This is a genomic window from Hydrogenophaga intermedia, assembly GCF_000723405.1.
Lineage (GTDB): Bacteria > Pseudomonadota > Gammaproteobacteria > Burkholderiales > Burkholderiaceae_C > Hydrogenophaga > Hydrogenophaga intermedia.
Window position 1 is genome coordinate 1 of the sequence record NZ_CCAE010000026.1, and the last position, 55,910, is coordinate 55,910.

Annotated in this window: 50 protein-coding genes (1 of these 50 running past the window's edge); 22 read left to right on the plus strand and 28 right to left on the minus strand. The window is 68.8% G+C overall.

Annotated features, from left to right (window positions below; translation table 11 throughout):
- Window positions 1-103 precede the first annotated feature (103 nt).
- Window positions 104-1,324: a murein transglycosylase A gene (mltA, locus tag BN948_RS15060; RefSeq protein WP_081921966.1), complete on the minus strand. Its 1,221-nt coding sequence runs from the start codon at window positions 1,322-1,324 to the stop codon at window positions 104-106.
- On the opposite strand from mltA, the gene BN948_RS27055 reads away from it, so the two are divergent.
- Complete coding sequence (locus BN948_RS27055; RefSeq protein ID WP_009520227.1) at window positions 1,257-1,412, plus strand: hypothetical protein; 156 nt, start codon at window positions 1,257-1,259, stop codon at window positions 1,410-1,412. The two genes, mltA and BN948_RS27055, sit on opposite strands and share 68 nt — an antisense overlap.
- A 90-nt stretch (window positions 1,413-1,502) precedes the next feature.
- On the opposite strand, the gene BN948_RS15065 is transcribed toward BN948_RS27055, so the two are convergent.
- The 4 genes from BN948_RS15065 to BN948_RS15080 all read right to left on the minus strand — a co-directional run bounded on the left by BN948_RS15065 (window position 1,503) and on the right by BN948_RS15080 (window position 9,274).
- Entirely contained in the window at window positions 1,503-2,132 is a 630-nt protein-coding gene (locus BN948_RS15065; RefSeq protein WP_009520226.1) for a response regulator transcription factor, read from the minus strand.
- A gap of 32 nt (window positions 2,133-2,164) precedes the next feature.
- Window positions 2,165-4,243, minus strand: a complete 2,079-nt coding sequence (locus BN948_RS15070) for a two-component system sensor histidine kinase NtrB (RefSeq protein WP_009520225.1) — start codon at window positions 4,241-4,243, stop codon at window positions 2,165-2,167.
- A 16-nt stretch (window positions 4,244-4,259) separates the two neighbouring features.
- Window positions 4,260-5,069: a carbon-nitrogen hydrolase family protein gene (locus BN948_RS15075; protein WP_009520224.1), complete on the minus strand. Its 810-nt coding sequence runs from the start codon at window positions 5,067-5,069 to the stop codon at window positions 4,260-4,262.
- A 74-nt stretch (window positions 5,070-5,143) separates the two neighbouring features.
- Window positions 5,144-9,274: a YhdP family protein gene (locus BN948_RS15080; protein WP_009520223.1), complete on the minus strand. Its 4,131-nt coding sequence runs from the start codon at window positions 9,272-9,274 to the stop codon at window positions 5,144-5,146.
- A 14-nt stretch (window positions 9,275-9,288) separates the two neighbouring features.
- Here BN948_RS15080 and glnE point away from each other — a divergent pair, with 14 nt between their 5' ends.
- Together glnE and BN948_RS25730 are read left to right on the plus strand one after the other, a co-directional pair.
- A complete protein-coding gene (gene glnE / locus BN948_RS15085; RefSeq protein WP_081921968.1) occupies window positions 9,289-12,093 on the plus strand; it encodes a bifunctional [glutamate--ammonia ligase]-adenylyl-L-tyrosine phosphorylase/[glutamate--ammonia-ligase] adenylyltransferase in 2,805 nt (934 codons plus the stop codon).
- Entirely contained in the window at window positions 12,090-12,689 is a 600-nt protein-coding gene (locus BN948_RS25730; RefSeq protein WP_009520221.1) for a rhomboid family intramembrane serine protease, read from the plus strand. The genes glnE and BN948_RS25730 overlap by 4 nt, the downstream gene beginning before the upstream one ends.
- Window positions 12,690-12,695: 6 nt before the next feature.
- Here the strand turns inward: BN948_RS25730 and BN948_RS15095 are convergent, their stop codons facing one another.
- On the minus strand, window positions 12,696-13,535 hold the full coding sequence (locus BN948_RS15095) for a ferritin family protein (RefSeq protein WP_009520220.1): 840 nt from the start codon (window positions 13,533-13,535) through the stop codon (window positions 12,696-12,698).
- A 328-nt stretch (window positions 13,536-13,863) separates the two neighbouring features.
- On the opposite strand from BN948_RS15095, the gene BN948_RS15100 reads away from it, so the two are divergent.
- Complete coding sequence (locus BN948_RS15100) at window positions 13,864-15,219, plus strand: NAD(P)/FAD-dependent oxidoreductase (protein ID WP_009520219.1); 1,356 nt, start codon at window positions 13,864-13,866, stop codon at window positions 15,217-15,219.
- Between the two features lie 21 nt (window positions 15,220-15,240).
- Here BN948_RS15100 and BN948_RS15105 read toward each other — a convergent pair whose 3' ends face one another.
- Window positions 15,241-15,858 (minus strand): glutathione S-transferase N-terminal domain-containing protein, encoded by a 618-nt coding sequence (locus BN948_RS15105; RefSeq protein ID WP_009520218.1) that lies wholly within the window; start codon window positions 15,856-15,858, stop codon window positions 15,241-15,243.
- A 110-nt stretch (window positions 15,859-15,968) separates the two neighbouring features.
- Here BN948_RS15105 and purB point away from each other — a divergent pair, with 110 nt between their 5' ends.
- Window positions 15,969-17,384, plus strand: coding sequence for an adenylosuccinate lyase (gene purB, locus BN948_RS15110; protein ID WP_009520217.1), 1,416 nt, complete (start codon window positions 15,969-15,971; stop codon window positions 17,382-17,384).
- 36 nt (window positions 17,385-17,420) lie between these two features.
- Here purB and BN948_RS15115 read toward each other — a convergent pair whose 3' ends face one another.
- Together BN948_RS15115 and BN948_RS15120 are read right to left on the minus strand one after the other, a co-directional pair.
- Window positions 17,421-17,822 (minus strand): DUF3717 domain-containing protein, encoded by a 402-nt coding sequence (locus BN948_RS15115; protein ID WP_009520216.1) that lies wholly within the window; start codon window positions 17,820-17,822, stop codon window positions 17,421-17,423.
- Between the two features lie 74 nt (window positions 17,823-17,896).
- On the minus strand, window positions 17,897-18,574 hold the full coding sequence (locus tag BN948_RS15120; RefSeq protein ID WP_009520215.1) for a TerC family protein: 678 nt from the start codon (window positions 18,572-18,574) through the stop codon (window positions 17,897-17,899).
- Between the two features lie 343 nt (window positions 18,575-18,917).
- Between BN948_RS15120 and BN948_RS15125 the strand changes: the two genes are divergently transcribed.
- Together BN948_RS15125 and BN948_RS15130 are read left to right on the plus strand one after the other, a co-directional pair.
- The gene (locus BN948_RS15125; protein ID WP_009520686.1) at window positions 18,918-19,628 is read left to right on the plus strand and encodes a TerC family protein; all 711 of its coding nucleotides are present in this window, start codon (window positions 18,918-18,920) and stop codon (window positions 19,626-19,628) included.
- Between the two features lie 7 nt (window positions 19,629-19,635).
- Complete coding sequence (locus BN948_RS15130) at window positions 19,636-19,986, plus strand: phage holin family protein (protein ID WP_009520687.1); 351 nt, start codon at window positions 19,636-19,638, stop codon at window positions 19,984-19,986.
- 64 nt (window positions 19,987-20,050) lie between these two features.
- On the opposite strand, the gene BN948_RS15135 is transcribed toward BN948_RS15130, so the two are convergent.
- Window positions 20,051-21,634: a M48 family metalloprotease gene (locus tag BN948_RS15135; protein ID WP_236953879.1), complete on the minus strand. Its 1,584-nt coding sequence runs from the start codon at window positions 21,632-21,634 to the stop codon at window positions 20,051-20,053.
- A gap of 125 nt (window positions 21,635-21,759) precedes the next feature.
- Between BN948_RS15135 and moaC the strand changes: the two genes are divergently transcribed.
- Window positions 21,760-22,269 carry a cyclic pyranopterin monophosphate synthase MoaC gene (moaC, locus tag BN948_RS15140; RefSeq protein ID WP_035622406.1) on the plus strand — a complete coding sequence of 170 codons (510 nt, stop codon included), beginning with the start codon at window positions 21,760-21,762 and terminating at the stop codon, window positions 22,267-22,269.
- Window positions 22,270-22,288: 19 nt separating this feature from the next.
- Here the strand turns inward: moaC and BN948_RS15145 are convergent, their stop codons facing one another.
- The 8 genes from BN948_RS15145 to sucC all read right to left on the minus strand — a co-directional run bounded on the left by BN948_RS15145 (window position 22,289) and on the right by sucC (window position 30,225).
- Complete coding sequence (locus BN948_RS15145; RefSeq protein WP_009520690.1) at window positions 22,289-23,695, minus strand: PglL family O-oligosaccharyltransferase; 1,407 nt, start codon at window positions 23,693-23,695, stop codon at window positions 22,289-22,291.
- 166 nt (window positions 23,696-23,861) lie between these two features.
- Window positions 23,862-24,635 (minus strand): TfpX/TfpZ family type IV pilin accessory protein, encoded by a 774-nt coding sequence (gene tfpZ, locus BN948_RS15150; protein WP_009520691.1) that lies wholly within the window; start codon window positions 24,633-24,635, stop codon window positions 23,862-23,864.
- Window positions 24,636-24,713: 78 nt separating this feature from the next.
- The gene (locus BN948_RS15155) at window positions 24,714-25,232 is read right to left on the minus strand and encodes a pilin (protein ID WP_009520692.1); all 519 of its coding nucleotides are present in this window, start codon (window positions 25,230-25,232) and stop codon (window positions 24,714-24,716) included.
- 188 nt (window positions 25,233-25,420) lie between these two features.
- Window positions 25,421-26,212, minus strand: a complete 792-nt coding sequence (locus BN948_RS15160) for an MBL fold metallo-hydrolase (RefSeq protein WP_009520693.1) — start codon at window positions 26,210-26,212, stop codon at window positions 25,421-25,423.
- A 137-nt stretch (window positions 26,213-26,349) separates the two neighbouring features.
- Window positions 26,350-26,982, minus strand: coding sequence for an FHA domain-containing protein (locus tag BN948_RS15165; protein WP_009520694.1), 633 nt, complete (start codon window positions 26,980-26,982; stop codon window positions 26,350-26,352).
- Window positions 26,983-27,031: 49 nt separating this feature from the next.
- On the minus strand, window positions 27,032-27,817 hold the full coding sequence (locus BN948_RS15170) for a Stp1/IreP family PP2C-type Ser/Thr phosphatase (protein ID WP_035622411.1): 786 nt from the start codon (window positions 27,815-27,817) through the stop codon (window positions 27,032-27,034).
- Between the two features lie 341 nt (window positions 27,818-28,158).
- Window positions 28,159-29,052, minus strand: coding sequence for a succinate--CoA ligase subunit alpha (gene sucD / locus BN948_RS15175; RefSeq protein WP_009520696.1), 894 nt, complete (start codon window positions 29,050-29,052; stop codon window positions 28,159-28,161).
- 9 nt (window positions 29,053-29,061) lie between these two features.
- The gene (gene sucC / locus BN948_RS15180; protein ID WP_009520697.1) at window positions 29,062-30,225 is read right to left on the minus strand and encodes an ADP-forming succinate--CoA ligase subunit beta; all 1,164 of its coding nucleotides are present in this window, start codon (window positions 30,223-30,225) and stop codon (window positions 29,062-29,064) included.
- A gap of 167 nt (window positions 30,226-30,392) precedes the next feature.
- On the opposite strand from sucC, the gene argC reads away from it, so the two are divergent.
- On the plus strand, window positions 30,393-31,319 hold the full coding sequence (gene argC / locus BN948_RS15185) for an N-acetyl-gamma-glutamyl-phosphate reductase (RefSeq protein WP_009520698.1): 927 nt from the start codon (window positions 30,393-30,395) through the stop codon (window positions 31,317-31,319).
- Here the strand turns inward: argC and recX are convergent.
- Both recX and recA read right to left on the minus strand, forming a co-directional pair.
- Window positions 31,316-31,777 (minus strand): recombination regulator RecX, encoded by a 462-nt coding sequence (gene recX, locus BN948_RS15190; protein WP_009520699.1) that lies wholly within the window; start codon window positions 31,775-31,777, stop codon window positions 31,316-31,318. The two genes, argC and recX, sit on opposite strands and share 4 nt — an antisense overlap.
- Window positions 31,778-31,782: 5 nt before the next feature.
- On the minus strand, window positions 31,783-32,919 hold the full coding sequence (recA, locus tag BN948_RS15195) for a recombinase RecA (RefSeq protein ID WP_009520700.1): 1,137 nt from the start codon (window positions 32,917-32,919) through the stop codon (window positions 31,783-31,785).
- A 140-nt stretch (window positions 32,920-33,059) separates the two neighbouring features.
- Between recA and BN948_RS15200 the strand changes: the two genes are divergently transcribed.
- From BN948_RS15200 to BN948_RS15210, 3 genes are read left to right on the plus strand one after another with little or no spacing between them, the layout of a single operon-like run.
- Complete coding sequence (locus BN948_RS15200) at window positions 33,060-33,533, plus strand: MarR family winged helix-turn-helix transcriptional regulator (RefSeq protein ID WP_009520701.1); 474 nt, start codon at window positions 33,060-33,062, stop codon at window positions 33,531-33,533.
- A 60-nt stretch (window positions 33,534-33,593) separates the two neighbouring features.
- Entirely contained in the window at window positions 33,594-34,262 is a 669-nt protein-coding gene (locus BN948_RS15205) for a response regulator (protein ID WP_009520702.1), read from the plus strand.
- On the plus strand, window positions 34,259-35,743 hold the full coding sequence (locus BN948_RS15210) for a sensor histidine kinase (RefSeq protein ID WP_009520703.1): 1,485 nt from the start codon (window positions 34,259-34,261) through the stop codon (window positions 35,741-35,743). The genes BN948_RS15205 and BN948_RS15210 overlap by 4 nt, the downstream gene beginning before the upstream one ends.
- 9 nt (window positions 35,744-35,752) lie before the next feature.
- Here BN948_RS15210 and BN948_RS15215 read toward each other — a convergent pair whose 3' ends face one another.
- Window positions 35,753-36,397, minus strand: coding sequence for a glutathione S-transferase family protein (locus tag BN948_RS15215; protein ID WP_009520704.1), 645 nt, complete (start codon window positions 36,395-36,397; stop codon window positions 35,753-35,755).
- A gap of 28 nt (window positions 36,398-36,425) precedes the next feature.
- Window positions 36,426-39,368, minus strand: coding sequence for a DNA topoisomerase III (locus BN948_RS15220; RefSeq protein ID WP_009520705.1), 2,943 nt, complete (start codon window positions 39,366-39,368; stop codon window positions 36,426-36,428).
- Between the two features lie 111 nt (window positions 39,369-39,479).
- Between BN948_RS15220 and BN948_RS15225 the strand changes: the two genes are divergently transcribed.
- The 3 genes from BN948_RS15225 to BN948_RS15235 are packed head-to-tail and all read left to right on the plus strand — an operon-like array spanning window position 39,480 to window position 41,648.
- On the plus strand, window positions 39,480-40,007 hold the full coding sequence (locus tag BN948_RS15225; RefSeq protein WP_009520706.1) for an SET domain-containing protein: 528 nt from the start codon (window positions 39,480-39,482) through the stop codon (window positions 40,005-40,007).
- 52 nt (window positions 40,008-40,059) lie between these two features.
- Window positions 40,060-40,863 carry a biotin--[acetyl-CoA-carboxylase] ligase gene (locus BN948_RS15230; protein WP_009520707.1) on the plus strand — a complete coding sequence of 268 codons (804 nt, stop codon included), beginning with the start codon at window positions 40,060-40,062 and terminating at the stop codon, window positions 40,861-40,863.
- A complete protein-coding gene (locus BN948_RS15235) occupies window positions 40,857-41,648 on the plus strand; it encodes an SPOR domain-containing protein (RefSeq protein ID WP_009520708.1) in 792 nt (263 codons plus the stop codon). Before BN948_RS15230 ends, BN948_RS15235 begins: the two co-directional genes overlap by 7 nt.
- Window positions 41,649-41,664: 16 nt before the next feature.
- Here BN948_RS15235 and BN948_RS25735 read toward each other — a convergent pair whose 3' ends face one another.
- The 3 genes from BN948_RS25735 to BN948_RS15250 all read right to left on the minus strand — a co-directional run bounded on the left by BN948_RS25735 (window position 41,665) and on the right by BN948_RS15250 (window position 45,184).
- Entirely contained in the window at window positions 41,665-43,584 is a 1,920-nt protein-coding gene (locus tag BN948_RS25735) for a S8 family peptidase (protein ID WP_009520709.1), read from the minus strand.
- A gap of 92 nt (window positions 43,585-43,676) precedes the next feature.
- Window positions 43,677-44,576 (minus strand): alpha/beta hydrolase family protein, encoded by a 900-nt coding sequence (locus tag BN948_RS15245; RefSeq protein ID WP_009520710.1) that lies wholly within the window; start codon window positions 44,574-44,576, stop codon window positions 43,677-43,679.
- Window positions 44,573-45,184 (minus strand): TetR/AcrR family transcriptional regulator, encoded by a 612-nt coding sequence (locus BN948_RS15250; protein WP_138820196.1) that lies wholly within the window; start codon window positions 45,182-45,184, stop codon window positions 44,573-44,575. Before BN948_RS15250 ends, BN948_RS15245 begins: the two co-directional genes overlap by 4 nt.
- Before the next feature lie 149 nt (window positions 45,185-45,333).
- On the opposite strand from BN948_RS15250, the gene BN948_RS15255 reads away from it, so the two are divergent.
- Window positions 45,334-45,672, plus strand: a complete 339-nt coding sequence (locus tag BN948_RS15255) for an SMR family transporter (protein ID WP_009520712.1) — start codon at window positions 45,334-45,336, stop codon at window positions 45,670-45,672.
- A gap of 59 nt (window positions 45,673-45,731) precedes the next feature.
- On the opposite strand, the gene gap is transcribed toward BN948_RS15255, so the two are convergent.
- Window positions 45,732-46,730 (minus strand): type I glyceraldehyde-3-phosphate dehydrogenase, encoded by a 999-nt coding sequence (gap, locus tag BN948_RS15260; RefSeq protein WP_009520713.1) that lies wholly within the window; start codon window positions 46,728-46,730, stop codon window positions 45,732-45,734.
- A gap of 34 nt (window positions 46,731-46,764) precedes the next feature.
- Window positions 46,765-48,822, minus strand: coding sequence for a transketolase (tkt, locus tag BN948_RS15265; RefSeq protein ID WP_009520714.1), 2,058 nt, complete (start codon window positions 48,820-48,822; stop codon window positions 46,765-46,767).
- A 159-nt stretch (window positions 48,823-48,981) separates the two neighbouring features.
- Between tkt and BN948_RS15270 the strand changes: the two genes are divergently transcribed.
- Genes BN948_RS15270 through BN948_RS15280 form a run of 3 tightly spaced genes read left to right on the plus strand, consistent with a single transcriptional unit; the run spans window position 48,982 to window position 52,213 of the window.
- Window positions 48,982-49,995 carry a sodium:calcium antiporter gene (locus BN948_RS15270; protein ID WP_009520715.1) on the plus strand — a complete coding sequence of 338 codons (1,014 nt, stop codon included), beginning with the start codon at window positions 48,982-48,984 and terminating at the stop codon, window positions 49,993-49,995.
- Window positions 49,996-50,037: 42 nt separating this feature from the next.
- Window positions 50,038-50,778 carry a nucleotidyltransferase family protein gene (locus tag BN948_RS15275; RefSeq protein ID WP_009520716.1) on the plus strand — a complete coding sequence of 247 codons (741 nt, stop codon included), beginning with the start codon at window positions 50,038-50,040 and terminating at the stop codon, window positions 50,776-50,778.
- Window positions 50,779-50,815: 37 nt separating this feature from the next.
- Complete coding sequence (locus tag BN948_RS15280; protein WP_009520717.1) at window positions 50,816-52,213, plus strand: aminopeptidase P N-terminal domain-containing protein; 1,398 nt, start codon at window positions 50,816-50,818, stop codon at window positions 52,211-52,213.
- Window positions 52,214-52,234: 21 nt separating this feature from the next.
- On the opposite strand, the gene BN948_RS15285 is transcribed toward BN948_RS15280, so the two are convergent.
- The gene (locus tag BN948_RS15285; RefSeq protein ID WP_009520718.1) at window positions 52,235-52,540 is read right to left on the minus strand and encodes a hypothetical protein; all 306 of its coding nucleotides are present in this window, start codon (window positions 52,538-52,540) and stop codon (window positions 52,235-52,237) included.
- Between the two features lie 131 nt (window positions 52,541-52,671).
- On the opposite strand from BN948_RS15285, the gene bfr reads away from it, so the two are divergent.
- The 3 genes from bfr to BN948_RS15300 form a co-directional block, all read left to right on the plus strand.
- Window positions 52,672-53,148, plus strand: coding sequence for a bacterioferritin (gene bfr / locus BN948_RS15290; protein WP_009520719.1), 477 nt, complete (start codon window positions 52,672-52,674; stop codon window positions 53,146-53,148).
- A 171-nt stretch (window positions 53,149-53,319) separates the two neighbouring features.
- A complete protein-coding gene (locus tag BN948_RS15295; protein ID WP_009520720.1) occupies window positions 53,320-53,544 on the plus strand; it encodes a (2Fe-2S)-binding protein in 225 nt (74 codons plus the stop codon).
- A 159-nt stretch (window positions 53,545-53,703) separates the two neighbouring features.
- A protein-coding gene (locus tag BN948_RS15300) for an NADP-dependent malic enzyme (protein WP_009520721.1) crosses the window boundary here: on the plus strand, window positions 53,704-55,910 show its 5' portion. Its footprint extends 121 nt past the window's final position; only the first 2,207 of its 2,328 coding nucleotides appear in the window; it begins with the start codon at window positions 53,704-53,706; the stop codon falls past the right edge of the window.

A 55,910-nucleotide genomic window follows, 5' to 3' on the forward strand; every position in this document is an offset into this window, starting at 1 on the left:
GCGTACCCCTCGCGCAGCGAGGGGCAGCGCAGTGAAGCCCGCCGCACCGTACCCCGGGCCCTCGGCCCGCCCACCCGCCGCACCCGAAACCGACACATGAAGATCAGCGCGGCCACAACACCCACAACCGCAGCGGCTGCTTGAGCGTGGCCGCCTGCCGGTAGGCCTCGTCGTTCCAGCCACCCCAGCCCGTGAAGAGATCGGCGCGCACCGCGCCCACGATGGCACCGCCCGTGTCCTGCGCCAGCACCAGGCGGTTGGTCGCCAGCGCGGGCCCCTGCGTGGCCAACCACACCGGCGTGCCGTAAGGAATGCTCTGAGGGTCGACCGCGATGGAGCGCCCCGGCGTGAGCGGCACACCCTGCGCGCCGCGCGGGCCGAAGGCCGCGGTCAGCGGCGTCATCGGTTCCTCGCGGAAGAACACCGTGCGCGGGTTGCTCCAGAGCATCTCGTTCAGACGCTCCGGGTTCTGCCGCGCCCAGGCCTTGATGGACTCCCACGAGGCCTCGCGGATCGCGCCCTGGTCGAGCAGCCAGCGGCCCACGCTCTGGTAGGTGTGGCCGTTGTGCGCCGCAAAGGCCAGGCGCACCTGGCGCACCCGGCCATCGGGCTCGGTGATGTTCACGCGCCCCGAGCCCTGGATCTGCAGGATCAGCGCGTCGATCGGGTCGGCCAGCCAGGCGATGGCGCGCCCGCGCAGCGCGGCCTGTGCCTCGGGCAGGGTGTCGATCTGCTGGCGTGTGTACCAGCGCTGGCCCGCCGCCAATCCCGCCGGCACCGCGTGCAGCGGCACGCGGTTCGTCGCCGTGGGCTCGCGCGTGGCGTCCATGATGGGCTCGTAGTAGCCGGTGAGCAGGCCCTCGGGCTCGCGCCCGTCGGCCTCGAGCACGCGGTAGGGCTGCAGGCGTTCCTGCATCCAGGCCTGCTGGCGCGGCGCGTCGGCGAAGGCCAGCGGCCGCGCCTCGGCGCACACGGCCTCGAAGCCGGCCGCCGGCCGCTCGCAGCCCTGGATCAGCGCGTTCCAGGCATCGTGCAGGCCGTCCTGGCCCCAGCCGGGCAGGGCGTTCCAGGCCACGGGCACCCAGCGGCTCTTGCTGTGCTGCCTGGCCGCGGGCTCGGCTGCGCCGGGCGCGGGAACTTCCGGGGCCGGTTCCAGCACCACCCGTGGGCCCACCGCGCAGGCCGCCAGGCTGCCTACAATGCCCGCCGCCACGGCCCAACGCGCCACTCTTTTCATTTCGCCGATTCCGTCCGCCATGACTCTCTTGCTGCTCGAAGCGCTGGGCGCGCTGCTCCTGTTGGTGTTCATCGTGTGGTGGACCATGTTCTCGGGCCGGCGCAAGGGAGAACTGCCCGAGGCGGTCGAGCGCGACAAGCAGCAGGCCCCGGAACAGGACCCGCCGGCGCGCTGATCGTTCCCCGCCGGCACTGGTGCACCCTTCGCGCTGCGCGCTGTCCCGCCAAGCGGGAGCGAGCTTGCTTGGGGCGGCCCGGCGCGGCGCTCATAGCCCGCGCAGGCGGTTGGCCAGTTCCACCGCCGACTTCACGCCCATCTTGTCGAACACGCGCGAGCGGTGGACCTCGACCGTGCGCACGCTGATCTGCAACTGGTCCGCCACGAGCTTGTTGGGCAGGCCCGCCACCACCAGATTCATCACGTCGCGCTCGCGCTCGGTCAGGCTGTCCAGGCGCTGCTGCAACTCGCGCCGCACGGCGCGCTCGGCCAGTTGCGCGGCCGACTGCCGCAGCGCCTGCTCGACGCGGTCGACCAGGGCGTTGTCGGAGAACGGCTTTTCGCAGAAGTCGAAGGCGCCGCGCTTGACCGCCGCCACGGCGGTGGCCACGTCGGCGTGGCCCGACAGGAAGATGATGGGCATGGCCGCCTGCCAGGGCAGCAGGCGCAGCTTCTCGAACAGGGCCAGGCCGCTCATGCCGGACATGCGCACATCCAGCAGCACGCAGCAGGGCACGTCGGGCTCCTGCCGCGCGATGGCGGCGCCGGCCAGGAAGTCCTCGGCGCTGTCGAAGCCGTCGCTGATGAGCCGGCGCGTGCGCAGCAGCCAGGCCAGGGCCTCGCGCACGCCGACGTCGTCGTCCACGAGGTAGATCTTCGCGTCGGGGAATTCGGTCATGCGCGAATCATAGGAGGGCGGCCCGCGGGCCCTCAGAAGGCGTGCGTCTCGACCGGCCTTGCCGCGCTCGCCTCGGCCACGGGCAGGGTGAACGAGAAGCGCGTGCCGCGCGGCTGCGCGGGCTCGAAGTCCAGCGCGCCACCGTGCTGCTCCACCACCGTGCGGCACAGGCTCAGGCCCAGACCCATGCCCTCGGCCTTGGTGGTGAAGAAGGGCGTGAACAGACGCTCGGCCACCTCGGGCGGCAGGCCCTGTCCGTGGTCGGTCACGTCCATGCGCACCCAGCGCGCGCAGCGCCCCTCGCCCGGCTCGCCGGCCTCGCCCATCACGGGCGCCATGGCGATGCGCAGCACGCGCAGGCCGCTGGCGGTGCCCGGGTCGCCCAGCGGCATGGCCTGCATGCCGTTGCGCGCGAGGTTGAGCAGCACCTGCTCGACCATGGTGCGGTCGCACCACACGCGCGGCGTGCCCGGCGCGATGTCCACCTGCAGGCGGATGCCGCGCTTCTTGGCCTGCAGCGTGAGCAGCGTGGAAATGCCCTCGATCAGCAGGTGCGGCTCCACCGCCTCGCGCACCTGGTCGCGGCGGCGCACGAAGTCGGCCACGCCACGGATCACGCGGCCCGCGCGCTCGGCCTGCTCGCCGATGCGCCGGATGGCGCGTTCGATGTCGTCGGACACGCCGTCGTCGCCGTCGCTGTCGCCTTCGCCTCTGCCACCGCCCTGGTGCAGCAGGTTGAGCGTGCCGCTGGCGTAGCTGGCGATGGCCGCCAGCGGCTGGTTGAGTTCGTGGCTGATGAGGGAGGCCATCTCGCCCACCGTGGCCAGGCGCGCAGTGGCCTGCAGCTTGTCTTGCGAGGCGCGGTTGAGCTCCTCGATGCGGCGCTGTTCGGTGAGGTCGATGATGGCGCTCATGTAGCCGGTCTGCACGCCCTGGGCGTCGATCAGCGGGGCCTCGATGATGAGCACCGGAAAGCGCGTGCCGTCGCTGCGCTGGAACACCGATTCGTAGCCCTCGCGCGGCAGGACCTGCCCGGCCAGGCGCACGGCCTGACGCTGCTGGTACTCGTCCACCAGCTCGGGCGGCCACCAGGGCGCGGGCATGCCGCTGCCCACCAGTTGTTCGGCCGTCAGGCCCACCATCTGGCAGAAGGCGGGGTTCACGTAGGTGATGCGCCCGCTCATGTCGCGCGCGCGCAGGCCGGTGACGAGCGAGTCTTCCATGGCCTTGCGAAAGGCCAGGGCATCGGCCGCGCGCTGCTCGGCGCGCTGGCGCCGGCGCATGTCGCGCGCCAGCAGGTACAGCACGGCCAGCAGCGCCAGCGAGAGCGCGCCCACCACGCCGGTGAGCACGTTGGGGAACAGGCCGAGCGCGCGGCGCGGGCTCTCCAGTTGCAGCAGCAGGGTGTGGCCGGGCAGGTCGAGCAGGGCGTGCGCGCTGAGCGTGCGCCGCTGCACGGGCACCACGCTGTGCACGGCCAGGCGCGCGCCGTCGCTCTCCACGAAGCTCAGGCCGCGCCCGCGCAGCGTGACCGCGTCGGTGAGTTCGGCCAGCATGGCGGGCAACGAGTAGGTGGCGATGAGGAAGCCGCGCGACTCGCCGGCCTCGCTCAGCGGCAAGCACAGTTCCATCACCTCCAGGCCGCGGCCGTCGCGCTTGGGCCAGAAGTAACTGGCGGAGTAGGCCGGGCCCGACAGGCGCTGCGCGGCATCGCAGGCCTGGCGCACTTCGGGCAGGGCCTGGCCGCGCGGCAGCAGGTCGAACACGTCGGGTCGGTAGGCGGAGAGACGTTGTGCGAGCACGCGCATGTCGGTGTCGCGCCATTCGAGGCGCACGAGCTCACGCCGCTGCGCCAGCAACTCCGCCGCGGGGGCGTCCCAGCTCGCCGGGGTAGGCGAGAAGGCGTTGAGGGACTGCAGGGTCTGCACGTTGCGCAGCAGGGCGCTGCGGATCTCGCCGACGACGGTGGTGGCGTCCTGGTCGAGCGCGGCCTGGTCGCGCCCGACCTCGTACTCGGCGGCGAGGAAGATCAGCACCGCGAGCAGCGCGCCCACCAGCAGCAGCAGCGCGCCCCACAGGGGCCAGCGGGGCGGCTTGAGGGCGCGGCTCACGGGCGCGGCAGCGCGTTCAGCAGAGAACGCGGTGCTCCAGGCAGGGGAGTTGTTCGCGCACCTGGCGGATGCGCGCCATGTCGATGTCGGCCAGCGCGACGCCCGGGCCTTCGGCGTGCAGGGCCATCACCTGGCCCCAGGGGTCGATCACCATGCTGTGGCCCCAGGTGCGCCGGCCGTTCTCGTGCACGCCGCCTTGCGCGCTGGCGATGACGAAGGCCTGGTTCTCGATGGCGCGGGCGCGCAGCAGCACCTCCCAGTGCGCCGAGCCGGTGGTGTAGGTGAAGGCCGCAGGCACCAGCAGCACGTCGGCCGCGAGCATGCGGTAGAGCTCGGCGAAGCGCAGGTCGTAGCAGACGCTCTGGCCAATTCGCCAGTTCTCACCGTTGCGGTCGCGCAGTTCGAAATGGGTGGGCGTGTCGCCGGCCTGCAGAACGGCCGCTTCGTCGTAGCGCTCGCGGCCGTTGTCGTAGCGGAAGAGATGGATCTTGTCGTAGCGGCTCAGGCGGTGGCCCTTGGCGTCGAAGCTGAGCGAGGCGTTGGCGGCGTGCGAGGGGTCGGCGGTGGCCATGGGCAGGGTGCCGCCCACGACGCACATCTTCAGGTCGCGCGCGGCGTCGGCGAGGAAGTCCTGCACGCGGCCCAGGCCCTCGGTCTCGGCGATGACGAGCTTGTCCTCGTCCTTGGCGCCCATGAAGCAGAAGTACTCGGGCAGCACCGCGAGTTCGGCCCCGGCGGCGGCGGCCTGGCGCAGCAGGCGCAGGGCTTCGCTGAGGTTGGCGTCCAGGCTGATGCCCGAGACCATCTGGATGGCGGCGACTTTCATGCGGTCAATCCTCCGGCGGAAAAGGGAGCGTGCGAACGGCCCGGGGCAACACCCCGGGGGGCAAGCCGGCGAGCTTACTGCAGGGTGGAACCCGGCGTGGGCGGTGGGCTTGGCTTGGCGACCTTCTCCACCTGCGGGTCGGCCCAGCCGCCGCTGACGCGGAATTCCTGCGTGGCCGCGCTCTGCAGCGGCTGGCGCAGCAGGAACTGCGCGAGGAAGGTGCCCAGGCCCACCGCCGGGTTGATGGCGGTGGCGATGAGGGAGGCCGTGCCGGCGTTGAGTTCGGGCACCACCACCACCTTGAGGTCCTGCGTCTCGTGCGCGAGGTCGGCCGTGCCTTCCATCAGCACCGCGGCGTTCACGCCCTTCATCTGCAGGTTGTTGCTGCGGATGACACCCTGGTCGATGCGCGCGTCGCCGCGCACGAAGTCGAAGGCGAAGCCTTCGGAGAAGACGTCGCGGAAATCGAGCGTCAGGCGGCGCGGCAGGGCCTGCAGGCTCAGCACACCCAGCAGGCGGCCCGCGCCCGGATCGGCCTTGAGGAACTGGCCGCGCGCGACGTCCAGCTTCAGGGTCCCGGCCAGCGTGGGGTAGTCGATCGCGAAGGGCGTGCCGAGCCAGCCGATCTGGCCCTCCAGCCGTCCCTTGCCGCCGCGCACCAGGCCTTCCTTGCCAAAGCGGTTCAGCAGCGCGCCGCTGTCGTCGACGTCCAGGCGGAACTGCAGGGCGGTGCGCCGCGGGCCGCCTTCGCCGCCACCCAGCGGCGCCCAGTTGCCCGAGGCGCTGAGCCGCGCGTCAGGCAAGGTGGCGCGCAAGGCGTTGAGCCGCCATTCGCCCACGCGCGTGGGCCCGCCGCGGTTGACGGCGTCGATCTCCACGCGCCCGAGCGAGCGCCCGTCCCACTGCAGGTCGTCGACGGCGATGTCGAGTGCGGGCACGCTGCTGGGTTGTTGCAGCAAGGCCTCGGCCTCGCGCGGCGCAGCGGGCGAGAGCGTCAGGCGCGCCAATCGCGCATACAGACTGCCCGCGCCGGCCGCACCAGCCGGCCGAAATTCGACGTAGCCGTTGAGTTCGTTGGCATCGACGTTGGCGCGCCAGACCGCGCCCTCGCGCGAGGCGCCGACGACCACGCGCTGGAAGCGGCGCCCGTCGACGAGCGCCGCATCGGCGCGAAGCGACACCGCCAGCGGCAAACCTTCGCCGGCGACGGCCACGGCATCGGTGCCGCTGTCGCGCAGAAGGGCCCGCCAGGCGTCGAGGTCGAGTTCGCCCACGCGCAACTGGGCGTGCAGGCCCTGGGGCGGCAAGGCGGCGCGCTCGCCCACGGCCAGGCTACCGCGCACCAGGCGCGCCGACTCGCCACGCAGGTCGCGCTCGGCGATGAGGTCCACCAGCGGCTGCGCGGCCGGGCCGAGTTGCAGGGTGATCCGGTCGCTGACGGCCTTGTCGCCCTGTACGCCCTGCACGGCGCTTTCCAGGCGCAGGGGCCATGCGGCCTCGGCGGGCTTGGCCAGGGGGGCGGGCAGGTTCAGTGCCAGGCCCTGCAGGTTGCTGTCGATGCGCAGTTCGGGCACGCCGCCGCGAAAGCCCAGGCTGGCGTTGTAGCGGGCGCTGCCGCTGGCGTGCGCGAACAGATTCGACACGGGGCCGAACCCGCCCTCGCGCAGGCCGGCGGCGCTGGCCGTGCCGCTGCCACGGAACCGCGCCACCGGGCGGCCTGGGGCCTCGGCGCGCAGGCTGCCGTCGAACAGCAGCTCGCCGCCCAGCACCTGGCTGCGCGCGCCGGTGAAGGCGAAGCCCTGGTTGGTGAAGTCGAGCGTGGCGTGCGTGCGCGCGAGCAGCGGCGCGCCGGGAACGAGGCGCAAGTCGGTGCCATCGAGCTTGACCTTGCCACTCACCCGGGTGTCCTTGAGGTGCTTGAGTGGCAACTCGATCTGCACCGTGGTCTCGCCCGGCCCGCTGGCCTGGGCCGACGCCAGCGCGCCCTGGGTGAAGGTGTTCACCGGTGAGCGCTGGACGAAACCCAGCAACTCGGCCGCGGGGCCCTTGGCGTGGGTGCGCACGCGCACCTGCGTGTCGTGCGAGAGGCCTTCAATGTCCACCCCGCCCTGGTCGAGCGCGACACCCGGCGCGCCCTCGACGCCGCCGCGCACCTCGCTGATGCGGATATCGCCGCGGTCGAGCACGAAGCGCGCACTGGCGCCGCGCACGCCGGGCCAGCGCGCCTCGCCACCCTCCTGCAGGAAGGCGGGCAGGTAGTCGAAGTCCACGCCCTCCAGCGCCGCCTCGACGCGGAAAGTGCCAGCGCTGTGGTGCGGCTCGTCGAAGGGGATGTCGTCCACCAGGCCCTGGACGCGAAAGCTCGCCTGGCGCGACCCGCCGGCCCGCGCGGCCTCGCGCACGTAGCGGCGCGCATTCTCGGGCACCGCCATCGGCAGGTAGCGGTGCACGGCCGTGCCGTCGGCGCGCGTGAGCTGGGCGCTCAGATCGAGCACGCCGGGCAGACGCGGCTGCGCGGGCTGGGCCGCGGGATCGCCGGTGTGCCAGCGCGCCTGCAACGTGCCTTCGGCGTGCTCGTTGGCCAGCGAGGCCTGGTCGAGCTGGATGTCGAGGCGATCGCCCTTGACCGTCCAGCGCACGCGGCCGTCGAAGCGGTCGAGCGCGATGCGCGGCTCCTCGAACACGTCGGGGAAGACGAAGGCGCCCTCGCGCAACGCCACGCTGGCCTGGCCGCCGTTCTCGTCGAGGGTGAAATCGACGTCGGCGCCCTCCACGCCGGGCCGCCCCGGCAAGGGGAAACGTCCGCTGCGCGAGCGTTTGCCGCTGGGCTCGCCGGCCAGGGCGAGATCACTCACGCGGCCCTTGGCACGCGCCACCACGTGCTCGGCCATGGGACCGCTGCCGCGCGCCTGCCACGTCAGGTCGAGCGTGTCGAGCCGCCCGCGCGGCTGCAGACGGGCGAGCCAGCTGCGCGCGTCGGCGGGCAGGGGCAGCCGCTCGGCGATCGCCGCCACGGTCTGCAGATCCACCGCCTGCGCCTGCACCACCGTGCGCGCGCCCTGGCGCTCGCGCGCCAGCGTGTGTTCCACGCGCACGCGGGCGCCGGCCCAGTCCAGGCCCTCGCGCGTGGTGAACGCCAGATCGTCCGAACCGAGGCTCATGCCACGGTCGGACCACTGCGCCTCCAGCCGGCCGCGCGCCTGCGCCAGGGCCAGGTCGGGCAGGTCGGGCGCGAGTTGCAGGTCGACGTCCTGCAAGGCCATGTCCAGCGTGAGGCCTTGCACCTGACCTTGCTGCACGCGCGCCCAGGCGCGCAGGGCACCTTCGCCACTGCGCAAACTCACGCCCTGGTCGCTCAGATCCACGTGGGCGCGCAGGCGCGAGACGTCGGCACGCGCGAACTCGGCGTAAAGCTCGCCGCTCCAGTCGTCCCAGGGTGCCTGGCGGGCCGGCGCGTTGAGGGGCAGTTGCAGCAGCGGTTCGCGCAGGCGCGCGCGCAAGCTGAAGCGCTCGCCCCACTCGGGCTCGGGCGTGGCGTCCAGGCGCAGCTCGTGCGTGCGCGCACCGTTGCGCGCCACGATGTCCAGCTCGCGCAGCAGCACCGGCGGCTGCTGACGGCGCTCGTCGATCCAGCGCACGGTGCCGCCGCGCACCACGAACTCGGGCTGGTCGAAGAACCAGTCGGCCGCGGCGTGGTTGCCGCTGTCGTCACCCGAGACGTCGATGCCCGCGATCTCGACCCGGCCATCGGCGCGCCGGCGAACGTCCAGGCTCGGGTTGTCGATCAGCAGTTGTTCGAAGCCGCCGTGCCACAGCGACTGCACCGACACGGCGGTGCGCACCAGCGGCAACCGCAGCGCACTGCGCCCCTGGGCGTCGTGCAGCCGCACGTCGCTGAGCTCGAAGGAGGGCACCAGCGGCGGCAGCACGCCGGCCAGTTTCGGGCCCTCGATGGCCCGGATGGCGCCGATGGTGACCGGTATCCCGACCGCGTGTGTGGCCCAGCGTTCCAGGTCAGGGCGCCAGGTTTCGATCCTTGGCACAATCCACGCCTGCAAAACGAGCCAGGTCAGGATGAATACGCCCCACAGGCCCGCCAGCAGCCACAACAGCATGCGCAGGGCGCGTGCCCACAGCCGCAGCCCTCGGCCGGCCGGTGCATCGCCTTTGGCGCGCAAGGCGCTGGCGTCAAGAGATCGGTTCATGTCCACCGCAAATTATGAGGGTGGGACACCACACAGGTTCCAGTGGTGCTGAGCACGGCTTGTCAACGATTGTGAACACCACCACCGCCGCTTCGACCCCGGCCACCCGTCAGGCCGACCATTCCCGCTTCGTACAGCGCGTTCGCCGCCGCTACGCGGCCGAGCTGGCCTGCCTGCCGCCCGGCGCGCCCGACAAGGCCGCCATGCGCACCTGCCTGGATGCGCTCGTGGCCCAAGGCCTGCCGCTGCCGGCCGCCCTGCGCGTACTGCGCCAGCTCGTGCTGGAGCGCCTGGCGGTCATCGACTGCGAGGCTGGCGCCTCGCTCAAGACGGTCACCGGCGCGGTGACCGAGTTGGCCGAGTTGGCGCTCGACCAGGCCTGCGGTCTGGCCTTCGCGGAGCTGGATGCCCTTCACGGCGCGCCACTGTGCGCCAACGGCGACCGCGCGCAGCTCTGGGTCATCGGCATGGGCAAGCTGGGCGCGCGCGAGCTCAACGTGTCCAGCGACATCGACCTCATCTACGTCTACGACCTCGACGGCGAGACCGCGGGCAACGCCGAGGGCCGAAACCGCATCAGCCACCACGAGTACTTCGCCAAGGCGGTCAAGCACCTCTACAACACGGTGGGCGAGACCACCGAGCACGGCAACGTGTTCCGGGTCGACCTGGCGCTGCGGCCCAACGGCAACTCCGGCCCCAGCGTGGTCTCGCTGGGCGCGCTGGAGGAATACTTCCTCGTCCAGGGCCGCGAGTGGGAGCGCTTCGCCTGGCTCAAGAGCCGCGTGATCGCGCCGGCCAGTGCGCTGGCCGACAAGGACGGCATGGCCGCGCTGCGCGGCACCGTGCTGCCCTTCGTGTTCCGCCGCTACCTCGACTACGGCGTGTTCGAGTCGCTGCGCGTGCTGCACCGCCAGATCCGCGAGCACGCAGCGCGCCGCGCCGCCGGCAACCCGGGCCGTGCCAACGACGTGAAGCTCTCGCGCGGCGGTATCCGCGAGATCGAGTTCACCGTGCAGTTGCTGCAGGTGGTGCGCGGCGGCCAGTTCCCCGAACTGCGCACGCGCCCCACGCTGGACGCGCTGCAGCGCGTGGCCAAGGCCGGCCTGATGCCACCCGAGAAGGCGCAGGCGCTGGCCGAGGCCTACGTATTCCTGCGCCAGGTGGAGCACCGCATCCAGTACCTGGACGACCAGCAGACACATGTGCTGCCCGAGCGCGACGACGACCTGGCCTGGATGGCGGCCACGCTGGGTTTTGCCAATACCTGCGCCTTCCTGCACGCGTTGGACGCGCACCGCGAACTGGTGGCCGAGGAGTTCGACACCCTGCTCGGCGGCAGCCCGGGCGCCTGCAAGGGCAAGGGCTGCAACGGCGGTGCGCCGCGCGCCGCCGAGGACGACCTGGGCGCCGTGCTGCCCCAGTTGCCCGCCACGCTGGCCGAGCGTGTGCAGGCCTGGGCCGAGCACCCGCGCGTATTGGCCCTGCGCGAGGACACCCGCGCGCGCCTGGTGCGCCTGGTGCAGCGCACCGGCGCGTGGATCGACGAAGGCCGCGTGAGTGAGACGGCCGCGCTGCGCATGGTCGACTGGATCGAGCCGCTGCTGCGCCGCGAGAGCTATCTGGCGCTGCTGCAGGAGCGCCCCTCGGTGCACGAGCGCCTGCTGCGCCTGCTGGGCGCGGCCAAGTGGCCGGCGCGCTACCTCATGCAGCACCCGGGCGTCATCGACGAGCTGGCCAGCCAGCAGTTGATGGCCGAGCGCTTCGACGCCGAGGCCTTCGAGGCCGAGTGCGAGACGCGGCGCGCGTCGCTGCGTACCACCGGCGAGGACGACGAGGAAACCCTGCTCAACCTGCTGCGCCGCGCCCACCACGCCGAGACCTTCCGCACCCTGGCGCGCGACGTGGAGGGCGTGCTCACGGTGGAGCAGGTGGCCGACGACCTGTCGGCCCTGGCCGACTCGGTGCTGCGCCTGACGGCGCGCTGGTGCTGGGAACGGCTGAAGAACCGCCATCGGGAGACGCCGGCCTTCGCCATCATCGGCTACGGCAAGCTGGGCGGCAAGGAGCTGGGCTACGGCAGCGACCTGGACATCGTTTTCGTCTACGAAGACGAGCACGAGAACGCGAGCGAAATCTACGCCGGCTTCGTGCGCAAGATGATCAACTGGCTGCAGGTGAAGACGGGCGAGGGCGACCTGTTCGAGATCGACACCGCGCTGCGGCCCAACGGCAACTCGGGCCTGCTCGTCACCAGCTTCGAGGCTTTCGAGAAATACCAGACCCAGCGCGGCAGCAACACCGCCTGGACCTGGGAGCACCAGGCCATGACGCGCGCGCGCTTCGTGCTCGGCAGCGCCGGCCTGGCCGGGCGTTTCGACGCCGTGCGCGAGGCCGTCATCACCGCGCCGCGCGACGCTGCCGCGCTGGCCGATGAGATCGTCTCCATGCGCGAGAAGGTGCGCTCGGCGCAGACGCTGCGCAGCGGACGCTTCGACGTCAAGCACAGCCCGGGCGGCATGGTCGATGTGGAGTTCGTGGTGCAGTACCTGGTGCTGCTGCACTCGCGCGAACACCCCGAGTTGCGCGCCAACACCGGCAACATCAACCTGCTGCGCCGCGCCGAGGCCGCGGGTTTGCTGCCCGCGGGCATGGGCGAGGCCGCCGCGCTGGCCTACCGCCGGCTGCGCCAGGTGCAGCACCGCGCGCGCCTGGATGAAACGTCCACACAGGTCGATCCGGCCGAGCTGCAGGCCGAGTCCGACGCCGTGCGCGCGCTGTGGGCCCAGGTGCTGGGCCCCCCTGTCCCACCCACATGAGAGGCTCGCGCAGCTGGCTCGCGCTGTGCGCCTTGCACGGCGTGGCCAGCATGGTGCTGTGGTGGTCGCAGGAGGCGGCGGTACAGGCCCTGGTCTGGCGCTCGGCCGAATGGAAGCAGGCACCCTGGACGCTGTGGACCAGCGCCTGGGTGCACCTGAACACGCCGCACCTGGTGGGCAACCAGCTCGCACTGGGCGCACTCACCGCCGCCGGCTGGTGGCTGCGCCCCACGCGCGCAGCCACGCTGGCCTGGGCGCTGAGCTGGCCGCTCATGCAGTTGAGCCTGCTGCTGTGGCCCCTTATCGGCTACGCGGTAGGCCTGTCGGGGGTGTTGCACGCAGGTGTGGCGGTACTCGCGATGCAACTGCTGCTGGCCGGCCCGCGCGCGCTGCGCCCCTGGGGCACGCTGCTCATGGCCGGCCTGCTGCTCAAGCTCTGGCTGGAGCAGGGCTGGGCGCGCCCGGTGGTGTGGGACCCGGGCAATCAGATGTCGGTGGTGCAGGCCGCTCACCTCGGCGGCGCGGCCTGGGGGGCGCTGTTCGGCGCGCTGGGTGCGGGCTGGAACCGCTGGCGCGCGCGGCGCGCCGTGGGCTGAGGGCCGTCAGGCCGCCGCGGGCGCGGGGCCGAGCGACTTGCGGAAGCGATTGAGTTCCTGAACGGTCTTGAAACGGCCGTCCATGAGCAGGCTCAGGTTGTGCAGGATGCGATCGACCACCTTGCTTTCCCACACGGCGTCGAAGTTGATCTGCTGGTCGAGCCAGTGCTCCAGCCACTCGGGGTTGGGCAGGCGGCTCTGGATGGTGTCCTTGGGAAAGAGCGCCTTGTTGACGTGCAGGTTGGTGGGGTGCAGGGCCTGTGCGGTGCGCCGCGCGCTGGCCATGAGCACGCCCACCTTGGCGAACGCGGCGCGCGCCTCATTGCCGAACTTGCCGATGGCGCGCTTCATGTAGCGCAGGTAGGCGCCCCCGTGGCGTGCCTCGTCCTGGCTGAGCGTGGTGTAGATGTGCTTGATCACCGGCTCGCTGTGCCACTCGGACGCGCGGCGGTACCAGTGGTTGAGGCGGATCTCGCCGCAGAAGTGCAGCATCAGGGTTTCCAACGCCGGCGCGGGATCGAACTCGAAGCGGATCTCGTGCAGCTCCTGCTCGGTGGGCACGAGTTCGGGGCGGAAACGCCGCAGGTACTCCATCAGCACCAGTGAATGCTTCTGTTCCTCGAAGAACCAGATCGACATGAAGGCCGAGAAGTCGGAGTCGTCGCGGTTGTCGCGCAGGAACATCTCGGTGGCCGGCAGCGCCGCCCACTCGGTGATGGCGTTCATCTTGATCGTCTGGGCCTGCTCGTCGCTCAGCCGGCTGGCGTCGAACTGCGCCCACGGGATGTCCTTGTCCATGTCCCAGCGGACGGACTCCAGTTGTTTGAACAATTCGGGATACAGCATGGTCTTCTCTCAACGACAGGCAAAACGCGCAATATTGTAGGCGGGGGTATAACGGGCACCCGGATTGCCCCATGAACCGCACTGAAACCGAATCACATTTCCTGCGGAACTTCCCGCACCGGCTCGCGCTCCAACCCCGCGTATCGGCGAGGGAGCGACCCGAACACCGTTTTTCACTGCGAAGCCTTCCGGGCCCCTGGGTTCCGGATGCAATCCCGAGGCGCTTCTCCTCCTCCTCCCTCCCTCCCTTGTTCGCGTCGGGGCGCTTCGCAGTTTCTTGTCCACCCCACCGCCGGGCCCGCCCGGCGGCATTGCCCCGGGGGTGCGCATGACCCCCAGCGCTACCCCCGCCCGCCGCCACCAGGTGCGCGTGGCCATCGTCGGCTCCGGGATCGCCGGGCTGGCGGCTGCGCACACGCTGCAGGGCCTGGCCGACGTCACGCTGTTCGAAGCCGACGATGTATTCGGCGGCCACACGCGCACGCTGGACGTGGCGCTGCCCGACGCGAGCGGCGCGCCATTGAATGTCGGCCTGGACGCGGGCTTCCTGGTGCTGGACGAGCGCACCAGCCCCAATCTGCTGGCGCTGTTCACGCAGCTGGGCGTGCCACTGGCGGCATCGGACGGCTCGTTTTCGGTGCAGGTGCGCGGCACCGGGCTGGCCTGGGGCAGCGCGAATCTGGCCGGCGTGTTCTCTCAACGGCGCCACCTCGCCAGCCCGCGCTTCTGGCGCATGCTGGCCGACGCCCGGCGCTTCAAGCACGCCTGCGCCGTCCTGACCCGGCAGCACGCCGAGACGGGGCCCGACACGCCCCTATTGCAACCACTGGGTGACTACCTGCGCGAACACCACTTCTCGAGCGGGTTTCGCGACGACTGTCTGCTGCCACTGCTCACGGGTTTCTGGGGGTGTTCGCCCGACGAGGTGCTGCTCGCGCCCCTGCTGGCCGCGTCGCGCTTTCTGCGGCAACACACACCCTTGCGCGTGGGCGGGCGGTCACGTTGGTTCACGGTGATGGGCGGTGCGCGCCCCTTCGTGCAGGCCATCGTGGCGGGCATTGGCGACGCTCGCCGGTCCACGCCCGTGCACCATGTCGCGCGCGACGCGCAGGGGGTGCGCATCGTCACCGGTTCGCAGGTCGAGCGCTTCGACGCCGTGGTGCTGGCCTGCCACGCCGATCAGGCGCTGGGCCTGCTGGGCGAAGAAGCGGGTGAAGAGGAGCGCGCCACGCTCGGCGCCATCCGCTTCCAGCCGCGGCGCGCGGTGCTGCACACCGACACCTCGGTGCTGCCGGCCGCACGCGACGCCTGGGCGGCGTGGAATTGCGAACCCGGCGGCCTGCACTGCCTGCTCAACCGCACGCAGCCGCTGCCAGTGGCGCAGCCGGTGCTGGTGTCGTTCGGCACCCCGCGCGCCATCGCACCCGAGCGGGTCCTGGGCACCTTCGACCTGGCGCACCCGGTGTTCGACCTCGCGGCGATCCGCGCCCAGGCCCAGCTGCCCGCGCTGCAGGGCGGGCACCACACCTGGTACGCCGGTGCCTGGTGCGGCGATGGCTTTCACGAAGACGGACTGAAGGCGGGCCTGCACGCGGCGCGTGCGCTGATCGACCGCTTCGACCTGGTGCCCCGCATCAGCGACCAGCGCGCCCTGCGCCAGGCGCTGCCGGGGGTGCTGGCCTGAAGCCCCGGCCCCTCATCCCTCTCAGGCGCTGGGCAGGGAGTCGATGAAGCTCTGGCGCTGCACGAGCTTGTCGTTCAGCCGGGCCAGGTTGGGGAAGTCACCACGCCAGTCGATGGCGGGGAAACGGAAGTCCAGATAGCCCAGGGCACAGCCTACGGCCACGTCGGACAGGCTGAAGTGGATGCCCGAGCAGAAGGGCTTGTCCCCCAGGCCCTGGCTCATGGATTTGAGCGCCGCGTGGATCTTGACCATCTGGCGGTCGATCCAGGCCTGGCTGCGCTGCTCGGCCGTGCGGTGCGGCCAGGTGGACTCCAGCCGCGCGAGCACGGCGGCGTCGAGCACGCCATCGGCCAGGGCCTCCCAGGTCTTGACCTCGGCGCGCTCGCGCCCCGAAGGCGGTATGAGCTTGCCCACCGGCGACAGGCCGTCGAGGTACTCGACGATCACGCGGGAGTCGAACACCGCCTCGCCGCCTTCCATGACCAGGCAGGGCACCTTGTGCAGCGGGTTGGATGCGCCGATGGTGGTGTCGTCCGACCACACGTCTTCCAGCACGAACTGGTAGTCCAGCTTCTTCTCGGCCATGACGATGCGCACTTTGCGCACGTAGGGGCTGGTGACGGCTCCGATGAGTTTCATGGTCTGTGGGGCTAGGGAATGGTCGGCGATTTTAGCCAGCGGCCTGGGCCTTTCGCCTGACGCGCCCGGCCCCCTGTGCCCCTGGACAGGCGCACTCCTACAATTCCGGGATGCGCCAGACCCCTGCTCCCGCCGCGCCCACGAGCGCCGACCTCTCCCCGATCACCGCCCTGTCGCCGCTGGACGGCCGCTACGCCGGGCGCCTGGCGCCGCTGCGTCCCTTCATGAGCGAACTGGGCTACATGCACCGGCGCGTGCAGGTCGAAGTCGCCTGGTTCATCGCCCTGTCCGACGCGGGCTTCGACGAGTTCAAGCCGCTGTCGCCCGGTGCACGCACTTACTTGCTGGGCCTGGTGAAGAACTTCAGCGAGGCCGATGGCGAAGCCATCAAGGCCATCGAAAAAACCACCAACCACGACGTCAAGGCCGTCGAGTACTGGATCAAGTCGAAGTTCGAGGCCCGCCCCGAGCTGGAGCGCGCGGCCGAGTTCGTGCACTTCGCCTGCACCAGCGAGGACATCAACAACACCAGCCACGCACTGCAACTCAAGGGCGCGCGCGAGCAGGTGCTGCTGCCCGCACTGGACGCGGTCATCGACAAGCTGCGCGAGATGGCGCACGGCTTCGCGGCCGTGCCCATGCTCAGCCGCACCCACGGCCAGACGGCCAGCCCCACCACCGTGGGCAAGGAGCTGGCCAACGTGGTGGTGCGCCTGAGCGCCGCGCGCGAGCGCGTCGCCGGCGTGAAGCTGCTGGGCAAGATGAACGGCGCGGTGGGCAACTACAACGCCCACCTCGCGGCCTGGCCCGACTTCGACTGGGAAGCCTTCAGCCGCAAGGTGGTGGAGACGCCCGAACCGCTGGGCCTGGGCCTGACGTTCCAGCCCTACAGCATCCAGATCGAGCCGCACGACTACATGGCCGAGCTGTTCGACGCGGTGGCGCGCACCAACACCATCCTGGTCGACATCGCGCGCGACATCTGGGGCTACGTGAGCCTGGGCTACTTCAAGCAAAAGCTCAAGGCGGGCGAGATCGGCTCATCGACCATGCCGCACAAGGTCAACCCGATCGACTTCGAGAACGCCGAGGGCAACCTGGGCCTGGCCAACGCCTTGCTGCGTCACCTGAGCGAGAAGCTGCCCGTGAGCCGCTGGCAGCGCGACCTGACCGACTCCACCGTGCTGCGCAACATGGGCGTGGCCCTGGGCTATGCGGTGCTGGCCTACCACGCGCTGGGCGTGGGCCTGGGCAAGCTCGAGCTGAACGAGGAGGCGCTCGCCGCCGACCTCGATGCCTCCTGGGAGGTGCTCGCCGAGCCCATCCAGACGGTGATGCGGCGCTTCGGCGTCTCCGGCGCCTACGAGAAGCTCAAGGAAGTGACGCGCGGCAAGACCGTCACGGCCGAGGCCATGCACGCGTTGATCCGCAGCCTGGAGATTCCGCAGGCCGAGAAGGACCGCTTGCTGGCGATGACGCCCGCGAGCTACACGGGCAAGGCGACCGAACTCGCGCGGCGCGCCTGACCTTGCCCCCACGCTCCGCCCCAAGGCGGATCGCCCCTACGCCGCCCGCTCTCGGTAGCGGTTGAAACGCCAGGCGTCGCCTTCGATGGTGATGCGTCGCCAGGTGTGGCGCTTCTCGCCGGGCGTCATCTCCGTCCAGCGCTGCACTTCCGCGAACAGGCGGCCGCAGCCCTTGCATACGTCGTCGCCCTGGCTGGTGGAGCAGATGGCGATACAGGGCGTATCGGGCGTGGTGGCGTACCAGGCCAGCCAGGCCTCGCGCGCCTTGGGGGGCATGCTGTGCTCGTCGGCCTCGGCCTCGTGGAAGAAGACCAGCTGGGCATAAACCTCGGCTAATGCGCGGGTGGGCGCGGGCAACGAGACGCCGTCGGGCGAGGGAGAACGTTCGCGCCACCAGTTGATGGCCGCTTCGATGTCGGTGATGTGGATGCCGGCCATGGGAGGGCGATGATATGACGCCCTCGAGCCCCATCCCGGCGCATCGGGGCGACGCCCCGCGCGCGGCCGGGTGCTCAGTCCGCCTTGTTGCGGCGCTGCAGGTACTTGCCCATGGCCACCACCAGCAGCGCGCCCAGCGCAGCCGCGGCATAGAAGCCCACGGAGTGGTGCGGAATCCAGGGCTCGATCATCTTGTCGGAGACCAGGGTTTCGCCCCCCACCCAGCCGATCAGTGCAGCACCCAGGGTCACGATGGCGGGGAAGCGGCCCATGATCCGGATCATCAGCGTGCTGCCAAAGATCACGATGGGAATGGCGATGGCCAGCCCGATCACCAGCAAAGGAATGTTGCCGTTGGCGGCGGCGGCCACGCCGATCACGTTGTCCAGGCTCATCACCAGATCGGCCACGAGGATGGTGCGGATGGCGGCGAGCAGGCCACCGTTGGCGGGTCCCCCGGACGCCTCATCGTCACCGCCGTTGAGCAGTTGCACGCCGATCCACAGCAGCAGCAGGCCGCCCACCAGTTGCAGCCAGGGCATCTGCATGAGCTTGACGGCCACCACGGTCAGCACCACGCGCAGCAGCACCGCCGCCGCCGTGCCCCAGAAGATCGCCTGCTTCTGCTGCCGCGGCCCGAGCCCTCGCGCGGCCAGCGCGATCACCACGGCGTTGTCGCCCGACAGAATGATGTTGATCCAGATGATCTGGCCCAGGCCCAGCCAGAACTGGGGACTCGACAGCAATTCCATGGTGGGGCTTTCCAGTGAGCGGGGATCGACCACCGGAACGCCCGCCGGTCGGCCCGAACAGTGTAGGCATGCTCACAGGCAGTGCCGGGTGAGGGATACCGCGTACGCAATTCCCCGGTGAGCCCGGCTGGCGGGCGGCTGGCCTCGCCGCATACAATCCACGGTTTCGCGGAAGGGGAGTAGCTCCCGGGCGCGGTGGCGGCTCCTTCTGGCGCCTTGCCGCGCCGGTCAACGCGTCGTCAGTACGGTGTCCGCGGCGCGGCACCCGGCGCGTTGGGCAACACGGTCACGTGCTGCCGGGCAAGACCTTCAGACCTCATCGCTTCTGGAGCCCCGTTTCACCATGGAATTCATGTCCGCTGCCTGGTGGTCCGCATTGCTGGCCATCATCCTCATTGACCTCGTGCTCGCCGGCGACAACGCCATCGTGATCGCATTGGCCGCCCGCAACCTGCCCAAGGAACACCAGAAGAAGGCCATCGTCTGGGGCACGGTCGGGGCCATCGTCGTGCGCTCGGCCATGACGCTGGTGGTGGTGTGGCTGCTGAAGATCCCCGGGCTCATGGCCATCGGCGGTATCGCGCTCATGTGGATCGCCTACAAGCTGATCGCCGAAGACGAAGGCGATGGTGACGAGCACGGCCCGGCGGCCACCACCTTCTGGGGCGCCATGAAGACCATCATCATCGCGGACGCGGTAATGGGCATCGACAACGTGCTGGGCGTGGCGGGTGCAGCGCGCGGCGCCTTCGACCTGGTGGTCATCGGCCTGCTCATCAGCATCCCCATCGTGGTGTTCGGCAGCACGCTGATCCTCAAGCTCGTCGAGAAGTACCCGGCCATCATGTACATCGGCGCCGGTGTGCTGGCCTTCACCGCCGGCAAGATGGTGGTGAACGAGGCGCTGCTGGCGCCCTGGTTCAAAGGTCCCGAGTTCGCGCAGATGGCCGCTTACTGGGGCTTCGTGGCACTCACCATCGTGGTGGTGTTGGCCCTGGGCTACCTGCACAACCGGCGCGTGGCGCAACGCGCTGACGCGGCCGAGAAAGCCTGAGGTCACCATGCGGCTGATCCTGCGCTGGGTGTTGGCGGCTTGCGCGCTGCTGCTGGTGGCGTGGCTGTATGGCGGCGTGGAAGTGCGCAGCTTCCCGTCGGCGCTCATCGCCGCCGCGGTGATCGGCCTCTTCTACATGCTGCTGCGCCCGGTGCTGGTGCTGCTGACGCTGCCGGTGACGCTGGTGACCTTCGGGCTGTTCCTGTTCGTCATCAACGCACTGTTGTTCTGGGCCGCGGCCAGTGTGCTCGACGGCTTTTACGTGGCCGGCTTCTGGGCGGCCATGTTGGGCTCCATCATCTACTCGGTGATCATGCTGGTGGTGGACGCGGCGCTGCGCAGCCTGCGGCTGGGCTGAGCCAGACCCGCGCAGCGCCTGCAGCCGGCCTGACTGGCGGCACACATTACCTGGCAAGGCGCGCTCAGCGCTTGTCTTCTTCGCGCATTGCCTCGCGCAGGCGGTCTTCCACGTCCCGGCGGCGGCTGTCCACGATGGCCAGCTCGATCGGGTCGGCGTTGCGCTGCGCGGGCGGCAGGGCCTGCGCGGCCTTCAGGCGCTCCAGTGCGCCATCCCAATCGAAATGCGCGGCTCGTGCCTCGGCCTCGGCGCGCACCGCGCGCAGGGTGCGGCCGCGGTTCTGGTGCGCGCGAGCCAGGATCTGCCAGGCCTGCGCGTCGCGCGGGTGGTCCACCACCCAGACCTGCAGACGCGAGGCGGCGCGCTCGGCTTCGCCGCTGGCGACGGCGGCCTGCGCGCCCAGCAGCAGCGGACCGCGCGAGCCGGAGGCCAACGCCGCGTCGCGCAACTCGGCCAACAGCGCCGCGTTGGCGGGCGCGCCGGGCGACATCAGCAACTCCAACATCAGGGCATCGGCCATCGCGCGCGCGTCGCTGCCGGCCACGGCGGTGCGCAGGCGCTGGGCCAGTTCGGCCGCGCGATCGTGCTGGCCCAGGCGTTGCGCGGACAGGGCGCCCGCATACAGCTCACCAGGCTTCGCCGCGGACCCGGCCGCGATCTGCACCCAGTTGGACCAGCGCGTGCTGTTGCGCTCGGCCAGTACCCGCGCGCGCGCCGAGGCCAACGCGTGCATTGCGGCCGAGGGCAGGCCCGCAGGCCGCACCGGCGCGTCCGCGCGCGGGCCCACACCGGCGGCGGCCGAAGGCAGGCGCGACTGCATGTCGGCGATGCGCTCGCCCGTCAGCGGGTGGCTGCGCAGATAGGGGAAGGCACCGTCGTCGTTCAGCCGCGAGGCCTGCGCCAGCTTGTCGAACATGCTCACGAAGCCCTGGCCATCGAAGCCTGCCCCGGTGAGCACGCCGAAGCCCACTCGGTCGGCCTCGCGCTCCATGTCACGCGAGAACTTCAGCGACTGTTGTGCCGCCACCGCCGAACCGCCCGCGATGGCGGCGCCCGCCGCCTGTGGGTTGGAGCCGGCCGCCAACGCGCCCAGGATCATGGCGCCGATCATCCAGGGTGCCAGTCGCTGCTCGTTCGACATCATTCGCGCGATGTGGCGCTGCGAGACGTGGCTGAGTTCATGCGCCATCACCGAGGCCAACTCCTCGGGACGCTCGGTCACCGCGAGCAGGCCCAGGTTGACCCCCAGGTAGCCACCAGGCAGCGCGAAGGCGTTGACGCTGCGCTCGCGCGAGATCATGAGCTCCCAGGCGAGGCGCTCGGCCAGTTCGGGCGGCACCTCGCCGCGCTGCTTGGCGGCGGCCAGCAAGGGCTGCCACAGGAGTTGGAGGTAGTCGACGAGCATGGGGTCGTCGAGGTAGTCCGGGTCCTGGTAGATGCTGCGGGCGATGCGGTCGCCCAGGCGGCGCTCGGCGGAGACGGTGAGACCCTCGCCGTCTCCGAGGCTGGGGAGGGAAAGGTTGCCGCCGGGATTGCCCTGGGCGTTGGCGCCCGGGCGCTGCGCCGCGGCGCGGGCGGCGCCATCGCTCTGGGCCTGCACAGTCGTCGCTGGCCAAGCCAGGGCGAGCGCCAGCAGGGAAAGCGCCAATCGCGGAGGCCGGCGGAGGCCCGCAGAGGTCGAAAGCATGGCCGTATGATGCCCCCAACACCCCACCGGTTCACCGCGCGAACGCGCAAAGCCGCCATGAAGCGGCGTTAACAGGCGTCAAGAACGTGTCCAAGTCCTCTTCATCCCAGGCCCCGTCCGGCAGCCCGCTGACCCATTTCGACGCGCAAGGGCAGGCGCACATGGTGGACGTGGGGGCGAAAGCAAGCACTCACCGTGTTGCCATCGCCGAAGGCCGGATCACGATGCAGCCGGCGACTCTGGCGCTGATCGAATCGGGCACTGCAAAAAAGGGCGACGTGCTGGGCGTGGCTCGACTGGCCGGCATCATGGCCGCCAAGAAGACCAGCGACCTGATCCCGCTGTGCCACCCGATTGCACTGACGCGGGTGGCGGTGGAGTTCATGGTGGACGCCGCCGATCACAGCGTGCTGTGCACGGCGACGGCGGAATGCATGGGGCAGACGGGGGTGGAGATGGAGGCGCTGACTGCGGCGTCGGTGGCCCTGCTGACGATCTACGACATGTGCAAGGCGGTGGATCGGGGGATGGTGGTCCAAAGCGTACAGTTGCGGGAAAAGCGAGGGGGCAAGAGCGGGGTGTATTTGGGTGATTGAGTCCGCCGACTTGTCGCGATTACTTTTCAGGTGCCAAGCCGTTCATGGCCTGCCATTCGCGATATTCGTTCGGCCAAGCGGCTGCGTATTGCCTGGTGTGAAGCGCCACGAGGTCGTCTCGTCCCAGGAATGAGGCTGCAATCAGGAGTTGGCGGATGATCCGCGAGTCCGGGGCGGTGTGCAGCGCCTCTTGTGCGGCGGCGAGCATCACCTGAGCATTTGAGGGCGTGACAGGCGTTGAGACTACGCCTGCAACGATGACATGCGATTGGAATAGCACCGTGTCCTGAATGCGCTTCAACGTGTCCACCCGGTAGTACTCGGGCCGCATGTGCAACGGGAGATACGGTTGGCTGGCTTTGAAATAGTCCATGGCGATCAGTCCGAACGCCGTCAGCAACGCAGCGGAGCCAGTCAGCAACACGGGCAGCCGCCAGCGACTTGAAGTGGTGTACCCCGAAGCATCTGATGTCCGCCTCTTCATATTCGACTGCACCAGAAGCACGCCCGCACACAAGGCCACGACCTGAAACCACCCGTACCACATCGGAAACTCGACGAGACTGTGTGCCCCCATGAGCGCGAGCAGGGCCCATGCGAATCGCCCCCGCGAGCACTTGGCGGCCCAGGGTCTGCAATGAGTCAACGCAAGGATCATGGCTGCGGTCAACAGCGCCGTGAGTGGCCACCCCCAGATCACCGCCCAATGCAGGAACAGGTTGTGCGCGTGAGCCAACTTGATGCATGCCCGCGGCCCCTCATAGTCAGTGATGTAGTGCGCAAACAAGAGTTCACCGGCGCCCCAGCCTGTTAAAGGTCGCAATGCAGCCAGCTCCAGCATGTTGGACCAGATGACACGCCGACTTGCACATTGATAGTCAGTGAGAAAGCGCGCCATAAGATCGTCTATGCGCAAGCCAGTCGCCCAATGCAGCAGCATGGGCATGAGGACAGAGGCCAAGAGATAGGCCAACAGCAAGGCCCCTGCCTGGAGCCAGATCCGCCGTCCTTCGTCGCGGCGCCAGAATACCGTCAGCACCGTCAGCAGCATGATGTGCATGAAGCCGGTCCGTGAACTCGTGGCCGCCAGTGCGAGTATCAAGATAGCCCCAAGGCTCCATCGGAGCGAATGCCACATGCGATCACGTCGGACCAAATAGTCCAGCGACACCAGACCCATGCACAAAAGCGACGCCAACAAATTGCGTTGCTGCACATTGCCAAACGCCTCACCGGGTCTGGAGGACGCAATCCAGGGAACGAACATCGACTCCCAATCGAAGTACTGCAGGAGGGCGATTAGCGCATTCAGCGTGGCGGCAAGCAGTACGCCGGCGGCCAACACTTTGTCGAACCCGTCGCGCAGCCACCACCAGAGGCCCAGGAGTAGCGCACCGCAGCTCCAGGCGACCAGATTGGGCAGCATCTGAGGCATCGGGCCAAGGTTCAGCGGCCACAACCATGGAAATGCGACCAAAACCGCGCCCAGAATCAGCACCCCTCGGGCCTTGCTATGCGCTGACTGGTACACAGGCTGAGATTGCAGGACTTGTTCTGAGGAAACTTGCATGTCCGGCAAGCGAGCGCAGCAATCACCAGCCATCAACAGGCCAATAGGCCAGAGGTTGCCCTGACGATCTGTCGATCACGACCACCCAGTCTGTGATGACATCGCGCACCAAGGGCAAGTACCCGACCTGATGAGGAGAAACGCCCAACTTACCAAGGGCGCGATCGACATACTGGCGGCCATCGGCGTTGCGCTTTTGAAGTCGATCGATCGGCTTAAGGGCAGCCTTGACGGCATCCACCCGGTCACCGTAAGGAAGCCATCGGCCGGGACGGAAGGCGGAATGCTCACCCTTCAGGGACAACTGCAGACTCGCTAGAAAGTCGGCATCCGAGGACTCTGCGATGCGCACGCCGATGGGTTCGGGGCCGGTGAGTGGCAACCGGGCCAGCGCCGCCGGAGCCTCGGGCAATCGCGTCTCGTCGACGTCGAAAGCTTGAACGACACGGAAGCTGTCGCCTTCAAACGCTATGTACACCGGACGCGCTGTGGCCACCTGGGTCAAGCCGTAGAACAAGGCCCCGGCTTGAAGCATCACGATCAGCCCCAGATCCATCCGCCACAAGTGACGGGCCTTATGGGGGTTAAAAAGCACCAGGGTCAGGAGAGGTCCGCACACCACATCGACTCCCATCAGGATAAGGAACAAGGCGCTGCCCCCCGTGAGGCGATGGAGCCCTTGTGGATACCAGACGAGAAACACCAGTGCCGCCACGATGCCCGCCACCAGCAGGCTGACCAACAGGTGGATTCCGGCCGCTCGGCTGGAGGCTCGGAGGCGCAGGCTCATGCTCATGGTGGAACGCTCGGCAAAAAAAGAGGAGCGCTTGCGCGCTCCTTCTTTCGTCAGGTTTGCGGTAGCCGCTGGCCTAGCTTACTTGCATTCAGCGGGGGCAAAACGCGCCGGCAGAGTGCCGGCCGCACCGCCCTGGAAGTTGTTCGCTACTGCGTTTTCTGCGCGGCAACGCCATGCCACAGCCTCTGCGGGCGGAGTGAAGGGATTGGTGCCGTCCGGCAGTTGGCTCCCGATCGGAGCATTCGGGGTGATGATCAGCGTACCGCCACCTGCTGCCGCTTGCATGTCTACCGTAATCACACCAGTCGCAGCGGCGATAGAAAGAGCTTCTACGTTGCGAGTCTGGTTACCGTTCGCCGCGCTGACTTCACGGAACCCGAGACTGTACCCCGCGGCGTCGTCACCGGGGTTGCCCGAAGACAAGACGTCCTGAACGTTGACCTTCGCCGCAGATGCGCCGACCAGCCCCTCGGACACGCGAGCACGCACTGTGTAATCCTGATAAGCCGGCAGCGCCACCGCCGCCAGGATGCCGATGATGGCCACCACGATCATCAGTTCGATCAGGGTGAAACCTTTTTGAATTGCACGCTTCATTGAGAACTCCTCCGGAAGGGGGGTTGGGGTTGAGACGTGTCCCCTTCTGCAGATGGCGTGCCAGCTTGCTGTGACAGATGAGCGTGCCGACTGGGTGGATGACCGGGCGCGACACGACCAACTACTGCCTTTTGGCCTACTTCCCGAGGAACAAATTTTGTCGCCGCCAGAGGAGTCGACAGAATTTGTCAGACGTCGAATACTTGCCCCGCACTGAGCCAGCGGATGTCGCGCAGCGCATTCACCCCCATGCGCCGGATCTCGTCCGCGATCTGATCGGTCTCCGCCGGCTTGGTGTGGGTGATGTGGATCGGGTAGCGGCTATCCGGCGCGATGTGGCGCAACTCCTCGGCCAGCAGCACCGGCGCCAGGTGCTGGCTGCGGCGCGCCAGCTCGGCTTCGCGATCGCTGAAAGCCGTTTCGATGATCAGTTGCGCCACGTCCAATTGATTCACGCGGTTCCAGAAGGCCGGGTTGCGCCCGGTGTCACCGCTGAACACCCAGTGCTGACCACCACGCTCGCTGGCCACGGCAAAGCCCACCGCCGGCACCGTGTGCACGGCGGGCAGGGCCTCGAAGCACTTGCCGTTGACTTTCACGACGTCGCCGACATCAAACGGCACGAAGCGCATCAGCGGTTCGGCTTCCGACGGGATCCGCGAAAAATCCGGCCAGATCACGTCGTTGAAGATGTGCGCCCTGAGCGCGGCAATGGTGCCCGGCAACGCATGCACCGCCAGCGCAGCCCTGCCATCAGCCAGCCGGCGCGACGCCACCGCATCCAGCATCAGCGGAAGTGAGGCCACGTGATCGAGGTGTGCGTGCGTGAGCAGCACATGGTCGATGCGCAGCATCTCGTCGATGCCAAGATCACCCACGCCGGTGCCGGCGTCGACGAGCGTGTCGTCGTCGATCAGGAAAGCGGTGGTGCGGCAACCCTGGGCGATGGCGCCGGAACAGCCGAGTACGCGAACCCTCATCTGCAGCGGGGGGAAGAATTTCAAGGGTTCCGAGCGTACCCCCCGCCGTTTGCGCAGGGTGTGACTTATTTCTCGGCGCCGGTCGGCGTATGCAGCACCACTGGCGGACCAGGCGACGGGCGCTGCAGGGCGAAGCGTTACTGCTGCACGAACTGCATCTGCGTACCGGCCAGCTCCAGCAGATCGCCATGGCGGAGATCGATGCCGTCGGTGCTGAGCGGCTGGCCATTGACCGTGGGCTTGACCGTGCCCTCGACCATGGCCACCACGTACCCGTGCGGGCGGCGGGTGATGGCGGCCACCGCCACCCCCGGCTTGCCGATGGTGGTGACGACCTTGGTCAACGCTACCTCGCGTCCCGCGGCCGAGCCGCTGATGACCTTGATGGCGGCCGGGCCAAGGTTGACGGCGGCAGCTGCCTCGGCAGCACCGGAGACCACCGCGCCACCACTGATGACGGTCGTCTTCTCGTGGGAGTCGGCCGAGTCGTTGACGAACTTGATCTTGTACTTGCCGATCTCGACCGTGTCGCCGCCCTGCAACTGCTGCTTCTTGATCGCCTTGCCGTTGACGTAGGTGCCGTTGGTGCTGTTGAGGTCTTCGAGGAATACGTCGGCGCCCGACATCTGCAGCACGGCGTGTTCGCCACTGACGGCCAGGTTGTCGATGACGATGTCGTTATAAGGACGGCGGCCCAGCGTGGTGCGGTCCTTGGTGAGCTGCACCTCCTTGATGACGACGCCGTCGATGGAAACGATCATTTTCGGCATGGCCGACTCCTCGGGATTCCTGTTGGACTTGGTTTGGGATCAGGGCGGATTATTGACCCAGCATGCGCGACAGCAGGCCGCGGCGGGTGGCTCGAGCGCGGGCAAACGCCAGTATCACCGAAATATTGTCGCGGCCACCCGCACCATTGGCGGCTTCGACCAGGGCCGTTGCCTTTTCCTCCAAGGTGCCGGCGGTGATCAGCAGCGCGGCGATGCGTTCATCGCTGAGCATGTCGTTCAGGCCATCGGAGCAGAAGAGGTATAGGTCGCCGTCCTCGGCGCGGTATTCGTTGACTTCGAGCAGCACGGTGTCTTCCACGCCCAGCGCCCGCGTCACCAGGTTGCGGTGGGTGGCAAATTGCGCCTGCTCCATGGAGATCAGGCCGGCGTCGATCTGCTCCTGCAGCAGGGAGTGGTCGCGCGTCATCTGCACGAACTCACCCCGGCGCAGGCGATAGCAGCGGGAATCGCCGACGTGGCCGATCATCACGCGGCCGTCGAGAAACACGCCCATCACGAGCGTGGTGCCCATGCCGGCGTACTGCGGGTTGGCGTTGGCGGCGTTGAAGATCGACCGGTTGGCGTTGTCGATGCAGATTTCCATGGCCCGCTTCAACTCGCGCGTACTGGCCTCGAAGCCGCCCTCGGCGATCCAGCGCCCCAGTTCCGTCTTGATGAAGGTGGTGGCCATGGCGCTGGCGACCTCACCCGCGTTGTAGCCGCCCATGCCATCGGCAAGGATGGCCAGGCGGTTGTCGGGGTCGAGTGCCACCGAGTCTTCGTTGTTGTCCCTGACAAGACCCGGGTCGGTCAGGGCGTGAAACTCGAAATTCATGTGCGAGGCGTTATACCGAGGGGCAGATCGAGGCGCGTTCGTCGGCGGACGACCGCAGAGGCTGGGAGCGCCGAAGGCGAGGCCGGCCCACGGTGTGGGGAGATTCACGGGCAGACACGGAGGCACTCCAGAAGAGACTCGCGACGACGTGCGAGCCGCAGGATCATCGGCCTCACGCAGGGTTGAAAGGACAAGCGGCAGGCGCCGCCCGACAGGTGTTGCATTTTGTTTCAAGCGCCCGGGGCGAGACAAGCAGCATCGGTGACAAGCGTCACGTTGCGCGCAACAGGCGAAAAAAAAGGCAACGCGCGCGTTGCCTTTTGCACATCTGTTCAACCCGCTCAGATCAGCGACTTGAGCAGCTTGCCCATCTCGGACGGGTTGCGCGTGACCTTGAAGCCACACTCTTCCATGATGGCCAGCTTGGCGTCGGCCGTGTCGGCACCGCCGCTGATGAGCGCGCCAGCGTGGCCCATGCGCTTGCCGGGGGGCGCCGTGACGCCGGCGATGAAGCCGACCACGGGTTTTTTCATGTTCGCCTTGCACCACATCGCGGCCTCGGCCTCGTCGGGGCCGCCGATCTCGCCGATCATGATCACGGCATCGGTGTCGGGGTCGTCGTTGAAGGCCTTCATGACGTCGATGTGCTTGAGGCCGTTGATGGGGTCACCACCAATGCCGACCGCGCTGGACTGGCCCAGGCCGATTTCGGTGAGCTGCGCCACGGCTTCATAGGTCAGCGTACCCGAGCGGGAGACCACGCCGATGCGGCCCTTGCGGTGGATGTGGCCGGGCATGATGCCGATCTTGATCTCGTCGGGCGTGATCAGGCCGGGGCAGTTGGGACCCAGCAGCAGCGTTTTCTTGCCGCCCTTGGCTTCCTTGGCCTTCATCTTGTTGCGCACTTCCAGCATGTCGCGCACGGGGATGCCTTCGGTGATGCAGATCGCCAGGTCCAGGTCGGCCTCGACGGCTTCCCAGATGGCGGCGGCGGCGCCCGCGGGCGGCACGTAAATCACGGACACGGTGGCGCCGGTCTGCTGGGCGGCTTCCTTCACCGAGGCGTAGATCGGGATGTTGAAGATCGACTCGCCGGCCTTCTTGGGGTTCACGCCGGCGGCGAAGCAGTGCTTGCCGTTGGCGTATTCCTGGCACTTCTCGGTGTGGAACTGGCCGGTCTTGCCCGTGATGCCCTGGGTGATGAGCTTGGTGTCTTTGTTGATGTAGATCGACATGTTGGCTCCTCAGGCTTTGACGGCGGCGACGACCTTCTGGGCCGCTTCGGCCATGGAGTCGGCGCTGATGATGGGCAGGCCGGATTCGGCCAGCATCTTCTTGCCCAGTTCTTCGTTGGTGCCCTTCATGCGCACCACCAGCGGCACGCTCAGGTTCACCGCGCGGCAGGCGGTGATGACGCCCGTGGCGATGGTGTCGCACTTCATGATGCCGCCGAAGATGTTGACCAGGATGGCCTTCACCTTGTCGTTCTTGAGCATGATCTTGAAGGCTTCGGTGACCTTCTCGGGGGTGGCGCCGCCGCCCACGTCGAGGAAGTTGGCCGGCTCGGCGCCGAACAGCTTGATGGTGTCCATGGTGGCCATGGCCAGGCCGGCACCGTTCACCAGGCAGCCGATGTTGCCGTCCAGGCTGATGTAGGCGAGGTCGAACTTGGATGCTTCGATCTCGGCCGGGTCTTCCTCATCCAGATCGCGCAGGGCGACGATCTCGGGATGGCGGAACAGGGCGTTCGAATCAAAGTTGAACTTGGCGTCCAGGGCGATGATGTTGCCCTTGCCGTCGCGGTTGAGCGGGTTGATCTCGACCAGAGAAGCGTCCGTGTCCATGTAGCACTTGTAGAGCTTCTTGCAGATGTCGGCGAACTGCGCTTCGGAGTCGGCCGGCAGGCTGATGCCCTTGGCGAGTTCCTTGGCCTGCGCGTCGGTGAAGCCCACGAGCGGGTCGACGAAGACCTTGACGATCTTCTCGGGCGTGGCGTGCGCCACTTCCTCGATGTCCATGCCGCCTTCGCTGGAAGCAATGAAAGCCACCTTCTGCGTGCCGCGGTCGGTCACGGCGGAGAGGTAGTACTCCTTCTGGATGTCGGCGCCGTCTTCGATGTAGAGGCGGCGAACCTTCTGGCCCTCGGGGCCGGTCTGGTGGGTCTTGAGCTGCATGCCCAGGATCTGGCCGGCCAGCTCTTTCACCTGATCGATGCTCTTGGCCACCTTCACGCCGCCGCCCTTGCCGCGACCACCGGCGTGGATCTGCGCCTTGACGACCCACACGGGTCCGCCGAGCTTCTGCGCGGCTTCCACCGCCTCCTGCACCGTGAACGCGGGAATGCCGCGCGGCACGGGCACACCAAACTGGCGCAGGATTTCCTTGCCTTGGTATTCGTGAATCTTCATGAGGTCTCTCTCAGGGATGGATCGTGTGTCCGGCGCGGCAGCGGCGGCGGATGGACGGGCTCACGGACGGAGCAACCGGGGACTGTATCATGGTGCATCGCACCAAACTGGTTCATGGCGGGCGGGGTTCCGAGGCCCGCCGAACCGCATTGCCACAGGATTCGCGCATGGCCCACCAGATCTTCATCGACGGCGAAGCCGGCACCACCGGACTGCAGATCCGCGAGCGACTCCTGAAGGAGCACGGCGTTCAGTTGCTCAGCATCGCGCCCGAGCGCCGCAAGGACCCTGAGGCCAAACGCGAGTTGATGGCACAAGCCGACCTCGTGATCCTGTGCCTGCACGACGACGCGGCGCGCGAATCGGTTGCGATGATCGACGGCCTGAGCGGCAAGAAGCCGCGCATCATCGACGCCTCCACCGCGCACCGCACCGCACCCGGCTGGGTATACGGCTTCCCCGAACTCACCGCCACGCAGGCCACCGCCGTCCAGCAGGCCGACCGCGTGGCCAACCCCGGCTGCTACGCCACGGGTGCCATCGCGCTCATCCGGCCGTTGGTCGACGCCGGTCTGATCCCCACCGATTTCCCGCTGTCGCTGCCATCGGTCAGCGGCTACTCGGGCGGCGGCCGCTCGATGATCGAGGCTCACGAGGCCGGCACCGCGCCACTGTTCGAGGCTTACGCGCTGGGCCTATCGCACAAACACCTGCCCGAAATCATGGCGCTCACGGGCCTCAAGCAGCGCCCCATCTTCATCCCTGCCGTGGGCAATTTCCGCCAGGGCATGCTGGTTCACCTGCCCCTGCACATGGACAGCCTGCCCGGCAAGCCCAAGGCCGCCGACCTGCACGACGCGCTGATGAAGCACTACGCCGCGAGCGCGGCCGCCGGCGGTTTCGTGAAGGTGCTGCCGCCCACCGAGGACGGCAAGCTCGACGCCACGGCGCTCAATGACACCAATCTGATCGAATTGCGCGTGTTCGCCAACGAATCGCACCGCCAGGCGGTGCTGATCGCGCGGCTGGACAACCTGGGCAAGGGCGCCAGCGGCGCTGCGGTGCAGAACCTCAAGCTGATGCTGGGGCTTTAAGCCGACTCGAGGTCGCCATCGGCGCCCGCCACCACGCGGCGGATCGCCTCGCCACCAAAACCGCGCGCGGCCAGAAAGCGCATTTGTTTCGCGCGCTGCGCCGCGTCCGCCGGCGCCTGGCCGAACTTCTTGCGCCACACCTCGCGCGCCCGCTCCACCTCGCTGCCACGCAGTTCGCTCACCGCCAGCGCCACGGCCTCGGGCGGCAATCCCTTGGCCTGAAGTTCCTGCCGCACACGCGAGGCCCCCAACCGCGCGGCGCGGCGGTGGACCACCGACTCGATGACGCGCTGCTCGTCGATGAAGCCCTTGGCTTGCAAGTCGTCGAGCGCCTGCGCGAGTTCCCCGGGCGCTTCTTCGTGCGCGGCGAGCTTGCGCTGCAGCTCCGCGCGCGAGTGCTCGCGTTGCGCCAGCAGCCGCAACGCGCGGCCCTTGAGCGAGGGCTTCTCGAAGCCCACGGCGCTCAGGCGTCGGCCGCTTCGGCTTCAGCGGCGTCAGCGGCGTCGACCTTGGCTTTCGACTTGCGGCCTTTGGCCGGCGCTGCGGCCTCTGCCCCGCCGTCAGTGCCATCCACCGCCAGCAGCGGCACGCCCAGGGCCTCTCGCACCTTGTTTTCGATCTCGACGCGCAACTGGGTGTTCTCCTTCAGGAACTCGCGAGCGTTGTCGCGGCCCTGGCCGATCTTCTCGCCGTTGTAGGCGTACCAGGCACCGGACTTCTCGACCACACGGTGCACCACCCCCAGGTCGAGGATCTCGCCCTCGCGGCTGATGCCCTCGCCGAACAGGATGTCGAACTCGGCCGTCTTGAACGGCGGCGAGACCTTGTTCTTCACCACCTTGACCTTGGTCTCGTTGCCGATGGCCTCGTCGCCCTTCTTGATGGTGCCGGTGCGGCGGATGTCCAGGCGCACCGAGGCGTAGAACTTGAGCGCGTTGCCGCCGGTGGTGGTTTCGGGGCTGCCGAACATGACACCGATCTTCATGCGGATCTGGTTGATGAAGATGACCGTGCAGTTGGTCTTCTTGATGGTGGCCGTGAGCTTGCGCAGGGCCTGGCTCATCAGGCGGGCCTGCAGACCGGGCAGTTGGTCACCCATTTCCCCCTCGATCTCGGCACGGGGCGTGAGCGCGGCCACCGAGTCGATGACGACCAGGTCCACTGCGCCCGAGCGCACCAGCGAGTCGACGATTTCCAGCGCCTGCTCGCCGGTGTCGGGCTGGCTGATGAGCAGCTCGGGCAGGTTCACGCCGAGCTTTTGCGCGTACTGCACGTCCAGCGCGTGCTCGGCGTCGACGAAGGCGCAGGTGCCGTTGAGGCGTTGCATTTCGGCAATGACCTGCAGGGTGAGCGTGGTCTTGCCGGACGATTCCGGGCCGTAGATCTCGATGACGCGGCCCCGCGGCAGGCCACCGACGCCGAGCGCAATGTCCAGGCCCAGCGAACCGGTGGAGACGACCTGGATGTCCTCGATCACCTCGCCCTCGCCGAGCTTCATGATCGTGCCCTTGCCGAACTGTTTTTCGATCTGGGCCAGCGCGGCTTGCAGGGCCTTGGCCTTTTCGCTGTTGAGGGCGGCGTTTTTCACGGGTGCGTCCATCGGTGGCTCCTGAGCGGTGAGTGTGTGTTGACTTCGTTGGCTGTGATCACATCCAGTACTGGATGCATGCCCAGCAGTGTAGCGGTGTATTGCTGGCGAGCAAGTCGATTTTTGGTCAGTTTGCCTGACAATTTGCCGCCATGATTTCCTTGCCCGACGACCGCTGGCGCGGTGGCCACCTGGGCCGCCTGCTGGGCGAGGCGCTGCGCCGCTTCGACGCCCGCGTGCTCCACCTGATGGCGCACGACGCCGAGGTGCCTCTGGCCCTGGCCAACCTGGCGGCGCGACAGCAAGTGGGCGCGGCGCACGTGCACATCACGCGGCACCTGTCGCTGCGAGGCTCCCGGCTGACCGAACTCGCGCAAGCCGCCGGCATGAGCAAGCAGGCCATGGGCGACCTCGTCACGCAATGCGAAGCCTGGGGCCTGGTGAAGCGCGAGAACGACCCGCTGGATGCGCGGGCGCGGCGCATCGCCTTCACGCCCGACGGCTTGCTCTGGCTGGACGCCTTCCGCCGCGCCGTAGCCCGGGCCGAAGCCGAGTTCGCCACCCAGGTAGGCGAGGAGGTGGCCGCGGTGGTGGCCATCGGTCTGGAGGCCTACGCACAGGCCTGACCCAGCCGTTCGCCACAGGGCGCCGTCCCTACAATGCGCCACGACCTGAGGAGACAAGCCATGCGCATCCTGATCGCCGAGGATGACCACGTGCTGGCCGACGGCCTGCTGCGCAGCCTGCGCGCGGCCGGTGCGGCGGTCGATCACGTGGCCAGTGGCACCGAGGCCGACGCGGCCCTGATGACCAACAACGAGTTCGACCTGCTCATCCTCGACCTGGGCCTGCCGCGCCTGCACGGCCTGGAGGTGCTCAAGCGCCTGCGCTCGCGCGGCTCGGCCATGCCGGTGCTGATCCTCACCGCGGCCGACAGCGTGGAAGAGCGCGTCAAGGGCCTGGACGTCGGCGCCGACGACTACATGGCCAAACCCTTCTCGCTGCAGGAGCTGGAGGCGCGTGTGCGCGCCCTCACGCGCCGCGGCATGGGCGGCAGCACCAACCTCATCCGCCACGGCCCGCTGGAGTACGACCAGGCGGGCCGCGTGGCCACCATCGACGGCAAGCTGGTGGAGCTGTCGGCGCGCGAGCTGGGCCTGCTCGAGGTGCTGCTGCAGCGCGCCGGCCGCCTCGTCAGCAAGGACCAGCTCGTCGAGCGCCTGTGCGAATGGGGCGAAGAGGTCAGCACCAACGCGATCGAGGTCTACATCCACCGCCTGCGCAAGAAGATCGAGAAAGGCCCGATCCGCATCGCCACGGTGCGCGGCCTGGGCTACTGCCTGGAGAAAGTGTGACCCACCCCGCGCCCGACGAACGCGCGGCGCGCCACAACACCACCCCGATCTCCTTCGGCCTGTTCCAGCGCGAGCAGCGCAGCCTGTTCGGCGAGATCCTCGACTGGATGCTCACGCCCCTGCTGCTGCTGTGGCCGCTGTCGCTCGCCCTCACGTGGGTGGTGGCGCAGGGCATCGCCAACAAGCCCTTCGACCGGGCGCTGGAATACAACCTGCAGGCGTTGGCGCAGCTGGTGGTGGTGGAGGACGGCACATTGCGCTTCGCGATCGATCCGCAGACACGCGACCTGCTGCGCGCCGATGATTCGGACCTGGTGTACTACCAACTCGCCGACGCACGGGGTCAATTCGTCAGCGGTGAGTTCGACCTGCCCGCGCCGCCTGCCGACGAGGTGCCCGAGGCCGGCCGCATACGTCAGCGCGACGACGTGCTGCGCGGCGACGCGGTGCGCGTGGCCTACACCTGGCTCGCGCGGCCCGACCCGCTGCGCCCGGTGCTGCTGCAGGTGGCCGAGACCACCGGCCGGCGCTCCACGCTGGCCAACGAGATCATCAAGGGCGTGATGGTCCCGCAGTTCGTGATCTTGCCGCTGGCGGTGCTGCTCGTGTGGCTGGCACTGGTGCGGGGCATCCGCCCGCTGTCGGACCTGGAGCAGCGCATCCGCGCGCGCCGCCCGGACGACCTCAGCCCGATCGAAGAGGCCGACATCCCGCAGGAGGTGGCGCCGCTGGTGTCGTCCATCAACGACCTGCTGGCGCGGCTGAAGGTGTCGCTGACCACGCAGCGCCGCTTCCTCGCCGACGCGGCGCACCAGCTCAAGACACCATTGGCTGGCCTGCGCATGCAAGCCGAACTGGCTCAGCGCGAGTCCGACCCGGCGGGACTGCGTGGCTCATTGCATCAGATCGCGCGCTCCAGCGCGCGCGCCACACACACGGTGAACCAGCTGCTCGCCCTGGCGCGCGCCGAGACGACGGGGCGAACCCTGCCCAGCGCGCGCGTCGACCTGGCGCGGCTGGTCGCCGCCGTGGTGCGCGACACCGTGCCGCGCGCGCTGGAACTGGGCGTGGACCTGGGCGTGGAGGGCGACACCGAGGTGCCCGAGGAGCTGCAGCTCACCGGCAACCCCACGCTGCTGCAGGAAATGGTTCGCAACCTGGTGGACAACGCCATGGCCTACGGCGGGCCCAAGGGCGTGGTGACGGCGCGTGTGCTGGTGGACCGCTTCAGCGGCGTGCAGCTCGTGCAGGTGGAAGACAACGGCCCCGGCATCCCGCTGAGCGAACGCGCTCTGGTGATGCAACCCTTCTACCGCGCGTTGGGCACCGACGTGGACGGCTCGGGCCTGGGCCTGGCCATCGTGCAGGAGATCGCGCAGCAGCACGGCGCCACCGTGCACATGGAGGACGCCCACCCGGAACGCGCGCGCCCGGGACTGCGCGTGTCGGTGCGCTTCGTGGCAAAGCAGGGACTTGAATGATCCGCCGCCTCAGCCTTTGAACACATTCAACTCCAGGCGCTCGCGCTCAATGGCGCGCGCCACCGCAGGCAATGCCGCGAAGCGCTGCACCAGCGCCCAGGTGGCGGGCAGGCTGTTGGGGTCGATGCCGGCGAAGCCGCCCCAGCGCAGCAGCGTCAGCGCGTACGCATCGAGCGCGCCGGGTTTGTCGCCGCTCAGCCAGGGACTGGCTTTCTGTGCCAACGCCTCGATCTCGCCGAGCAGGCCGCGGTAGACCTCCACCGCGTGCGCCTTGACAGCCTTCTGCGCGGCCTCATCGGCGGTGAATTTCTGCGGCATGAACACGTGCGTGAAGGTCGGGTGCACGGTGTTGTTCATCCAGGCCAGGGTCTGAAGCGCGCGCGTGCGCGCCACGCCCGAGGCGGGCAGCAGACCGGCCTCGGGAAACTTGCCATCGAGGTAGAGCACGATGGCCGGAATCTGCGTGATGACCTCGTCGCCGTCCACCAGCACGGGCACCTGGCCACGCGGGTTGATGGCCAGGTACTCGGGCGCGCGTTGCTCGGCCTTGTGCAACTTGATCAGCGCGGGCTCGAAGGTCGCGCCCGCCAGTTCGAGCGAGCTGTGCGGCACGAAGGAACACGCGCCAGGCGCGTAGTAGAGCTTGAGGCTCATGGGGTCTGTCTCCAGGTTTGGGGTGAATTCAGCTCAGGTGATGGCCGACCAGGCCGGCGATCTCGAACATGGTGACCGCATCCTTGCCGAATACGGGGCGCAGCTTGGCGTCGGCATTGACGCGGCGTTTGTCCGCCGGGTCCTGCAGCCCATTGGCCTTGATGTAGTCCCACAGCTTCTTGACCACCTCGGGCCGCGACACCGGCCCTTCGCCGATGACCGCCGCCAGCGCCGCGCTGGGCTGCTTGCCGGTGGCGGCCGTGGTCTTGCGCGGGGCTTTCTTCTCTGCGGGCGCCTTCTTCGCGGCCGGGGCTTTCTTGGCCGCGGCCTTCTTCGCCGGCGCGGCGGCCTTGGCCGCGGGGCGCGCCGGCGCGCCCTTGCGCGGCGGGTACTTGCTGTCGCGCTTCTCGAACTCGAAGTTCACCTTGCCGGCCTCGGCGTCCCAGGCCAGGAAGGCCTTGAACGAGCGGCGCGTGCGCATGGAGACGAACTTGTCGAGCAGATCGGTCTTGCCGGTGGCCAGCAGCTTGCTCATCTGCTCGCGCGCCACGGGCTGCTGCAGGATGACCTTGCCGCTCTTGAAATCGCAGCTTGGCGTGGGCTGCTGCGCGGTGGGCACGGCGCGTTCACACACGTAGTTGGCGCCGTGCTCGTGCACCGCGCCGCCACACTTGGGGCAGGCGCCCAGGGACTCGCTGCCGGAGAAGTCGACCAGCTCGCCGGTCTCCTCGTCCTTGCGGTCGTCGCCGAAGTCGAACTCGAGCTTCCAGTTGCGGTCTTCCTCGCTGTACTTGAGCGCGAGCTCGGCCACGAAGGGCCAACCCGCCTTGGAGCGGAAGCCCTCCAGCGGGCCGATGCGCTTGTCGCGCAGGAAATGATTGGCCTCGGCGGTCTCGAAGGTGCGGCCCGCGGGCGACTTGGTGAACGAAAAGCCACAGCCCTCGCTGGCGCCGTTGACGCCAGTGCAGGCGAAGCGGCGGTAGTTTTCCTTCACCACGCCACCGCAGTTGGGGCAGGGCGTGGACAGCGTGGCGTAGTCACCCGGCACGGTGTCGCGGTCGTACTCCTTGGCCTTCTTCACCAGGCGCTCGGTCATGGCGGCGATCTCGGCCATGAAGGCGTCGCGCGAGAGCTTGCCATGCTCCATCTGCGCGAGCTTGTACTCCCACTCGCCGGTGAGCTCGGGCTTGGAGAGGTCCTCCACCTCCAGGCCGCGCAGCAGCGTCATGAGCTGGAAGGCCTTGGCGGTGGGGATGAGCTCGCGGCCCTCGCGCAGCATGTACTTCTCGGCCAGCAGGCCTTCGATGGTGGCCGCGCGGGTGGCTGGTGTGCCCAGGCCTTTCTCGTGCATGGCCTCGCGCAGTTCCTCATCGTCGATGAGCTTGCCCGCGCCTTCCATGGCGGCCAGCAGCGTGGCTTCGCTGTAGCGAGCGGGCGGGCGGGTCTGCAGGCCCTTGTGCTCCACCGACTCGGTGCGCACGGTTTCGCCTTCGCGCACGGGCACCAGGTTCTGGCCCTTGTCGCCAGCCTGCGCGCCTTCCACGTCCTCGGCGGCCTCCTTGCCGTACACGGCCATCCAGCCCGGCTTCACCAGCACCTTGCCCTCGGTCTTGAAGTGGTGGTTGAGCACGGAACTGATGCGCGTGGTGACCAGGAACTCGGCGCTGGGGAAGAACACTGCGATGAAGCGGCGCACCACCAGGTCGTAGAGCTTCTGCTCGGCCTCGGAGAGGCCGTGCGGGGCCTGCAGCGTGGGGATGATGGCGAAGTGGTCCGATACCTTGCTGTTGTCGAAGATGCGCTTGCTGGGCTTGATGTAGCCGTTGCTGAGCGCGGTCTTGGCGTGCGGCGCCAGGTGCCCCATGCCGCTGCCGGCCAGCATCTCGAAGGTGTCCTTCACCGTGCCCAGGTAGTCCTCAGGCAGGGCGCGTGAATCGGTTCGCGGATAGGTCAGGGCCTTGTGGCGCTCGTAGAGGCTCTGCGCAAGCTGCAGCGTGGTCTTGGCCGAGAAGCCAAAGCGGCCGTTGGCCTCGCGCTGCAGGCTGGTCAGGTCGTAGAGCTGGCCGCAGGCCTGGGTGGTGGGCTTGCTCTCTTCCTTGACGCTGGCGGCCTTGCCACGCACCGCGTCCACGATGGCCTGCGCTTCCTGCAGGCTCCAGACGCGGTCGGCGCGCAGGTCGGCGTCGGCGTCCTCACCCGTGGGCTTCTTGAAATCGGGGTTGAACCACTTGCCAGGGTACTCGCCGGCCTCGGCCAGGAAGCTGGCGTGGATCTCCCAGTAGTCGCGCGGCCTGTGGGCGCGGATCTTCTCCTCGCGCTCCACGACGATGGACAGTGTGGGCGTCTGCACGCGGCCCACGGTGGTGAGGAAGAAGCCGCCGTCGCGCGAGTTGAAGGCCGTCATGGCCCGCGTGCCGTTGATGCCCACCAGCCAGTCGGCCTCGGAGCGGCTGCGCGCCGCGTCGGCCAGGCCGCGCATCTGCGCGTCGCTGCGCAGTCGCTCGAAGCCCTCGCGGATGGCGGCCGGCGTCATGGACTGCAGCCACAGGCGGCTCACCGGCTTGCCCAGGCCCTGGTACTGGCCGCCCTTCAGGCCGCCCGCGTACTGCTCGATCAGGCGGAAGATGAGTTCCCCCTCACGGCCCGCGTCGCAGGCGTTGATGAGTTCGGTGACGTCCTTGCGCTTGGCCAGCCTGACCACGGCGTTCAGACGCGACTTCGCCTTGTCGATCGGCTTGAGCTCGAAGTACGGCGGCAGCACCGGCAGGTGGGCGAAGCTCCACTTGCCACGCTTGACGTCGAACTGCTCGGGCGCGGCGATCTCCACCAGGTGGCCCACGGCGGACGTGACCACGTACCGATCGTTCTCGAAGTGATCGTCGTGCTTGTCGAACTTGCCCGCGACCGGCGTCAGGGCGCGGACGATGTCTTGCGCCACGGACGGCTTCTCGGCAATGACCAGGGTTTTCATCTCTACAATCCGCTCCCATACACGCGGGCGCGCACACACACGTGCGCGCGCTTGTCGTGCGCGCACCCACGCGCACACCCGCACAAAACAACCTTACCAAAGAAATTCGACGTGACGAAAACCGCTCGCAAACCATCGGCACGCAAGCCTTCCCCGGCCAAGAGCAGCGACGCGCGCCGCATCCAGACGCGTCGCTCGGGCGTGCACGGCAAAGGCGTGTTCGCGCTGGTGGACCTGGCCCCAGGCGAAACGCTGATCGAGTACACGGGCGAGATCATCACGTGGACGGAAGCACTGGAGCGCCACCCGCACGACCCGAACGACCCCAACCACACCTTCTACTTCCACATCGACGAAGACCGCGTGATCGACGCCAAGTACGGCGGCAACTCGGCGCGCTGGATCAACCACAGCTGCAAGCCCAATTGCGAGGCCGACATCGAAGACGGCCGCGTGTTCATCCGCTCGCTGCGCGCCATCGAGGCCGGCGAGGAGTTGTTCTACGACTACGGCCTGGTGATCGATGAACCCCTGACGCCCAAGCTGAAGGCGCAGTACCCCTGCTGGTGCGGCGCCAAGAAGTGCCGCGGCACGCTGCTGGCGCCCAAGCGCGGCGGACGCGCCACGAAGCTGGGGTGAACGTGAAGCACCCCCTGCGCCGCGGGTTGCGCGATGCGCGATGGAACCCTGAATGATCACGACTGCCTCGCTTGCGGGAGGCGCCGAGGCCATCTGGCAGGCGGTGGTGCCCGACCTGCCGGGCTTCACGGTCGAGGTGCTCGAGGAGATCGACTCCACCAACACCGAGCTCATGCGCCGCGCGCGCGCGGCAGCGCTCGATCCGGTGCTGCTGGTGGCCGAGCGCCAAACCGCCGGGCGAGGCCGCCTCGGTCGTGGCTGGCACAGCCAGGCCGGGCAGTCGCTCACTTTTTCGCTGGGTCTGTCGCTGGCGCCGCGCAGTTGGTCGGGCCTCTCGCTCGTGGTGGGGTTGAGCCTGGCCGAGCAGTTGCACGCGGATGTGCGGTTGAAGTGGCCGAACGACCTCTGGCTCATGGGCCGCAAGCTCGGCGGCATCCTGGTGGAAACGGCGGGCCACGCCGATGAGCGCGAGGGACCACGATCGGTGGTGATTGGCGTGGGCATCAACGTGGCGCGGCCGGCCGAGGCCGCACTGGCCAACGCGCCGGCCGGCCCGATGGGCGCCATGCCGCCGGCCGGCCTGGCCGAGGTCGAGATGGGCGTGACCGCCGCCGAGTTGCTGCCTCGCCTGGTGCCCCCCCTGGTGCGCGATGTGCAGAGCTTCGCGGCCGAAGGCTTCGCGCCCTTCGCGTCGCGCTTCGCGGCGCGCGACGCGCTGAAGGACCGCGAGCTGCGCCTGAGCGACGGCACCACAGGCACCGCCTGCGGCGTCGCCGAGGACGGCGCGCTGCTGGTGAGGGTGAACGGCCAGTTGCGCCGTGTGGACAGCGCGGAAGTGAGCGTGCGCCCATGCTGAGGTGGGCGATAGCAGTGCTGCTGCTGGCCAATGGCCTGTACTTCGCCTGGACCCAAGGCCACCTCGTGGCGATCGGCTTTCCGCCGCCGAGCGACCCGCGCGAGCCGCAGCGCCTGACGAAGCAGATCGCACCGGAGAGCGTGCGTCTGCTCAATGGGCCGCGCGGCGCCGAGCCCCCCGCGAACACGCCGCCAGCGCGTCCTGCACCGGCCCCCGCCTCCACACCCACGACCGAACCGTCCCCGCCAACCAGCGCGACACCAGCGACCGCACCGGCACCCGCCGTGACATCCGCGTCGGCGCCCGCCAGCCCACCCCCTGCCAACGAACCGCGCGCCTGCTGGCAGGCCAGCGGCTTCACCCCCGAACAGGCCGAGCTGCTGCGTGCCGAGCTGCGCCTGCTCGGGCTGGGCCCCGGCGACTGGCAACTCAGCGAGATCCGCAGCCCTGGCCGCTGGATCGTCTACATGGGGCGCTACGACAACGCCGAACAGGCGAATCGCAAGAAGGCCGAACTGCGCGGACTGGGCATCGACTTCCGTGACGTGAACACCAGCGGCTTGGCACCCGGCATCGCGTTGGGCACCTTCTCGAGCGAGGAGGCCGCGCAGGAGGGACTGCAACAGGCCGAGCGGCGCACCGTGCGCACGGCACGCGTGGTGCAGGAACGGGCCGAGAGCCTGAGTTATTCGCTGCGCCTGCCGGCCATCGGCGAGACGCTGCGCACCCGCATCGAGGGCCTGGGCCCAGCGATGGCGGGCCGCGGCCTTCAGCGCTGCGGCTGAGCCCTGGCGCAGCGGTTCAACGTCGGCGACGCGCCCGCAGCAGGCCGGCACTCCAGACCGCCAGCGCCAGCGCCCACCAACCACCGAAGGCGCCACCACCACCGCCACCGGCGCTGGTGGCCGGCGGCGGCGGCGGCGGCGCCACCGCGCGTACAACGACGGCGTCGCTGCCGACCTTGCCGTTGCTATCGGTGACCGCGAGGCGGAACACCCAGCGGCCTTCCACGGCGGGCAACTGAAGGCTGGTCAGCGCCTGCGTGTTGCCCGGGATCACCACCGCCGGGCCGCTCTCCAGCGACCATTGGTGGCTGGCGATGGTGGCCCCCCCCAGCGCCACGCTGGAGCGGCCATCGAGCGCGATGACGGCGCCTGGCACGACCTGGCCTATGGGCTGGATCACTGCGGCCGGCCCGGTGGCGAGCTGCAGCGCGCTGTTCGCATCGAGCAGGCCCGCACCACAGGTGGCGGCGGTGCAATTGCAGGCGCCGTTGTTGACTGTGCTGCAGACCGGCCCCCCCGGCCCCAAGGGCTGCAGGTGCGGTCGGACCCCCGCCCGCATGCGCTCGATCAGGGCGTGCGGCGTGAGGGCCGGGTTGCGCTCGAGCATGAGGCTGGCCACACCTGCGGCCAGGGGCGCGGAGAAACTGGTGCCCTGCTTGTAGCCGTAGGTTTCAACGCCCGGCGTGGTAAAGCCCGAGTCCGAGGTGGCGTAGAGCAGGTTGTTGGGAAAGTTCTCCAGTGATCCGCCGGGCGCGGACAGTGCCACGTTGCCTCCGAAGCTGGAGTAATCGGCCTTGGCGCCATCGCGACGCACGGCGGCCACGGCCATCACCCCATCGCAATCGGCCGGGCGTGTGAGCGGTGCCGAGTTGTTGCCGGCCGCCACCACGAGCAAGGCGCCGGCGGTAGTCACGTCGTCCACGGTCTCCTGGTAAGCCGCACTGCAGGCGCTGCTGCCGCTGAAACTCAGGTTGATCACCTTCGCCGGGTTGGGGTTGGCCGGCGCACCCGCCACGGGCAGACCCGCAGCCCAGCGCACGCCATCGAGCAAATCGGACACCAGCGCGCCGCACTTGCCCGACACGCGCACTGGCAGGATCTTCGCCTGCCAGTTGATGCCTGCCACGCCTGGGCCGTTGTTGGTCGACGCCGCGATCTGCCCAGCGATGAAGGTACCGTGCCAGGAACTGAAGCCCGCGTCGCAGCCAGCGAACAGCGGGTTGTTGTCCCGTTCCGTGGGCGTGACCCAGTCGCCCGGGTCGGTCGGATCGGCGTCGCGACCATCGCCGTCATTGGCCACGTGCAACTCGCTGACGAAATCGTGACCAGGCACGAGCTTGCCGGCCAGATCCGAGTGGGTCAGCCGCACGCCGCTGTCGACCACCGCCACCACGGTGGTGCCGAGGCCGGTGGTGACGTCCCAGGCAGGCGTCAGGTTCAGCCCGGCCAGCTCGGGAATGCCGTCGCCCGGACCGCGCAGGTACCACTGGTTGCCATAGCTCATGTCGTTGGGCGTCGCCTGCCGGCGCACCAGCACATTGGGCTCAACCCAGGCCACATCGGGGTGCAGGCGCACGCGGCGCATCGTGTCACCGAGGTCCTGGCCCTTCATCGGCCGGTCGAAGCGCAACAACGCCGCCCGGCCCGCTTCGCCCACCGACCGGGCCCGCACACCGGTGTCGCGGGCCAGTTGCTCGGTGCGCTCGCGCGAGCGCTGGCTGGCGCGTTGCCAGGCGCTGGCCATGCGGGCGCGGCGATCGGCCCAGGGACCACGGTCGGTCTCTTCGCGGCTCAGCGGGTTGACGCCATCGCGGTAACCCACGATGAGGCCGAAGGCCACCGGCTCGCCCCCGGCCACGGGCGACGCGGCGAACGACCCGCCCGCCGCCAAACCGATCAGTGCCAGAACCCCGGCGCGCAACATGTTGGCAAACATTCGGGGTTTGTAGCACGCGCCAGCGGGCGTTTTGGCCCCCGGACGACCGGCACCTTGGGGGATTTCCCCAGACGGTTGCAACTGATACGTGATCAGCAGACGGCCGGTCGCGGGCGCAGGCCGTCGAACCAGGCCACGGCTTCGTTCCACAGCGGCTGGGCGCGGGGACGGAAGTAGCCCATGTGCCCGATCGGCCCCAGACCTTCGAGGCGCGAGTCCAGCGTGACCGCCTTGACGGGCGCGTTGCGGTAGCCGGCCATGAAGGCGTCGCGCGAGGCCGGTGGCGCCCAGGCGTCGTCGAGCGCATTCACGGCCACGATGGGGAACCGCACCGCGTCGAAGCGTGCAGTGACCTCGCGCATCTGCGGGTCATCGAAGAAGTAGCGCGGGAAGCGGCACCAGTGGCGCCACTGGCGATAGACGTCGATCGGCAGGTCCTCGCCCATGCCGAGCTTGCTCCAGGGCAGGTAACCGGCCACGCGCGTCGCCACCGGGCCGATGAGGTTCCACATGAGCTGCACGCGCAAGCGCTCCAGCGGAGGCATCCAGCCGTGCCAGCCGGCGCCAGTGGCGAAGGTGTAGGCCGCGTCCACGTGCTCGGGGTGCGGCAGCAGGCCCAGGGCATGGCCACCGTAGGAGTGGCCCACCAGCCACAGCGGCACATCGGGCTGGCGCATGGCAGCCACGGCGGCGGCCAGGTCCAGCCGACCCCAGTCGAGGTAGTCCATGCGAAAGCCCTTGAGCGTCTTGGGCGCGGAGCGGCCGATGCCCCGGTAGTCGAGCGTGAGCACGTCGACGCCCTGTGCCGCGACGTGCTGGGCGAAGCGCTTGTAGAAGCCTTGCGGCACCGCCGTGGCACCGCCGACCACCAGATGGGCGCGCGGCGGCACGGGGCTGCGGTAGCGATGGGCCGCCAGCGGGTAGCCGTCGGCGGCGGTGAGGGTGAGCGGCTCGATGCGCACGGCATCGGTGTCCGGGGCGGTCGGGTTCATGGCGAAGGCTCCTGAAGGGCGTTCGAAGAGGGGCTGGCCAACAGGGCCAGCAAGGTGTCGGTGGCGCGCTGGATGGGCTCCACGCTGTGCGCGACGCGTGACTGCAGCAGCCCGCCTTCGTAGGCGGCGACGATCAGCGCGGCCAGGCCCAGCGCGCGCTCGGCGGGCAGGCCCGCGTTGACCAACCCCTGGGCGATGCGCTCGCGCACGCGTTCGAAGGCACGCGCCAGGGCCTCGCGCAGGGCCTGGTCCTCGGGTCGGGATTCGAGCGCCACCGTAGCCAATGGGCAACCGGCCTCGAAGCCGGTGTCCTGCAGCCGGGCAGTGGCCCCGGCGATCCAGCGGCGCATGGCCTGCAGCGGGTCCGGCGTGGTGGCGAGCAGCTTGTCGAGGCCGGCGGTCATGCGCACCACCACCTGATCGATGGCAGCGACGGCCAGCTCCGTCTTGCCGCCGGGGAAGTGGTGGTACATCACGCCCTTGGGCGCCTGGGCGGCTTGCAGCAACTCGGTCAGGCCAATGCCGTGCAGGCCGCGGCGGCGCAGGGCGTCCGTCATGGCGGCGATCAGGCGTTCGCGGGCGGGCTCGAAAGGCGGCGGGGCGGGCATGCGGGGCATTGTCTGGACCGATCGGTCTAGCGTCAATGTCCGGCAGGTTCCGGCTGTCGTGCGCGCGACGCCCACCCACCCCCGCGCCGGGGACAGGGGACAATGCCCGGCCCGGGCGCACCACTTGCCCGATGCGCCGGCCACCCGTCATGAACGCCACCGCCTACCTCTACCTCGGCATCGCCATCGTGGCCGAGGTCGCCGCCACCACCGCGCTCAAGGCCTCCGAGGGCTTCAGCCGCCTCTGGCCCAGCCTGGCGGTGGTGATCGGCTACGCCATCGCGTTCTATTTCCTTTCGCTCACCCTCAAGACCATGCCCACGGGCATCGCGTATGCCATCTGGTCGGGGGTGGGCATCGTGCTGATCTCGCTGCTGGGCTGGGTCGTGTACCGCCAGACACTGGACCTGCCGGCCCTGCTGGGCATGGGTCTGATCCTGGCGGGCGTGATGGTGATCAACCTGTTCTCCAAGAGCAGCGCGCATTGAAAGCGCGGCCATGAAAAAGGCGCCCGAAGGCGCCTCTCCCGCGAAACGGCACGCCGGCCTTACTTGGCCACCACGCGCGCCATCTCAAGGCACTTGTTGGAGTAGCCCCACTCGTTGTCGTACCAGCTCACCACCTTGATGAAGGTGCCGTCGAGCGCGATGCCGGCGTCGGCGTCGAAGATCGAGGTGCGGGCGTCGCCGCGGAAATCGGTGGCCACGACCTTGTCCTCGGTGTAGCCCAGCACGCCCTTGAGCTTGCCCTCGCTCTGGGCCTTCATCTCGGCGCAGATCTCGGCGTAGGTGGCGGCGCTGTTGAGCTCCACCGTCAGGTCCACCACGGACACGTCGCTGGTCGGCACGCGGAAGGACATGCCGGTGAGCTTCTTGTTGAGCTGGGGAATCACCACGCCCACGGCCTTGGCGGCACCGGTGCTGCTGGGGATGATGTTCTCGAGGATGCCGCGGCCGCCGCGCCAGTCCTTGTTGCTGGGGCCGTCCACGGTTTTCTGTGTGGCGGTGGCCGCGTGCACGGTGGTCATCAGGCCGCGCTTGATGCCCCACTTGTCGTTGAGCACCTTGGCCACGGGAGCCAGGCAGTTGGTGGTGCAGCTGGCGTTGCTGATGATGGCCTGGCCGGCGTAAGTCTCATGGTTCACGCCGTAGACGAACATGGGCGTGTCGTCCTTGCTGGGCGCAGACATGATGACCTTCTTCGCGCCCGCGGCCAGGTGCTTCTCGGCACCGGCCTTGTCCAGGAAAATGCCGGTGGATTCGATCACCACGTCGGCACCGACCTCGTTCCACTTGAGCTCGGCCGGGTCTTTCACGGCGGTCAGGCGGATCTTCTTGCCATTGACGATGAGGTTGGTGCCCTCGACCTTCACGTCACCGTCGAAGCGGCCGTGCACGCTGTCGTACTTGAGCATGTAGGCCAGGTAGTCGGGTTCGAGCAGGTCGTTGATGGCGACCACTTCGATGTCCTTGAAGTTGGCGATCGCGGCGCGAAACACCATGCGCCCGATGCGCCCGAAACCGTTGATACCGACCTTGATCGTCATGCTGTCATCTCCAGGGGTTTGATGTCGAAAGAAATCACTGCTGCGCGAGCACGGCGCGCACCGTGTCCGCCACGTTCTGCTCGGTGAAGCCGAAGTGCTTGAACAGCACCGGCGCGGGGGCCGACTCGCCGTAGCTGTCGATGCCGACGACGGCCGACACGCCGTATTTCCACCAGAAGTCGGTCACGCCCATCTCGACCGCGATCCGCGGCAGGCCGGCGGGCAGCACGGCCTTCTTGTAGGCCGGGGTCTGACGATCGAAGCGGGTGGTGCTGGGCATTGAGACGACACGCACCGCGACGCCGTGCTCCCTGGCCAGCAGCTCCTGCGCCTTGAGCGCCAGCTGCACCTCGGAGCCGGTGGCGATGATCACCGCCTGGGCTTTCTTTTTCAGGCCCACCTCGGCGGGCTCGGCCAACACGTAGGCGCCCTTGGCGATGTCGCCCAGATCGGACTTGGGCGCGTAGGGCAGGTTCTGGCGCGAGAGCAGCAGCGCGGTGGGCTTGTCGCGGTTCTCCAGCGCCACGGCCCAGGCCACGGCCGTCTCGGCCGTATCGGCCGGGCGCCAGACGTCCAGGTTGGGGATCAGGCGCAGGCTCGCGGCGTGCTCGATCGACTGGTGCGTGGGTCCGTCCTCGCCCAGGCCGATGGAGTCGTGCGTGAACACGTGCACCACGCGCTGCTTCATCAGCGCGGCCATGCGGATGGCGTTGCGCGAGTAGTCGCTGAAGGTGAGGAAGGTGCCACCGTAGGGGATGTAGCCACCGTGTAGCGACACGCCGTTCATCACGGCGGCCATGCCGAATTCGCGCACGCCGTAATTGATGTGGCGGCCCAGGCGGCCGGCCTCGTCGCGCACCGGGTTGCCGGCCAGGTCGAAGCGCAGCGCGGGCGTGGACTTGGTGTTGGTGAGGTTGGAGCCGGTGAGGTCGGCGCTGCCGCCCAGCAGCTCGGGCAGAGCGGTGGTGAACTGTTCCAGCGCGAGCTGGCTGGCCTTGCGGCTGGCCACCGTTTCGGCCTTGCTGTGCGCCTGCACGGCGGCGTCCACCGCCACCTGCGCGAAGTTCTTCGGCAGATCGCCCTTCATGCGGCGCTCGAACTCGGCCGCCAGCTCGGGGTGGGCGGCGCGGTAGGCGCGGAAGCGCACATGCCAGTCGGCCTCGGCGTCGCCGCCAGCGGCTTTCGCGTCCCAGGCGGCGTAGACCTCGTCGGGCACCACGAAGGGTTCGTGCGACCAGCCCAGGGCCTCGCGCGTGAGCTTGATTTCCTCGGCGCCCAGCGGCTCGCCGTGTGCCTTGGCGGTGTTGGCGCGGTTCGGGCTGCCCTTGCCGATGTGCGTCTTGCAGATGATCAGGCTGGGCTGCTCGGGGTGCTGGCGCGCTTGGGCGATGGCCTGGTCCACCGCGTCCACGTCGTGGCCGTCGATGGGGCCGATGACGTTCCAGCCGCAGGCCACGAAGCGCAGGGCCGTGTTGTCGATGAACCAGGGCGTGACCTTGCCATCGATGGAGATGCCGTTGTCGTCGTAGAGCGCGATCAGCTTGTTGAGCTTCCAGGCGCCGGCCAGGGCCACGGCCTCGTGGCTCACGCCCTCCATCAGGCAGCCGTCGCCCAGGAACACGTAGGTGTGGTGGTCGACGATGGTGTGGCCGGGGCGGTTGAACTCGGCGGCGAGCAGCTTCTCGGCCAGCGCCATGCCCACCGCGTTGCTGATGCCCTGGCCCAGCGGGCCGGTGGTGGTTTCCACGCCGGGGGTGATGCCGACCTCGGGGTGGCCGGCGGTCTTGCTGTGCAACTGGCGGAAGTTCTTCAGCTCCTGCAGCGGCAGGGCATAGCCCGTGAGGTGCAGCAGCGAATAGATGAGCATGGAGCCGTGCCCGTTGGACAGCACGAAGCGGTCGCGGTCGGCCCAGTGCGGGTTGACGGGGTTGTGGCGCAAGTGGCGGCCCCACAGCGCGACGGCCATGTCGGCCATGCCCATGGGCGCGCCGGGGTGGCCGGAATTGGCGGCCTGCACGGCGTCCATCGCCAGAGCGCGGATGGCGTTGGCCATGACCAGGGGGGAGACGGTGACGACAGCGGAGTCGCTCATGAAGACCTCGGGTGGGGTGGGGCGCGGCGTGGGCGCTTCGCGCGCCGCCCAGCCTGGGGAAAACCCCGGATTTTAGCGACTGGGCCCGCGCCGGCCGGTCGCGCGGGGGGTATCGGCCATGGCTGCGGGGCGTGGTGGGTGGCCGTAGGATGGCCACCCATGGCCGAACTGCCCTCCTCTGCGCTGCTGGCGATCTTCGCTGGCGCGGCGCTGGCAGTGTGGTGGGCCGGCGTGAGGCTCACCCAGGCCACCGACGCGCTGGACCAGGCCTTCGGCTGGGGCGAGGAGATGGGCGGCCTGGTGTTGCTGGCGCTGGTGACCAACCTGCCCGAGATCGCCATCACCGCCAGCGCCGCGCTGGGCGGGCGCGTGGAGGTGGCGGTGGCCAACCTGCTGGGCGGCGTGGCCATCCAGACCCTGCTGCTGGCGCTGTTCGACGCGGCGGGGCCGCGCGGTGCGGCCCCGCTGTCCACTCGCGTGGCCTCGCCGCAGGCGCTGGCCGAGGCGCTGCTGGTGGTGGCGCTGCTGGCCCTGGTGCTGGCGGGCCACTGGTTGCCGCCTGACGCCATCCGCTTCGGCGTCACGCCCGACGGCGCGCTGATTCTGCTCACCTGGCTCGGCGGCCTGCTGCTGGTGCGCCGGCTCACGCGGCGGCCGCCGGGCCACGCCCCGGCGCGGGAGCGGGGGCGTCCGGCGGGTTGCCTGCGCCGCGCCGCCCTCGTCTTCGTCGCTGGCGCCCTCGTCACCCTGATCGGCGGCGTGCTGCTGGAGCGCAGTGGCGACGTCCTGGCGCAGCGCTGGGGCATGGACGGCGTGCTGTTCGGCGCCACCGTGCTCGCGGCCTCGACCGCGCTACCCGAGGTCGCCACCGGCCTGGCCGCCATGTGGCGCGGAGAGCCGGCGCTGGCGGTGAGCGACATCCTCGGCGGCAACGCCCTGCTGCCCGTGCTGCTGGTGCTGGCCACCGCGCTGGCTGGCCAGGCGGTGATGCCCGGTGCCGGCATGGAGACGCTCTACATCACCGCCCTGGGTCTGTTGATGACGGGCGTGGTGGCGGCCGGCCTGCTGCTGCACCCGCGCCGCAAATGGCTGGGCATGGGCCTCGACAGTTGGGCGTTGTTGCTGGTCTATGCAATGGGCATGGTGGGCCTGTTCGCCCTGGCCGACCACTGACGCGCCCCGAGGCGGCTACAGTGAGGGCTTCGTCCATCCACCATGGCCCACCCCGCTCACGCCATCGTCCTGGCCGCCGGCCGCGGCAACCGCATGCGACCGCTGACCGACCAGGTCCCCAAGCCGCTGCTGGTCGTGCAGGGCAAACCGCTGCTGCAATGGCACGCGGACGCACTGGCCGACGCCGGTTGCGTCGACTTGGTGATCAACACGGCCTGGCTGGGCGAGCAGATCCCCGCGCACTTCGGCCCGCACCCGCGCAGCAGCGAGGGCCTGCCCATCGACATCGCCTACTCCGCAGAGGGCGAAGACTTCGGCTACGCGCTGGAGACGGCCGGCGGCATCGCGCGCGCGCTGCCGCTGCTGGGCGAGGTGTTCTGGGTGGTCGCGGGTGACGTCTTCGCGCCAGGCTTCCCCTTCGACCCCGACGCGCTGGCGCGCTTTGCGCGCGGCGACCGGCTGGCCCACCTGTGGCTGGTGCCCAACCCCGACCACAATCCGCGCGGCGATTTCGGCCTGAGCCCGGAGGGCCTGGCCCTCAACCTCGACGCGTCCCATGGTCAGCCCCGCTACACCTACAGCACCATCGGCCTGTTCCGCCGGGCACTGTTCGAGGCGCCGTGGTTCGACATCCCGCCCGGCAACCCGCAAGGCCGCGCCGAGCCGCTGGCGCCCCTGCTGCGCCGCGCCATGGACGCGGGTCGGGTGAGCGCCGAGCTGTACGAAGGCCCCTGGATCGACGTCGGCACGCCGGATCGCCTGGCCGAACTGAACGCCCGCTGATCCCCCGCGATTTGGCGCTTCCCGCCACAATGGCGCGATGGACGCCTCGACCCACTTCCGCCTCTACGCCGAGCGCCGCGCGCGCCTGGCCTCGCAACTCGGCCCTGGTGGCATCGCCATCGTGCCCACCGCGCTGGAGCGCCCGCGCAACCGCGACACCGACTTCATCTACCGGCACGACAGCTACTTCTATTACCTGAGCGGCTTCGCCGAGCCCCAGGCCTGGCTGGTGATCACCGCCGAAGGCCGCACAACGCTCTTCTGCCAACCCAAGGACCTGGAGCGCGAGATCTGGGACGGCATTCGCCTGGGCCCCGAGGCCGCGCCGTCCGCGCTGGGCGTGGACGAGGCGTTTTCCGTGGCGGAGCTCGACCAGCGGCTCCCCAAGCTGCTGGAGAACCGCGCGGTGGTCTGGTACCCCTTCGCCACCCACGCGGGGCTCGAAGGCCGCATCGATGGCTGGTTGCAGAAAGTGCGCGCCCGCGTGCGCTACGGCGCCCTGTGCCCCGAGGGCCAGCGCGACCTGTGCACCCTGCTCGACGAGATGCGTCTGGTGAAGGACGCGCACGAGCTGGACATCATGCGCCGGGCCTCGCGCATCAGCGCGCGCGCCCACATCCGCGCCATGCAACGCAGCGCCGCCATGCTGCGCGCCGGGCAGGACGTGCGCGAATACCACCTGGACGCCGAGCTGCTGCACGAATTCCGCCAGGGCGGCTCGCAGTACCCGGCCTACGGCAGCATCGTGGCCGCCGGCGCCAACGCCTGCATCCTGCACTACCGTGCCGACGCCGCGCCCATCCGCGACGGCGAACTGGTGCTCATCGACGCCGGCTGCGAACTCGACGGCTACGCCAGTGACATCACGCGCACCTTCCCCGCCAATGGCCGCTTCACCGGGCCTCAGCGCGCGGTCTACGACCTGGTGCTGGCGAGCCAGGACGCCGCCGTGGCGGCGACCAAGGCTGGCGCGCGCTTCGTCGGCCCGCACGAGGCCACGGTGAAGGTGCTCGCGCAGGGCCTGCTCGACCTCGGCCTGCTCGACAAGGACAAGGCCGGCACGGTGGACGACGTGATCGCCAACCGCAGCTACTTCGCCTTCTACATGCACCGCACCGGCCACTGGCTGGGCATGGACGTGCACGACTGCGGCAGCTACGTGGAGCCGTCCGAGGTTGGCCAGGTGAGCGAGCGCCTGGACCCGCTGTCGGGCGAGACCATCAAGGACCGGCCGAGCCGGATCCTGCGCCCGGGCATGGTGCTCACCATCGAGCCCGGGCTCTACATCCGTCCGGCTGCGGGCGTACCCGAGCGGTTCTGGAACATCGGCATCCGCATCGAGGACGACGCCGTGGTCACCGACACCGGCTGCGAACTGATCACCCGCGACGTGCCGGTGGCGCCTGACGCCATCGAGGCGCTGATGCGGGGCTGATGCAGGGGCCGAGCCCGCCCGTCACTGCAGGGTGCGGTGCTCCGGCAGGGGCATCATGCCCGCCGTGGGCGCGGCGGCGCTGCCCAGCTCCAGCAGCCAGCGCGAGCTCAGGCGCCCCAGCAGCACCCGCATTGGCTGCGACAACGCCGGGTGCTGCGCCAGCTCGGTGAGGTTGCTCACCACTTTGCCCACCATCAGTTCGCGCTGGCAGACGGGACCACTGTGCTGGGCACAGCCGGTCATGAGCGCAAGAGTGCCGGCCAGCAGCGCTTCGACGGGAGGCAGGCTGTATTCCTCGTCGGCGTGGGTCGGAAATGGGGGGTTCATGGGGTGCTCCAGCGGTGACAGACGCCACATCATATGAGAACAATTCTCATTTGCAAAGAAGCAACTTCTTTCCACATCACTTCATCGGTCCACAATCCCCGAGCCCTCACCAACAACGACAAGGAGTTCACATGAAAGGCGACGAGAAAGTGATTGCGCACCTGCAAGCGCAACTGAAGAACGAGCTGACCGCCATCAACCAGTACTTCGTGCACTACCGCATGCTCAAGCACTGGGGCCTGGACAAGCTCGCGGGCAAGGAATACGAGGAGTCGATCGGCGAAATGAAGCACGCCGACAAACTCATGGACCGCATCTTCACGCTTGACGGCCTGCCCAACCTGCAAGACCTCGGCAAGCTCCACATCGGCGAAGACGTGCCCGAACTGCTGCGCGCCGACCTCGGCCTGGAGCAAGGCGCACAAGCCACCATCAAGGAGGGCATCGCTCACTGCGAGTCCGTTCGCGACTACGTCTCCCGAGACCTGCTCCAGGCGATCCTCGACGACACCGAGGAGCACATCGACTTCCTGGAGACGCAAATCGAACTTCTCGACAAGGTCGGCGTGCAGAACTACCTGCAGAGCCAGATGGGCTCGGTGAGTTGATGCCCCCACGCTCCGCCGCTGCCCCGCGAGGGAGCTGATCCGGCTTGGAGCGGCCCGGCGCCGGATCGCTCCGATACGCGCGAGAAGCCGCCCGTCGGGCGGCCTTCTTGGGAGCTTGTGCAATGAATGCGATCCATTATCATTTGCAGGAGTTTCTCGACCCCCAACCCCATGATCGTCTGCGTTTGCCATCGCGTCAGTGACAAGACCATCGCCCAGTGCGCCCGGTCCGGCATGGCATTCGACGACATCCAGCTCGAACTCGGCGTGGCCACGCAATGCGGCCAGTGCGAAGGTTGCGCGCGGTCAGTCTTCTCCGAATGCGCCCCGGGCCACGTGGTGGCCCACCTGCAGCTGCAGACCGCCGAACAGGCCCGTCAGGTCGAGCGCGCCTGAGCCTTCGCCCGGCGCGCACCGGGCGAACCGATTCCCCTCTCCGCAGTCACAAGCCCTTCACCCGAGACGCCGTGTGTGCGCGCTCGGGTTTTCCCTGTGCCCGACTTAGAATGCGAATCCGCCTTTCGCATGGCAGAAAACCAACGGCCGGAGACATGCATGACCGCATCCAGTACCCCTGAGGACAAACGCGCCGAACTGCGCCGCGCCGCGCTGCAGTACCACGAGCAGCCTCTGCCCGGCAAAGTGGCCATCGCCGCCACCAAGCCGCTGTCGAACCAGCGCGATCTGGCCCTGGCGTACTCCCCCGGTGTAGCGGCGCCCTGCGAGGAGATCGTGGCCGATCCGGTCAACGCCTTCAAGTACACCGCGCGCGGCAATCTGGTGGCCGTCATCACCAACGGCACGGCCGTGCTGGGCCTGGGCGACATCGGCCCGCTGGCCGCCAAGCCGGTGATGGAAGGCAAGGGCGTGCTGTTCAAGAAGTTCTCGGGCATCGACGTGTTCGACATCGAGATCAACGAGAAAGACCCCGACAAGCTGGTGGAGGTCATCGCCGCGCTGGAGCCCACCTTCGGTGGCATCAACCTGGAAGACATCAAGGCACCAGACTGCTTCTACGTCGAGCGCAAGCTGCGCGAGCGCATGAAGATCCCGGTCTTCCACGACGACCAGCACGGCACCGCCATCGTGGTCGGCGCGGCCATCCTCAACGGCCTGAAGGTGGTCGGCAAGGACCTCAAGAAGGTCAAGCTGGTGACCTCCGGCGCAGGCGCCGCCGCCCTCGCCTGCCTGGGCCTGCTGGTCAAGCTGGGTGTGCCGCGCGAGAACATCTGGGTGACCGATCTGGCTGGCGTGGTCTACGAAGGCCGCACCGAACTGATGGACGAGGACAAGATCCAGTTCGCACAAAAGACCAGCGCGCGCACCCTGGCCGACGTCATCGCGGGCGCGGACATCTTCCTGGGCCTGTCGGCCGGCGGCGTGCTCAAGCCGGAGATGGTCAAGTCCATGGCGGCCAAGCCGCTCATCCTGGCGCTGGCCAACCCCAACCCGGAGATCCTGCCGGAAGACGTGCAGGCCGTGCGCGACGACGCGATCATGGCCACCGGCCGCACGGACTACCCGAACCAGGTCAACAACGTCCTGTGCTTCCCGTACATCTTCCGCGGCGCGCTCGACTCGGGCGCCACCACCATCACCGACGAAATGGAGATCGCCTCGGTGCACGCCATCGCCGAGCTGGCTCAGGCCGAGCAGAGCGAGGTCGTCGCCGCCGCCTACGCGGGTGAGAAGCTGGCCTTCGGCCCCGAGTACCTCATCCCCAAGCCCTTCGATCCGCGGCTGATGATGAAGATCGCCCCAGCTGTGGCGCAGGCCGCGGCCGACAGCGGCGTGGCGCTGCGGCCCATCGAGGACATGGCCGCCTACCGAGAGAAGCTGCAGGGCTTCGTTTTCGCGTCCGGCACCGTCATGCGGCCGATCTTCTCGGCCGCCAAGCTGGCCGAGCGCAAGCGCGTGGCCTACGCCGAGGGCGAGGAAGAGCGCGTGCTGCGCGCCTGCCAGATCGTGGTGGACGAAGGCCTCGCCCGGCCGACGCTGATCGGCCGCCCGGCCATCATCGCCCAGCGCATCGAGAAATTCGGCCTGCGCCTGAAGGAAGGCCTCGACTACGACATCGTCAACGTCGAGCAGGACCACCGCTACCGCGACTTCTGGCAGACCTACCACCGCATGACCGAGCGCAAGGGCGTCACGCAGCAGCTCGCCAAGATCGAGATGCGCCGCCGCCTCACGCTCATCGGCACCATGCTGTTGCACAAGGGCGAGGTCGATGGCCTCATCTGCGGCACCTGGGGCACCACCCAGGGACACCTGCACTACATCGATCAGGTCATCGGCAAGCGCGCCGGCGGCAGCCCCAGCACCGCGCAGGACGTGCGCGTCTATGCCTGCATGAACGGACTCATGCTGCCCGGCCGCCAGGTCTTCCTGGTCGATACGCACGTGAACCACGACCCCTCGCCCGAGGAGCTCTGCGAGATCACCGTGATGGCGGCCGAGGAGATGCTGCGCTTCGGCATCCAGCCCAAGGCGGCCCTGCTGTCGCACTCCAGCTTCGGCTCGTCCAATGAACCCTCGGCGGTGAAGATGCGCCGCACCCTGGACCTGCTGCGCGATCAGGCGCCCTGGCTGGAGGTGGATGGCGAGATGCACGGTGACGTGGCACTGGACCCTGTGGCCCGGGCCGCGCTCATGCCCAATTCCACCCTCAAGGGCGTGGCCAACCTGCTGGTCCTGCCCAACATCGACGCCGCCAACATCGCCTACAACCTGCTCAAGACGGCCGCGGGCGGCAACATTGC

What these genes read in the sequence shown, in the direction of transcription:
- BN948_RS15095 (WP_009520220.1), bottom strand. Translation starts at nt 13,535, where the DNA reads ATGCTGTATCCCGAATTGTTCAAACAACTGGAGTCCGTCCGCTGGGAC.
- bfr (WP_009520719.1), top strand. Translation starts at nt 52,672, where the DNA reads ATGAAAGGCGACGAGAAAGTGATTGCGCACCTGCAAGCGCAACTGAAG.
- mltA (WP_081921966.1), bottom strand. Translation starts at nt 1,324, where the DNA reads ATGGTCCACCACACGATGAACACCAACAGGAGCAGCGCGCCCAGCGCT.
- BN948_RS15295 (WP_009520720.1), top strand. Translation starts at nt 53,320, where the DNA reads ATGATCGTCTGCGTTTGCCATCGCGTCAGTGACAAGACCATCGCCCAG.
- BN948_RS15120 (WP_009520215.1), bottom strand. Translation starts at nt 18,574, where the DNA reads ATGGAATTGCTGTCGAGTCCCCAGTTCTGGCTGGGCCTGGGCCAGATC.
- argC (WP_009520698.1), top strand. Translation starts at nt 30,393, where the DNA reads ATGGCCCACCAGATCTTCATCGACGGCGAAGCCGGCACCACCGGACTG.
- BN948_RS25730 (WP_009520221.1), top strand. Translation starts at nt 12,090, where the DNA reads ATGAGAGGCTCGCGCAGCTGGCTCGCGCTGTGCGCCTTGCACGGCGTG.
- BN948_RS15160 (WP_009520693.1), bottom strand. Translation starts at nt 26,212, where the DNA reads ATGAGGGTTCGCGTACTCGGCTGTTCCGGCGCCATCGCCCAGGGTTGC.
- recA (WP_009520700.1), bottom strand. Translation starts at nt 32,919, where the DNA reads ATGGACGCACCCGTGAAAAACGCCGCCCTCAACAGCGAAAAGGCCAAG.
- BN948_RS15215 (WP_009520704.1), bottom strand. Translation starts at nt 36,397, where the DNA reads ATGAGCCTCAAGCTCTACTACGCGCCTGGCGCGTGTTCCTTCGTGCCG.
- BN948_RS25735 (WP_009520709.1), bottom strand. Translation starts at nt 43,584, where the DNA reads ATGTTTGCCAACATGTTGCGCGCCGGGGTTCTGGCACTGATCGGTTTG.
- BN948_RS15200 (WP_009520701.1), top strand. Translation starts at nt 33,060, where the DNA reads ATGATTTCCTTGCCCGACGACCGCTGGCGCGGTGGCCACCTGGGCCGC.
- BN948_RS27055 (WP_009520227.1), top strand. Translation starts at nt 1,257, where the DNA reads ATGACTCTCTTGCTGCTCGAAGCGCTGGGCGCGCTGCTCCTGTTGGTG.
- tkt (WP_009520714.1), bottom strand. Translation starts at nt 48,822, where the DNA reads ATGAGCGACTCCGCTGTCGTCACCGTCTCCCCCCTGGTCATGGCCAAC.
- BN948_RS15080 (WP_009520223.1), bottom strand. Translation starts at nt 9,274, where the DNA reads ATGAACCGATCTCTTGACGCCAGCGCCTTGCGCGCCAAAGGCGATGCA.
- glnE (WP_081921968.1), top strand. Translation starts at nt 9,289, where the DNA reads ATGAGGGTGGGACACCACACAGGTTCCAGTGGTGCTGAGCACGGCTTG.
- BN948_RS15270 (WP_009520715.1), top strand. Translation starts at nt 48,982, where the DNA reads ATGGCCGAACTGCCCTCCTCTGCGCTGCTGGCGATCTTCGCTGGCGCG.
- BN948_RS15155 (WP_009520692.1), bottom strand. Translation starts at nt 25,232, where the DNA reads ATGAAGCGTGCAATTCAAAAAGGTTTCACCCTGATCGAACTGATGATC.
- BN948_RS15165 (WP_009520694.1), bottom strand. Translation starts at nt 26,982, where the DNA reads ATGCCGAAAATGATCGTTTCCATCGACGGCGTCGTCATCAAGGAGGTG.
- BN948_RS15075 (WP_009520224.1), bottom strand. Translation starts at nt 5,069, where the DNA reads ATGAAAGTCGCCGCCATCCAGATGGTCTCGGGCATCAGCCTGGACGCC.
- sucD (WP_009520696.1), bottom strand. Translation starts at nt 29,052, where the DNA reads ATGTCGATCTACATCAACAAAGACACCAAGCTCATCACCCAGGGCATC.
- BN948_RS15230 (WP_009520707.1), top strand. Translation starts at nt 40,060, where the DNA reads ATGATCACGACTGCCTCGCTTGCGGGAGGCGCCGAGGCCATCTGGCAG.
- BN948_RS15255 (WP_009520712.1), top strand. Translation starts at nt 45,334, where the DNA reads ATGAACGCCACCGCCTACCTCTACCTCGGCATCGCCATCGTGGCCGAG.
- sucC (WP_009520697.1), bottom strand. Translation starts at nt 30,225, where the DNA reads ATGAAGATTCACGAATACCAAGGCAAGGAAATCCTGCGCCAGTTTGGT.
- purB (WP_009520217.1), top strand. Translation starts at nt 15,969, where the DNA reads ATGCGCCAGACCCCTGCTCCCGCCGCGCCCACGAGCGCCGACCTCTCC.
- BN948_RS15280 (WP_009520717.1), top strand. Translation starts at nt 50,816, where the DNA reads ATGGACGCCTCGACCCACTTCCGCCTCTACGCCGAGCGCCGCGCGCGC.
- BN948_RS15065 (WP_009520226.1), bottom strand. Translation starts at nt 2,132, where the DNA reads ATGACCGAATTCCCCGACGCGAAGATCTACCTCGTGGACGACGACGTC.
- BN948_RS15205 (WP_009520702.1), top strand. Translation starts at nt 33,594, where the DNA reads ATGCGCATCCTGATCGCCGAGGATGACCACGTGCTGGCCGACGGCCTG.
- BN948_RS15220 (WP_009520705.1), bottom strand. Translation starts at nt 39,368, where the DNA reads ATGAAAACCCTGGTCATTGCCGAGAAGCCGTCCGTGGCGCAAGACATC.
- BN948_RS15145 (WP_009520690.1), bottom strand. Translation starts at nt 23,695, where the DNA reads ATGCTGCCCAATCTGGTCGCCTGGAGCTGCGGTGCGCTACTCCTGGGC.
- BN948_RS15130 (WP_009520687.1), top strand. Translation starts at nt 19,636, where the DNA reads ATGCGGCTGATCCTGCGCTGGGTGTTGGCGGCTTGCGCGCTGCTGCTG.
- BN948_RS15105 (WP_009520218.1), bottom strand. Translation starts at nt 15,858, where the DNA reads ATGAAACTCATCGGAGCCGTCACCAGCCCCTACGTGCGCAAAGTGCGC.
- BN948_RS15285 (WP_009520718.1), bottom strand. Translation starts at nt 52,540, where the DNA reads ATGAACCCCCCATTTCCGACCCACGCCGACGAGGAATACAGCCTGCCT.
- BN948_RS15170 (WP_035622411.1), bottom strand. Translation starts at nt 27,817, where the DNA reads ATGAATTTCGAGTTTCACGCCCTGACCGACCCGGGTCTTGTCAGGGAC.
- BN948_RS15115 (WP_009520216.1), bottom strand. Translation starts at nt 17,822, where the DNA reads ATGGCCGGCATCCACATCACCGACATCGAAGCGGCCATCAACTGGTGG.
- BN948_RS15235 (WP_009520708.1), top strand. Translation starts at nt 40,857, where the DNA reads ATGCTGAGGTGGGCGATAGCAGTGCTGCTGCTGGCCAATGGCCTGTAC.
- BN948_RS15250 (WP_138820196.1), bottom strand. Translation starts at nt 45,184, where the DNA reads ATGCCCGCCCCGCCGCCTTTCGAGCCCGCCCGCGAACGCCTGATCGCC.
- BN948_RS15245 (WP_009520710.1), bottom strand. Translation starts at nt 44,576, where the DNA reads ATGAACCCGACCGCCCCGGACACCGATGCCGTGCGCATCGAGCCGCTC.
- BN948_RS15125 (WP_009520686.1), top strand. Translation starts at nt 18,918, where the DNA reads ATGGAATTCATGTCCGCTGCCTGGTGGTCCGCATTGCTGGCCATCATC.
- BN948_RS15275 (WP_009520716.1), top strand. Translation starts at nt 50,038, where the DNA reads ATGGCCCACCCCGCTCACGCCATCGTCCTGGCCGCCGGCCGCGGCAAC.
- BN948_RS15100 (WP_009520219.1), top strand. Translation starts at nt 13,864, where the DNA reads ATGACCCCCAGCGCTACCCCCGCCCGCCGCCACCAGGTGCGCGTGGCC.
- tfpZ (WP_009520691.1), bottom strand. Translation starts at nt 24,635, where the DNA reads ATGAGCATGAGCCTGCGCCTCCGAGCCTCCAGCCGAGCGGCCGGAATC.
- gap (WP_009520713.1), bottom strand. Translation starts at nt 46,730, where the DNA reads ATGACGATCAAGGTCGGTATCAACGGTTTCGGGCGCATCGGGCGCATG.